The 56241-nt window shown below is 71.1% G+C and carries 54 protein-coding genes (2 of these 54 only partly in view); 30 read left to right on the top strand and 24 right to left on the bottom strand.

From position 1 onward, the window contains the following. From fxlM to ACFKCF_RS13880, 9 genes are all read left to right on the top strand, one after another. Positions 1–1741 carry the 3' portion of a methyltransferase, FxLD system gene (gene fxlM / locus ACFKCF_RS13840; protein ID WP_394493566.1) on the top strand. The gene continues 713 nt to the left of window position 1, outside the view, so 1741 of the gene's 2454 nt are visible here — the last part of the coding sequence; its start codon lies off the left edge, out of view; its stop codon occupies positions 1739–1741. Between the two features lie 88 nt (positions 1742–1829). Beyond that, on the top strand, positions 1830–2033 hold the full coding sequence (locus ACFKCF_RS13845; protein ID WP_394493568.1) for an FxLD family lanthipeptide: 204 nt from the start codon (positions 1830–1832) through the stop codon (positions 2031–2033). 89 nt (positions 2034–2122) lie between these two features. Next, positions 2123–5194 (top strand): lantibiotic dehydratase, encoded by a 3072-nt coding sequence (locus ACFKCF_RS13850; protein ID WP_394493570.1) that lies wholly within the window; start codon positions 2123–2125, stop codon positions 5192–5194. Beyond that, on the top strand, positions 5191–6423 hold the full coding sequence (locus ACFKCF_RS13855) for a lanthionine synthetase C family protein (protein WP_394493572.1): 1233 nt from the start codon (positions 5191–5193) through the stop codon (positions 6421–6423). The genes ACFKCF_RS13850 and ACFKCF_RS13855 overlap by 4 nt, the downstream gene beginning before the upstream one ends. A 17-nt stretch (positions 6424–6440) precedes the next feature. Next, positions 6441–7277, top strand: a complete 837-nt coding sequence (locus ACFKCF_RS13860) for a thiopeptide-type bacteriocin biosynthesis protein (RefSeq protein ID WP_394493574.1) — start codon at positions 6441–6443, stop codon at positions 7275–7277. Next, entirely contained in the window at positions 7274–8422 is a 1149-nt protein-coding gene (locus ACFKCF_RS13865; RefSeq protein ID WP_394493576.1) for a hypothetical protein, read from the top strand. Before ACFKCF_RS13860 ends, ACFKCF_RS13865 begins: the two co-directional genes overlap by 4 nt. Positions 8423–8843: 421 nt before the next feature. Next, positions 8844–10046 carry an MFS transporter gene (locus ACFKCF_RS13870; protein WP_394493577.1) on the top strand — a complete coding sequence of 401 codons (1203 nt, stop codon included), beginning with the start codon at positions 8844–8846 and terminating at the stop codon, positions 10044–10046. Positions 10047–10111: 65 nt separating this feature from the next. Then, positions 10112–10417, top strand: a complete 306-nt coding sequence (locus ACFKCF_RS13875) for a hypothetical protein (protein WP_394493579.1) — start codon at positions 10112–10114, stop codon at positions 10415–10417. A 43-nt stretch (positions 10418–10460) separates the two neighbouring features. Next, a complete protein-coding gene (locus ACFKCF_RS13880; protein ID WP_394493581.1) occupies positions 10461–10682 on the top strand; it encodes a hypothetical protein in 222 nt (73 codons plus the stop codon). Positions 10683–10704: 22 nt separating this feature from the next. On the opposite strand, the gene ACFKCF_RS13885 is transcribed toward ACFKCF_RS13880, so the two are convergent. The 5 genes from ACFKCF_RS13885 to ACFKCF_RS13905 all read right to left on the bottom strand — a co-directional run bounded on the left by ACFKCF_RS13885 (position 10705) and on the right by ACFKCF_RS13905 (position 17578). Then, positions 10705–11964: a hypothetical protein gene (locus tag ACFKCF_RS13885; RefSeq protein WP_394493583.1), complete on the bottom strand. Its 1260-nt coding sequence runs from the start codon at positions 11962–11964 to the stop codon at positions 10705–10707. 667 nt (positions 11965–12631) lie between these two features. Continuing rightward, positions 12632–14803: an FtsK/SpoIIIE domain-containing protein gene (locus ACFKCF_RS13890; RefSeq protein WP_394493585.1), complete on the bottom strand. Its 2172-nt coding sequence runs from the start codon at positions 14801–14803 to the stop codon at positions 12632–12634. Next, on the bottom strand, positions 14800–15099 hold the full coding sequence (locus ACFKCF_RS13895; RefSeq protein WP_394493586.1) for a hypothetical protein: 300 nt from the start codon (positions 15097–15099) through the stop codon (positions 14800–14802). Before ACFKCF_RS13895 ends, ACFKCF_RS13890 begins: the two co-directional genes overlap by 4 nt. Then, a complete protein-coding gene (locus tag ACFKCF_RS13900; RefSeq protein WP_394493588.1) occupies positions 15099–15986 on the bottom strand; it encodes a DUF2637 domain-containing protein in 888 nt (295 codons plus the stop codon). The genes ACFKCF_RS13895 and ACFKCF_RS13900 overlap by 1 nt, the downstream gene beginning before the upstream one ends. Positions 15987–16708: 722 nt before the next feature. Then, entirely contained in the window at positions 16709–17578 is an 870-nt protein-coding gene (locus tag ACFKCF_RS13905) for a LysR family transcriptional regulator (protein WP_394493590.1), read from the bottom strand. A 116-nt stretch (positions 17579–17694) separates the two neighbouring features. On the opposite strand from ACFKCF_RS13905, the gene ACFKCF_RS13910 reads away from it, so the two are divergent. From ACFKCF_RS13910 to ACFKCF_RS13920, 3 genes are read left to right on the top strand one after another with little or no spacing between them, the layout of a single operon-like run. Then, positions 17695–18354, top strand: coding sequence for a dihydrofolate reductase family protein (locus ACFKCF_RS13910; protein WP_394493591.1), 660 nt, complete (start codon positions 17695–17697; stop codon positions 18352–18354). Further along, positions 18351–18599: an NADPH-dependent FMN reductase gene (locus ACFKCF_RS13915; RefSeq protein ID WP_394493592.1), complete on the top strand. Its 249-nt coding sequence runs from the start codon at positions 18351–18353 to the stop codon at positions 18597–18599. The genes ACFKCF_RS13910 and ACFKCF_RS13915 overlap by 4 nt, the downstream gene beginning before the upstream one ends. Further along, on the top strand, positions 18589–19173 hold the full coding sequence (locus ACFKCF_RS13920; protein WP_394493594.1) for a hypothetical protein: 585 nt from the start codon (positions 18589–18591) through the stop codon (positions 19171–19173). Before ACFKCF_RS13915 ends, ACFKCF_RS13920 begins: the two co-directional genes overlap by 11 nt. Before the next feature lie 219 nt (positions 19174–19392). On the opposite strand, the gene ACFKCF_RS13925 is transcribed toward ACFKCF_RS13920, so the two are convergent. Then, complete coding sequence (locus tag ACFKCF_RS13925) at positions 19393–20049, bottom strand: glycosyltransferase family 2 protein (protein WP_394493596.1); 657 nt, start codon at positions 20047–20049, stop codon at positions 19393–19395. Continuing rightward, positions 20046–21026: an NAD-dependent epimerase/dehydratase family protein gene (locus ACFKCF_RS13930; protein WP_394493597.1), complete on the bottom strand. Its 981-nt coding sequence runs from the start codon at positions 21024–21026 to the stop codon at positions 20046–20048. The genes ACFKCF_RS13925 and ACFKCF_RS13930 overlap by 4 nt, the downstream gene beginning before the upstream one ends. Before the next feature lie 143 nt (positions 21027–21169). On the opposite strand from ACFKCF_RS13930, the gene ACFKCF_RS13935 reads away from it, so the two are divergent. From ACFKCF_RS13935 to ilvA, 5 genes are all read left to right on the top strand, one after another. Continuing rightward, the gene (locus ACFKCF_RS13935; protein WP_394493599.1) at positions 21170–22501 is read left to right on the top strand and encodes a hypothetical protein; all 1332 of its coding nucleotides are present in this window, start codon (positions 21170–21172) and stop codon (positions 22499–22501) included. Positions 22502–22537: 36 nt separating this feature from the next. Beyond that, positions 22538–23164, top strand: coding sequence for a TIGR04282 family arsenosugar biosynthesis glycosyltransferase (locus ACFKCF_RS13940; protein ID WP_394493600.1), 627 nt, complete (start codon positions 22538–22540; stop codon positions 23162–23164). Beyond that, positions 23161–23772 carry a class I SAM-dependent methyltransferase gene (locus ACFKCF_RS13945; protein ID WP_394493602.1) on the top strand — a complete coding sequence of 204 codons (612 nt, stop codon included), beginning with the start codon at positions 23161–23163 and terminating at the stop codon, positions 23770–23772. The genes ACFKCF_RS13940 and ACFKCF_RS13945 overlap by 4 nt, the downstream gene beginning before the upstream one ends. A gap of 114 nt (positions 23773–23886) precedes the next feature. Then, positions 23887–24609 carry a flavodoxin family protein gene (locus tag ACFKCF_RS13950; protein WP_394493604.1) on the top strand — a complete coding sequence of 241 codons (723 nt, stop codon included), beginning with the start codon at positions 23887–23889 and terminating at the stop codon, positions 24607–24609. 174 nt (positions 24610–24783) lie between these two features. After that, positions 24784–26034 (top strand): threonine ammonia-lyase IlvA, encoded by a 1251-nt coding sequence (ilvA, locus tag ACFKCF_RS13955; RefSeq protein WP_394493606.1) that lies wholly within the window; start codon positions 24784–24786, stop codon positions 26032–26034. Positions 26035–26040: 6 nt separating this feature from the next. On the opposite strand, the gene ACFKCF_RS13960 is transcribed toward ilvA, so the two are convergent. From ACFKCF_RS13960 to ACFKCF_RS13970, 3 genes are all read right to left on the bottom strand, one after another. Continuing rightward, positions 26041–26625 carry a hypothetical protein gene (locus ACFKCF_RS13960; protein WP_394493607.1) on the bottom strand — a complete coding sequence of 195 codons (585 nt, stop codon included), beginning with the start codon at positions 26623–26625 and terminating at the stop codon, positions 26041–26043. A gap of 59 nt (positions 26626–26684) precedes the next feature. Then, entirely contained in the window at positions 26685–27248 is a 564-nt protein-coding gene (locus ACFKCF_RS13965) for a hemerythrin domain-containing protein (protein WP_394493609.1), read from the bottom strand. A gap of 129 nt (positions 27249–27377) precedes the next feature. Then, positions 27378–27821 (bottom strand): hypothetical protein, encoded by a 444-nt coding sequence (locus ACFKCF_RS13970; protein WP_394493611.1) that lies wholly within the window; start codon positions 27819–27821, stop codon positions 27378–27380. Positions 27822–27867: 46 nt separating this feature from the next. On the opposite strand from ACFKCF_RS13970, the gene ACFKCF_RS13975 reads away from it, so the two are divergent. After that, positions 27868–28077, top strand: coding sequence for a hypothetical protein (locus ACFKCF_RS13975; protein ID WP_394493613.1), 210 nt, complete (start codon positions 27868–27870; stop codon positions 28075–28077). Here the strand turns inward: ACFKCF_RS13975 and ACFKCF_RS13980 are convergent. Together ACFKCF_RS13980 and ACFKCF_RS13985 are read right to left on the bottom strand one after the other, a co-directional pair. Beyond that, on the bottom strand, positions 28032–29327 hold the full coding sequence (locus ACFKCF_RS13980) for a PP2C family protein-serine/threonine phosphatase (RefSeq protein WP_394493614.1): 1296 nt from the start codon (positions 29325–29327) through the stop codon (positions 28032–28034). The two genes, ACFKCF_RS13975 and ACFKCF_RS13980, sit on opposite strands and share 46 nt — an antisense overlap. A 40-nt stretch (positions 29328–29367) precedes the next feature. Beyond that, a complete protein-coding gene (locus ACFKCF_RS13985) occupies positions 29368–29769 on the bottom strand; it encodes a hypothetical protein (RefSeq protein WP_394493616.1) in 402 nt (133 codons plus the stop codon). 135 nt (positions 29770–29904) lie between these two features. On the opposite strand from ACFKCF_RS13985, the gene ACFKCF_RS13990 reads away from it, so the two are divergent. Continuing rightward, on the top strand, positions 29905–30759 hold the full coding sequence (locus ACFKCF_RS13990; RefSeq protein WP_394493618.1) for a DMT family transporter: 855 nt from the start codon (positions 29905–29907) through the stop codon (positions 30757–30759). Between the two features lie 127 nt (positions 30760–30886). On the opposite strand, the gene ACFKCF_RS13995 is transcribed toward ACFKCF_RS13990, so the two are convergent. From ACFKCF_RS13995 to ACFKCF_RS14005, 3 genes are all read right to left on the bottom strand, one after another. After that, positions 30887–31054 (bottom strand): hypothetical protein, encoded by a 168-nt coding sequence (locus ACFKCF_RS13995; protein ID WP_394493620.1) that lies wholly within the window; start codon positions 31052–31054, stop codon positions 30887–30889. 1 nt (position 31055) lies between these two features. After that, positions 31056–31481 carry an Ohr family peroxiredoxin gene (locus ACFKCF_RS14000; RefSeq protein ID WP_394493622.1) on the bottom strand — a complete coding sequence of 142 codons (426 nt, stop codon included), beginning with the start codon at positions 31479–31481 and terminating at the stop codon, positions 31056–31058. An 85-nt stretch (positions 31482–31566) separates the two neighbouring features. Beyond that, complete coding sequence (locus ACFKCF_RS14005) at positions 31567–34062, bottom strand: BTAD domain-containing putative transcriptional regulator (RefSeq protein ID WP_394493623.1); 2496 nt, start codon at positions 34060–34062, stop codon at positions 31567–31569. Between the two features lie 271 nt (positions 34063–34333). Here ACFKCF_RS14005 and ACFKCF_RS14010 point away from each other — a divergent pair, with 271 nt between their 5' ends. Continuing rightward, positions 34334–35101 carry a BTAD domain-containing putative transcriptional regulator gene (locus tag ACFKCF_RS14010; protein WP_394493625.1) on the top strand — a complete coding sequence of 256 codons (768 nt, stop codon included), beginning with the start codon at positions 34334–34336 and terminating at the stop codon, positions 35099–35101. On the opposite strand, the gene ACFKCF_RS14015 is transcribed toward ACFKCF_RS14010, so the two are convergent. Next, on the bottom strand, positions 35090–37813 hold the full coding sequence (locus tag ACFKCF_RS14015) for an ATP-binding protein (RefSeq protein ID WP_394493627.1): 2724 nt from the start codon (positions 37811–37813) through the stop codon (positions 35090–35092). The genes ACFKCF_RS14010 and ACFKCF_RS14015 overlap by 12 nt on opposite strands. A 178-nt stretch (positions 37814–37991) precedes the next feature. Between ACFKCF_RS14015 and ACFKCF_RS14020 the strand changes: the two genes are divergently transcribed. Then, positions 37992–38627: a hemerythrin domain-containing protein gene (locus ACFKCF_RS14020; RefSeq protein WP_394493629.1), complete on the top strand. Its 636-nt coding sequence runs from the start codon at positions 37992–37994 to the stop codon at positions 38625–38627. Between the two features lie 247 nt (positions 38628–38874). Here ACFKCF_RS14020 and ACFKCF_RS14025 read toward each other — a convergent pair whose 3' ends face one another. After that, on the bottom strand, positions 38875–39426 hold the full coding sequence (locus tag ACFKCF_RS14025) for a TetR/AcrR family transcriptional regulator (protein ID WP_394493630.1): 552 nt from the start codon (positions 39424–39426) through the stop codon (positions 38875–38877). Positions 39427–39517: 91 nt separating this feature from the next. Between ACFKCF_RS14025 and ACFKCF_RS14030 the strand changes: the two genes are divergently transcribed. Next, positions 39518–42259, top strand: a complete 2742-nt coding sequence (locus ACFKCF_RS14030) for an AAA family ATPase (RefSeq protein WP_394493632.1) — start codon at positions 39518–39520, stop codon at positions 42257–42259. 7 nt (positions 42260–42266) lie between these two features. Here the strand turns inward: ACFKCF_RS14030 and ACFKCF_RS14035 are convergent, their stop codons facing one another. After that, complete coding sequence (locus ACFKCF_RS14035; protein WP_394493634.1) at positions 42267–43040, bottom strand: alpha/beta hydrolase; 774 nt, start codon at positions 43038–43040, stop codon at positions 42267–42269. A gap of 227 nt (positions 43041–43267) precedes the next feature. Here ACFKCF_RS14035 and ACFKCF_RS14040 point away from each other — a divergent pair, with 227 nt between their 5' ends. Next, a complete protein-coding gene (locus ACFKCF_RS14040) occupies positions 43268–44287 on the top strand; it encodes an alpha/beta fold hydrolase (protein ID WP_394493636.1) in 1020 nt (339 codons plus the stop codon). Between the two features lie 59 nt (positions 44288–44346). Here ACFKCF_RS14040 and ACFKCF_RS14045 read toward each other — a convergent pair whose 3' ends face one another. Both ACFKCF_RS14045 and ACFKCF_RS14050 read right to left on the bottom strand, forming a co-directional pair. After that, positions 44347–44895 carry a hypothetical protein gene (locus ACFKCF_RS14045; protein WP_394493638.1) on the bottom strand — a complete coding sequence of 183 codons (549 nt, stop codon included), beginning with the start codon at positions 44893–44895 and terminating at the stop codon, positions 44347–44349. A gap of 20 nt (positions 44896–44915) precedes the next feature. Then, entirely contained in the window at positions 44916–46538 is a 1623-nt protein-coding gene (locus tag ACFKCF_RS14050; RefSeq protein ID WP_394493639.1) for a tannase/feruloyl esterase family alpha/beta hydrolase, read from the bottom strand. Between the two features lie 291 nt (positions 46539–46829). Between ACFKCF_RS14050 and ACFKCF_RS14055 the strand changes: the two genes are divergently transcribed. The 5 genes from ACFKCF_RS14055 to ACFKCF_RS14075 all read left to right on the top strand — a co-directional run bounded on the left by ACFKCF_RS14055 (position 46830) and on the right by ACFKCF_RS14075 (position 51625). After that, positions 46830–47672 (top strand): alpha/beta fold hydrolase, encoded by an 843-nt coding sequence (locus ACFKCF_RS14055; protein WP_394493641.1) that lies wholly within the window; start codon positions 46830–46832, stop codon positions 47670–47672. A gap of 27 nt (positions 47673–47699) precedes the next feature. After that, positions 47700–48140 carry a VOC family protein gene (locus ACFKCF_RS14060; protein ID WP_394493643.1) on the top strand — a complete coding sequence of 147 codons (441 nt, stop codon included), beginning with the start codon at positions 47700–47702 and terminating at the stop codon, positions 48138–48140. Between the two features lie 41 nt (positions 48141–48181). Then, entirely contained in the window at positions 48182–49846 is a 1665-nt protein-coding gene (locus ACFKCF_RS14065; protein WP_394493645.1) for a dihydrolipoyl dehydrogenase family protein, read from the top strand. Positions 49847–49915: 69 nt separating this feature from the next. Next, positions 49916–50758, top strand: coding sequence for an oxidoreductase (locus tag ACFKCF_RS14070; RefSeq protein WP_394493647.1), 843 nt, complete (start codon positions 49916–49918; stop codon positions 50756–50758). Positions 50759–50767: 9 nt separating this feature from the next. After that, positions 50768–51625: an oxidoreductase gene (locus ACFKCF_RS14075; protein ID WP_394493649.1), complete on the top strand. Its 858-nt coding sequence runs from the start codon at positions 50768–50770 to the stop codon at positions 51623–51625. Positions 51626–51775: 150 nt separating this feature from the next. On the opposite strand, the gene ACFKCF_RS14080 is transcribed toward ACFKCF_RS14075, so the two are convergent. Beyond that, positions 51776–52042 carry a hypothetical protein gene (locus ACFKCF_RS14080; protein WP_394493651.1) on the bottom strand — a complete coding sequence of 89 codons (267 nt, stop codon included), beginning with the start codon at positions 52040–52042 and terminating at the stop codon, positions 51776–51778. Here ACFKCF_RS14080 and ACFKCF_RS14085 point away from each other — a divergent pair. Beyond that, a complete protein-coding gene (locus ACFKCF_RS14085) occupies positions 51987–52394 on the top strand; it encodes a hypothetical protein (RefSeq protein WP_394493983.1) in 408 nt (135 codons plus the stop codon). The two genes, ACFKCF_RS14080 and ACFKCF_RS14085, sit on opposite strands and share 56 nt — an antisense overlap. A gap of 164 nt (positions 52395–52558) precedes the next feature. On the opposite strand, the gene ACFKCF_RS14090 is transcribed toward ACFKCF_RS14085, so the two are convergent. Continuing rightward, entirely contained in the window at positions 52559–52939 is a 381-nt protein-coding gene (locus ACFKCF_RS14090; RefSeq protein ID WP_394493652.1) for a hypothetical protein, read from the bottom strand. Between the two features lie 149 nt (positions 52940–53088). Between ACFKCF_RS14090 and sigJ the strand changes: the two genes are divergently transcribed. After that, positions 53089–54000 carry an RNA polymerase sigma factor SigJ gene (sigJ, locus tag ACFKCF_RS14095; RefSeq protein ID WP_394493654.1) on the top strand — a complete coding sequence of 304 codons (912 nt, stop codon included), beginning with the start codon at positions 53089–53091 and terminating at the stop codon, positions 53998–54000. A gap of 418 nt (positions 54001–54418) precedes the next feature. Here sigJ and ACFKCF_RS14100 read toward each other — a convergent pair whose 3' ends face one another. Continuing rightward, a complete protein-coding gene (locus ACFKCF_RS14100; RefSeq protein WP_394493967.1) occupies positions 54419–55060 on the bottom strand; it encodes a response regulator in 642 nt (213 codons plus the stop codon). Between the two features lie 562 nt (positions 55061–55622). After that, on the bottom strand, positions 55623–56241 hold the 3' portion of the coding sequence (locus ACFKCF_RS14105) for a sensor histidine kinase (RefSeq protein ID WP_394493656.1). 506 nt of this gene lie beyond the right edge of the window; only the last 619 of its 1125 coding nucleotides appear in the window; its start codon lies off the right edge, out of view; its stop codon occupies positions 55623–55625.

Genomic DNA, 56241 nt, shown 5'->3' on the forward strand with positions numbered 1-56241 from the left:
GGGCGAGAAGGTCGGCCTGCGGTTCGATGACGGCAACCTTGCCGATCGGCACAAGTTGGACGGCGTGCTCGCCGACGAGCCCACCGCAGCCTGGTCCGGGGTGACTGTGGCCCGCCCCGAGCCGTTCCCCGATCTGCCCCTGTGGATGGCGACAGCGCTGCCCGGCTTCTGCAACCTCACGGTGAACGTCCCCGAAGGGGAGGACCCCGGGATCGTGTCCGAGGAAGGAGGCCGCTGGTTTCCCTTCGCGACAGTCGAGGACGACTCGTTCGCCTACCTGTCCGTCCGGCCGGCCGGGGAGGGCACCGTCGAGTTCGGCGCGCACGGCTACGGCCCGCACGGCGGCGAGGTCGCCCAGGCCATCGTGGAGCAGATCCAGGTATGGGACCGCGCCTACCGCGGCGGCCCCGGCCCGCAGTTCGAGGTGTGGCCGATCGACCACCCTGTCGAGGTGCTGCCCAAGAGTGTGGTCATCGCCAAGCAGCACACTCACGTCGCGATCTCCTGGCCGGATGCGGGACGACCCACGACCGGCGTGACCGCCGACAACGACGTCCAGGACGCCGCCGCGCTGCGCGCCGCCATGGTGCGCGAACTCCGCGACCAGGGGGCGATCCAGTCCGAGCCTGTGGCGGCAGCGTTCGCCGCCGTGCCGCGCCACCTGTTCACGCCGGGCGAGCCGCTGAAGGTGGCCTACGCTGTGGACAACGCGCCGATCGTCAAGCGCGGCGACAACGGCCTGACCCTCAGCTCCGTGTCCGCCCCTCACCTCCAGGCAACCATGCTGGAAGCGGCCGAGATCAAGCCCGGCATGCGCGTGTGCGAAGTTGGGAGCGGAGGTTACAACGCGGCCTTGCTGGCCGAGCTCGTCGGCGACAGCGGACGCGTCACCACGGTGGACATCGACCCCGACATCGTCGAGCGCGCCCGAACCATCCTCGATGACGCCGGCTACCACCACGTGCACGTGATGCTGGGCGACGCGGAGCAGGGCGTCTCCATGGCCGCCCCGTTCGACAGGATCATCGTCACGGCCGGGAGCTGGGATATCCCGCCCGCGTGGATCGAGCAGCTCACCGACGACGGCCGGATCGTCGTCCCGCTCCGGCTGAAGGGGACGACCCGCTGGATCGCGTTCGACCGCGACAGCTCGGGCCTGGTCAGCCGCAGCTACGGCTTGTGCGTCTTCGTGCCGTTCCAGGGGGCCGGCTCCCACACCGAACGGAACGTCACGCTCAACGACGGGGTAGTGCTGCGCCTCGACGACCAGGACCTCAAAGTCGATAGGGACGCACTGCGCCGGGCGTTGCACCTGCCGAGAATTGAACGCTGGTCCGGCGCCGTGTTCGACATGCCCGACGAGCAGGCGCTGTTCCTGCTCACCAGCGACCCCAACATGGCGCTCCTGCACGCCGATCAGAACGCCATCGACCAGGGGCTGCTCGCGCGCCCGACACTCAAGGGTGTGCCCGTCCTGGTCGGCGACGGCAGCTTCGCCTACCGGGCCGCGCGGCCAAACGACGACATGAGCAGCGGATACGAGAGCGGCGTCTACGCCCACGGGCCCTCGGCCGAGGACCTCGCCACCCGGTACGTGGAGCTGCTGCGCCAGTGGGCCAGCAAGTACCACCGGCGCGGCGCCGCGTCCATCCAGTACATCCCCAAGCCCGCCAACCCGCCGACCCGCTCCAGCGGGGTCATCTCGAAGCGGCACGGGACCGTCGTCGTCACCTGGCCCTAGACCGCCGGGGCTCCCCCTGCGGGTCCAAACGATCTGCCTGGGGGAGCACCCGGGGAACCCCACCCGCCCCAACGAAGGAGGTACCGTCATGTCCCCCCGTACCGGAGGTGCGGCAACGCTCACACCGCCCGCACTCGAACAGGCCGCCGGAGGCTGGGACGCGGACGACTGGGCCGCCGACCTGGACGTGTCCATCGTCGAGTCCGGTGTGGCCGCCGAGCAGCTCATCCGCATGACCGACGACGGCTGCAACTCGACGTGCGGAACCGCGTGCGTCAGTTGCGGCTCGTAGGCGCCCTGCTGACATCCGACGCCTAACCCGAGCGTCCGGCCGGCACGGCTCACCGGCCGGCCGGGCGCCCCCAGCTACGAGAGCGGCTGATGTACCGATACCTCGACGCCGCGGTGTTGCGCGCCCCAGCGTGGCCGCCAGACCAGCCGGTCGCACCGTGGCCTGACCTGGCCAGCCCGGACGCAGGCCCCGCCTCCTGGCGGGCCTGGCTGGCTCGTACGTGGCAGACGCCCGGTTTCGCGGCGGCCGTGGAGCAGGCCAGTCCGGACCTGGCGCAGCGGGTGCGCGACATCTGCGCCGGAGGGCGGATGTCCGATCCGAGTGTCCGCCGGGCGGTGCTCTCCGTGATGCGCTACCTGCTGCGCGCCTCGGGCCGCCCGACGCCGTTCGGCCTGTTCGCCGGGGTGGCCCCGGCTCGCATCAGCACCACAACGGATCTGCCGGCGGTGCATATCGGGGACGCTCACCGCCCAATAGCCCGCGTCACGGCCGAATGGGTCGCCGCGGTCGTCCAGCGGCTGGAAGGCGAGACAACGCTTCGCCGACGCTTGACCGTGGTCGCCAACGGGCTCGCGTTCGAGCGTGACGGCCGCCTCGTGCTCGAACACCGCGCCAACACCGAGGCGGACGGCGCACCAGGCCATGTGAGCGTGCGCGCCACCGGCCCCGTACAGGCAGCGCTCCACCTGGCGCGTGACCCGCTCCCGGTCGCGGACCTGATGGCACGCCTGTCGGCCGCCTCCCCGCGAACTGCCGACACCACCATCGACGCGCTTCTGGCCGAGCTGGTCGCCCAACGCCTCCTGCTCACCAACCTGCGCCCGCCCATGACGGCCTGCGACCCGCTCCGGTACCTCCTGCGCGAGCTGGACGCGATGAACGCCGACGAGATCGGCGAGGTCGCCGACATCGTCAAGGGCCTGCGCGCCATCGCCAACGAGCTCGCCGACCATGACCGTGCGCCCGCCGCCGTGGCAGGCGAGCACCGGGCACGCGCGGCGGCCGCGATGGCGGCCATCCACCGCACCAAACGCCCGCCGCTCGCGGTCGATCTGCGCCTGGATGGGAAGGTGACAGTGCCCGCGGCCGTGGCGGCAGAGGTGGCCACGGCAGCGGCCGCGCTCGTCCGCCTGGCCCGCCGCCCCGCCCTCAACACGGGCTGGCTGGCCTGGCATGCCCGGTTCCTGGACCGGTACGGCCCGCGCGCCCTCGTCCCGCTCCGGGACGTCGTCAACGCCGACATCGGGCTCGGCTACCCGCCCGGGTACGACGGTGCACGCGCCCCCGAGGAGACGGCGTTGACCGACCGCGACCGCAAGCTACTGGCGCTGGCACACAACGCCACGATGCGCCGCCAGCGCGAGATCCTGCTCACCGACGACATGATCGCCGACCTCGGCGGGGTGGCCACGGACGCGCCGGTTCAGCCCAGCACGGAGCTGACCGTACGGATCGACGCGCCCACCGCCGAGGCGATGGCCGAGGACCGGTTCACGCTCCTCGTCTCCGGGGCATCGCGCGCCGTGGGCACCATCACCGGCCGGTTCCTGGACCTGTTCGACGACGAGCACCGGCAGCGAATGAGCCGGGCGTACGCGAGCCTGCCCCCAGGCACCCGGGACGCGCTCGCCGTCCAAGTGTCGGCGCCCGCCCCGTACGCCGTCACCGAGAACGTCGCCCGCGCCCCCCAAATGCTGCCGGGGGTGTTGCCAGTCGGCGACCACCCCGGCGGCGTGCAGGTCCTCGCGCTGGACGACGTGGCCGTCACCGCCGACCTGCACGGCGTTTACCTGGTGTCGCTGTCTCGCCGCCGCACCATCGAGCCGCTGATCCTCAACGCGGCCAACCTGATCCAGCACACGCACCCGCTGGTGCGGTTCCTCCTCGAAGCGCCGAACGCCCTACGGGCCCCGTGCGCAGGCTTCGACTGGGGCCCCGCGGCCACGCTGCCGTTCGTCCCTGCGCTGCGCTACCGGCGCACGATCCTCTCGCCCGCCCGGTGGCGGCTCACCGCCGCCGACCTGCCCGCGCCCTCGGCCGACTGGGCGGAATGGGAAAGCGCCCTGACCAGATGGCGGGAGACGGTGGCGCTGCCGGAGACCGTCAGTCTCGGGGGCGGCGACCAGCACATCCGGCTCAACCTCGCCGAGCCCGCGCACCGCGCTCTCCTGCGCGCCCAGGTGGACCGCGCCGGCACCGCCGTGCTGCGCGTCGCCCCCGAAGCGGACGCGGCCGGATGGATCGGCGGCCGTGCCCACGAACTCGTGATCCCGCTCGCCGCCACCGGCCAGCCTGCCGAACCGCCCCGGCTCCCGCGCGAAGTAACCGCGCGGCACCACGGGCACCTGCCCGGCCAGCACGGGCGGCTGTCGCTCAAGCTGTACGGCCACCCCGACCGGCACGACGCCATTCTCACCCGCCACCTGCCACGCCTGGCCGACGCGGTCGGCGCCGAAGCGCGGTGGTGGTTCCTGCGCTACCACGACCCCGACCACCATCTCCGTATCCGCCTCACCGTGCCTCCTGACGCGTTCGCCGACACCGCCGCCCAAGCCGCGACGTGGTGCGAGCAGCTGCGTCGGGCCGGGCTGGCGGCGCGCGTTCAGTGGGACACCTACTTCCCGGAGACCGCCCGCTTCGGCGGCCCCGCCGCCATGGACGCGGCCGAGGCGTACTTCGCCGCCGACTCGGCCACCGCCCTCACCCAGTTGACCGCGATCACCTCCCGGGGAGGGCCCAACCTGCGCGCCATGACCGCCGCCAGCCTGGTCGACATCGCCGCCGCGTTCCTCGGCGACCGCGCCACGGCGATGCGGTGGCTGATCGACCACACCCGCGCCGACGCCTCCCCGCCCGAACGCGCCATCTACGACCAGGCCGTACGCCTGGCCAGCCCGGACGATCACGAAGCCTTTGCCGCGCACCTGGCGGGCGAGCAGATCGTCTCCTGCTGGGCGCGGCGGCGGCAGACGCTCGCCGCCTACCGCCGAGCGCTGGAGGAGGCGGGCACGCTGTCACCGGCCGTCGTGCTGCCAGATCTGCTGCACCTGCACCATGCCCGCATGGCCGGACCCTCGCTGGCCGGAGAGCGGGCGTGCCTGCACTTGGCCCGCGCCGCCGCCTTGAGCTGGACCGCCCGCCCCAGGAGGAGCAGGCCATGAACGAACCGCGCCCGAACGCGCTGGCTGTGGCGGACTCGGTCGCCACGGCGCTGGCCGACCCGCAGCCGTGGGCTGCCGAACCGCCGGGCAGTGGCCTGGTCTGGCCTCAATCGCTGTGGGCCGGAGCGGCAGGGATTGCCCTGCTGCACATCGAGCGCGCCCGCTCGGGGCACGGCGCTCCCGCCACGGCGCACGCCTGGCTGGAAGTGGCCGCTTCCGGCGCGTTGACGGCTGCACCGAACGCGAACCTGTTCTTCGGCGCTCCCGCGCTGGCCTTCGCCACGTACGCGGCCGCAGGTACGTCAGGCCGCTACCGGCGTGTCCTGGAGCGCCTGGACGACGCGGTCACGTCACTGACCTGCACTCGCCTGGCCGACGCGCATGCGCGCATCGACCGCGGCGAACGGCCCGAGATGAGAGAGTTCGACCTGATCCGCGGGCTGACCGGCCTGGGCGCCTACCACCTCAGCCGTCACCCCGAGCACCCGGTCACCCGCGACGTGCTGTCCTACCTGGTGCGCCTGACCGAACCACTACCCGCAGGCGGCGAGCTGCCGCCGTGGTGGACGACCGTCGCCCCCAACGGCGAACCCAGCTCGGACTACCCGCACGGGCACGGCAACCTGGGCATGTCCCACGGCATCGCCTCTGTCCTGGCCTTGCTGTCCCTAGCCGTGTTGCGCAACGTCGGCGTGGCCGGCGCGAAAGAGGCGATCGAACGGATCTGCGCCTGGACCGACACCTGGCGGCAGCATGACGACGCCGGCGCGTGGTGGCCAGGCACCGTCACCATCGAGCAGGCGCGCGAGCAGCGCATCGACCCGTCGCAGCGCCCACGGCCGTCGTGGTGCTACGGGATCAGCGGCACAGCCCGCGCCCAGCAACTGGCCGGCATGGCGCTCGCAGACGAGAGGCGGCAGCAGTCCGCCGAGGAGGCGATGCTGGCCACCCTGCGCAATCCGGCGCAGGTCGATCGGCTCCCCGAGTGCGGCCTGTGTCACGGCATGGCCGGGCTGCTCCACTCCGCGTGGCGGATGGCCGCCGACGCACGAACCCCAGACCTCGGCGACGAACTCCCCAAACTCGCCGCCCGGCTCGTCCCGCAGATCTCCCACTCCGCTCCGCAGCCTGGGCTCCTCGAAGGTGTCGCAGGGGCCGCGCTCGCCCTGCACGCCCTCGGCACCGGCGCCGTGGTGTCGAGCTGGGACACCGTCCTGCTCTTGGCCTGACCTGGAGGCAACCCCGCATGGATCCCCGCCCGTGGCGGCAAGTCAACGTCGTCTTCCCCGACTGGGCCAAGGCCGAGCACACCGCCGTGACCCATCTCGCTCCGCTGCTGGCGTCGGCCGAAGACGAACGGCTCATCACCGCCTGGTTCTTCATGCGTAAACCGCCCTGCTGGCGCGTCCGCTACGTCCCCAGCAACGACCGGACGCTGGCGCACCTGCGCGGCCACATGAACTACCTCATCCGGCAGGGCCACATCGACACCGCAACCGAGGTCATCTACGAGCCCGAGCCGTACGCCTTCGGCGGCGCCAAGGCCATGGCGTGCGCGCACGACCTCTTCCACCTCGACAGCCGACACCTGCTCACCTACCTCGCCTCCTCACCCAGCGTCGAGCACCGCCGCGAACTATCGATCCTGCTGTGCACCGCCCTGATGCGCTCGGCCCGGCTGGACTGGTACGAGCAGGGCGACGTGTGGGCGCGCGTATCCGAGCACCGCGACCTGCCCGAACCGATCCCGCCCGAGCGACGGCGCACGCTGGATGCTGGCCTGCGGCGGTTGATGAGCGTGGACGCCGGCCCGCTCATGGGCGACGGCGCACCGCTGGCCTTCGCCGCCGAATGGGCAGCAGCGTTCGCCGCCACCGGTTCCGAACTGGCTGACCTGGCAGCCGGCGGGCTGCTGCACCGCGGCCTGCGCGCGGTCCTCGCCCACCACATCGTCTTCGCGTGGAACCGGCTCGGCCTGTCCTACACCGCCCAGGCCGTCCTGGCCCACACCGCCAAACACGTCGTCTTCGGATGCGACCCCACAGCGTCCGAGGCCGAGGAGACGAGGAGCGAGACATCATGAACGCCTTGCAGCAGGCCGCGCAGCGCTTCCCCCTCATCGCGCGCCCCCGACCGGCCTGCCTGCCTCTCCGGGTCCGCGTCGCCGAGGTCGCGCAGCTCGGCGACGCCGCAGCCCACGGCACGAGCCCCAGCCACCTCGCGATTGCCGCCGAGGCACTGAACAAGGCGGCACTGATCGCGAGCGACTGCGGCGTCCCGTCTATGGCCCGATCCCTGTGCTGGCGTCACTTCGCCGCCTACTTGCCTGCCTGGCCACTGGACGCCCGCCAGGCCCGCCACGCCCTGGAGCCGCTCGTCAACCTCGCCCGGCTGGCCATCCGCGAACACCACGGCGCCCGCGGCTACCACCTGCTGCACGATCTCTTTCACGCCGTCAGTACCGGCGGCTCAGCCGACATCGACGGCCAGCGCATCCCGTTCGCGTTCGACGGCCTCACCCGCACTGATGACGATCTCCACACGGTTCGCAAGTGGCTGTGGGGCGTCTTCCTCGCCGAGGGCATCCGGGCACTCATCAGCGCGGGCCAATGGGACCAGGCGGTCGCCCACGCACAGCAGCACCACGGCGTCGGCCAACGGCTCCTGGACGGCCGACAGGCCACCATCATCGCGCACTGCCTCGCTGGGCAGACCGACACCGCCCTCAAGCTCGTCGCCGACAGTGCACCCGACCAGCCGTGGGAACACCTGGTGGCCGGTTGCCTGGACCTGCTGTGCAGCCGCGCGGCCGGACTGCCGGCCAGCGGCACGTTCGCCGAGGTCCAACGCCAGTATCTGGAGCTCGATCGGACGCCGGGGCTTCTGGTGTTCCGTACGCGCCTCGGCCTGACCCTCCTGGACGTGGCCGCAGATACCGACCGATCCTTGGCTGACCGCGCGTTCACCTGCCTGATCAGCGACATTCTCGCCACGGCGGACGGGTATGCCGCGCGGGAAGTCCTGGCGCACAAGCAGGGCAGCGCGATGCTCAGCCTTGCCGAGCAGCATGAACTCACGGCAGCAGTGCAGGAGGCCGGGTTGGGATTCGGCACCATCCCGGACCCGCTGATGTCCGACCTCCTCGCAGCCGTGAGAACGAGCGAGACGGTGATCCAGCGCGGCCTTGGCTCCCTCACGACGGCCGTCAACGGGCATGCGTCGACCTAGAAACCATTCCTGCCGTGACTGGCCCCCCGCTCCAGCCACGGCAGCCACCCGGCACAAGCCCGAACCGGGCGGCGCGGCCGTGGGACGGCGACGCTGGAGCGCCTGTCCCACGGCCGCGGTCCTTCCCCCTCGGCAGCGAAGGTACCCACCATGAACGCCCTCCCCACACCCCCTGATGGCGGCTACTACGGCTGGGTGCCGCCTGGCGGCTCGCCGCGCTGGCCGTGGGTGGCGAAGCTGCTTCAATACCTCAGCGAGCCGGATCCCGCCCCTCCAGCGGCTCGCCCCAGCGGGCGAGCACCGGCAACTCGATCTCGACGGACAGACAGAGATCAAGCAGGTTCCACTCAGCAGACGAGCACCGGCGAACCCGGAGGAGGGGCACTCCTTAGTCATGATGCGTGAACGCGTAAGAGCGCCCGTGGAGCTCCTACGGACGAATCGGGACTATCGCCGGTACGCGCTGGCGAGGATCTCCTCGACGATCGGCACCACCGTCGCGCCGCTGGGCCTGGCGTTCGCCATCATCGAGTCCGGGGGCGGTGCTGCTGCACTCGGGCTGGTACTGATGGGCGGCCTGTTCGTGTTCATCGCGGTCACCCCGGCCGCTGGAGTTCTGGCCGATAGGCTGCCGCGCCTGTCCATCATTGTGACCTGCCAGATCGTCTGCGGAGTATGCCAGCTCATCGCCGGTTTCCTGGTGCTGGGCGGTGCGGCGTCGGTCTGGTCGCTCGCCGGGCTGGAGATGCTCGTCGACGCCGCCGGAGCCTTCTTCCAGCCAGCGGTCAAGGGTCTGGTCCCGCAGCTCGTCCCGCCAGGGCCGATGCTGGTCCAGGCCAACGCCCTGCTCCAGATCGCCAACAACGCCGTGGCCATCATCGGGCCAGGGCTGGCGGGCCTGGTGATCGCCTTCAGCAGTCCCGGCGTCATCCTCGCCTGGGACGGCGTCACCTTCCTTGCCTCCGCCGCAGTGTTTCTCACCCTGCGCCTGGCGCCATCCCTGCAACGGGAACGGCGGCGATTCCTGGCCGATCTGGCCGAAGGATGGACCGCCTTCCAGAGCCGCCGCTGGCTGTGGGCTCTGACCGTGTTGAGCGCGTTGACGTCGGCGTGCTGGTCGGCCGGTGTAAGCGTGCTCGGCCCCATCTATGCCACCCGCTACCTCGACGGGGCCGTGAGCTGGGGCCTGGTCACCTCGGCGATCGGGATCGGACTGGCATGCGGATCGATCACCTCGATCCTCTTCCCCCCGGCCCGCATCGGCCTGCTGATGTGCGTTACCCCGATACCCGAAGCGCTGCTCATGGTCGGCATGGCCACCAACGCTCCGCTGTTGGTACTCGCTGGCGCAGGCGCCCTGACCGGCGCGGCCGGAACACTCCAGTTGATCGCCTGGGCCTCCTACCTACAGGAGGCCATCCCCACCGAGCAGCTCAGCCGCATCGTGGCCACGAACGCCCTGATCGCCACTCTGCTGGTACCCGTCGCATACGCGGTGGCCGGCCCTGCCGCCGAACTGATCGGCGTGCGGGCCGTCCTCGGAGGATGCGCCGTGATCGTGCTCGGTGGCGCTGCACTCGCCGCCTGCTCACGTGACGTCCGACAACTCGTCACAAGCGCTTGAACCTGCCTAGCTCGGCCACCACCCCCAGACCCTCAACCTGGAAGGCGCTTGCGTCGCGCTCGTGCGTGGGACGTTGGTCGGGCGCCCCGACCAGCGCGGCCGACGTCGCCCACGAGGCACTGCTGTCCCGTACGTCGACCGTCGAGGCGCTGCGCACGCTTGCCGCCCTCGGCTTGGCCGAGCGGACCCCGGACGGCTGGATGAGTCTCGACCGGCCGCTGTCGGAGGTGGCCATCCAGACCGGAGCGGAGGACGACTACCAGGCGACGCTGGCCGAGCACCGGGCCGAACGCGCGGACTGGCACGCTGTGATCGCCTCCTGGAGCCTCCCGGCGGCAACGGACGATGATCGGACCCACGCGTACCGCTAAAGCCTGTCCTGATCTTCCTCAGTCCCGCACAGCCGCCGATGAGGTGCCGTGGCCGACCGGCCCCACCGACGACATCGAGGGCCGCGCCGTCCCGCCCGACGACGACCCGGGCCCGCCGGCGGCGAGCGAGCCGCCGCCGAGCGAGATCGAGGCGATCGTGCTCCTGGAGCAGATGCTCGGCGCCCAAGTGATCGCCCCGGCCTGGCCGCAGCGACCGCCGCGCCGCCAGTCGCATCCGTCGAGCACCGGCCCGCCTGGAGGGTAAGTCCCCCGTCCAGGGGCGCATCCTATGGATTGACGGGGTCCTCCTCGGCAAGCGCTGGGTAGTCAGCCTGATATGGCCAAAGGCTTTCCAGGGCCTCGCGTTCTTCGGGGGTGAAGTTCTGCTCGCCGAACGTTGCGCATAGGGTCGTGTCCCACGGGCGGCGTCCATCATGCCTGGGCGTCAGGAGGATTCCGGCAGTCAGAACGTCTTGCATCTCGGGCATGGCCTCGGTCAAGTGCTGGTGCCTGAGGCGGACAAGCCAGCCGAAAGCCTCTTGGATCTGCGCGGTGTAACTCGAGGCGGTGGCGAAAACGAGGTGCGGGGCGTCTCTGCGCAAGTAGCGGCGGACGCGCCAACCTATCTGTCCGGAGGGTGTTCGAGCTACCTGGTCGAGCCAGTTCGTCAGGAGCTTTCCCATCTCTGTCCGGTGCCCGACAGGCATGGTGTCGATCGCCGCCAGGACGTCGAGGAATTCGCTCTCGTTGACGCCTTCTGGGCGCGGGCAGTCGGCGATGTCCTCAAGGATCTGCTGAAGGAACAGGTGGTGGTGGTAGTCCTCCGATCCTGCTGGTATCCGAGGCAGGAGGGGTGTAGATGCGTGGCTCGCATTCCCCCGGAGCGCCGACAGATCCAGTGGCGTAGGTGGAGCTGCGGCATCTGCCGCAGCGAGTTCGTAGTAGCGCACCGGCTCCTCGCCCAGCGGTTTCGGTTCAAGGTCATGGACTCTGTGCAGGTAGCTGATCACGGCGTACGTCGACTTCAGCTGATCGAACAGGAACTCCCAATCACCGCGAGAGAGGACCACCGCACCTGGCGGGGGCAGAAACCCCACGGCGGCGGGATGGTCGACAACTACGACCGGCACCCACGACTTGCTGGAATAGGTGAGTTCGACCTGGTTGCCTCGTTCGTTGACCAGAAGGTCCCGCTCCTTCTTCGCGAAGTTCCGTAAGGTGCCCTTGGCCTGACTGATCGCCTGGGGGATCTTCTTACCTAGCCAGCTCGCCTCGCGATCTGAGTCAGCGGTCACTGTCGCTCTGGCCTTCACCTGGACGACTGCGGCGACATCCCCCACGCAGACGATCACATCACCCAGCTCACGAACTCCGCGGCCACGAGTTCGTACCGCCGAACGAAACACGAAGTCGGGCAGGCCCCAGTACATCGCCGCATGCTTTGTGGCCCTCTCGGCTGCCGCGCCGATCTCCCCCTCCGGCAGCTGCGATGCGGATGGGACGCGCCGTAGAAGAACGCCGTCCTCCGTCTCAACGAAGAGGGTCATCCAGGATTGATCATCTTGCCTCACACACCTATGGTCCCAGCCTCGGGCCGGCCCGTCGTGGCAGTTTTCACCGCATTCGCCAGCAAGGCCAAGTGCTGTTCGCCGCCCGAGTTCGGGCCCTACTTGCCCTTGGCGCGGCCGCGCTCGCCGGCGCGCAGTTGCTCGACCTCGGCGCGCAGCTCCCGGACCTGGCCCTCCAGCTGGGCCCGCTTGGTGCTCTCCTCCTGCAGCGCGGTCCGGGTGGGCGAAGCTGCGTGGCCAGGTCCTCGCAGGCGGCGCGCTCCCGGCTGGCCTCCTGTTCGGCCGCGTCGGCTCGGCGGGTGTGCACGTCGCCGGCGGCGGTCAGCCCGGTGATCTCGGCCCGATGCGACTTGAGCAGAGCTTCCCGTCCCCTTTGGCCTCCTCGGCTTGGCCAGCGCGGGGTTCGCCTTATCGGTTTGGCGTAGCGCATCCTCTGCGACGGCATCCGACTCTTCCAGCTCGGCGACGACGGTATTCCGCCAACTGCCATCGTTCCTCATCGCGCAGTCCTAGCGGATGTAGCCGCGATGTCTAGCGGATCAGCTAGCGGAGAAAGCCTGCCCTGACCTGCGGCCTAGCGTTCTAGCTGCCCCACGCGAACGCCCCGGAACCGGCTCCAGGGGCGTTCGACGAGGTGGCCGGGTTGCTAGGGATGGGCCTTCCGCTTCCCGTACGCCTCGGTGACGTCGGCGCGGTTGAAGCCCTTGCGATTGCGGCCCTTACCGGTGGCGTCGCGGCCCCAGGTGTCGTCCGTCTTGATCCCGTACTCCTTCAACCGGGCGGTCAGTGTGGCGGTCTTGGCGTCGTCCTCCAGGTCCGCCCATTGGCCGTAGGCGTCGGGTCGGAACTGGGCCAGCCGGTCCACGACGGTGCTGTTCCAGACCTTCTCTTCCTTGGCCGTGGTCACGGTCAGGATGTCGGCCAGCAGGTCGTAGGAGACTCGCTGGGGCCCTTGCTGGCCGATCGCCTGCCCAGACAGCGTCCCGGCCTCCTGGCGGAGCTGACGGGCGCGCTTGGTGATCAGTTCGGAGGTGGGGCCGTCGAGGTAGGCCGATCGTACGATGATCGGGTCATCGGCGATGCCCACGGCCCATGAGATGCCCTGGTCGTTGCGGGTGAACATGGTGGCCTTGACCCCGGTCTGGTGCATGCCGGTGCCGAGGATCATGTCGTTCTCCTGCCAGCCCATCACCCGCAGGCAGATCCGGATGCCCGCGTTCGCCGAGATAGCCTTGGGCAGGCTGTCCTTGTCCGGCCGCTGGGTGGCCAGGATGAGGATGATCCCGAGGGCGGGGCCGCGCTTGATGATGGCGGTGGCGTACTTGGCGGCCTCCTCGCCGTACTCGTCGTCGGCGAACAGTTCCTGGCATTCGTCGATCGCGACCACCATCGGATGCAGGCCGAGGTCGCGCTGCGCGGCCAGTTCGGGTGTGACCTTGAACTCGGGTGCCTGGTGGCGCGGTAGGCCGTCGATGACCTCGGCGCGCCGGTCCAGCTCGGCGTAGACCTCGGCGAGCGAGGCGACGCAGGCGGCCTTGGCGGAGTCGGTGGCGCCCTTGGCGTAGTGGTGTGCCACCTTCTCCAGCGCCGACAGGTCACCGGTGCCCTTGAGCTCGAACAGCCGCAGCTCGGCCAGCGGGTCGAGGGCGCAGGCCAGCAGCAGCACCCGCAGCGCGAACGTCTTGCCGTAGCGCGGCATGGAGCCGATGAGCACGTTGGCGAACATGAGCAGGATCGGGATCGGCCGGCCGCGCTGGTCGTTGCCGTACGGGATCGGGTCGAACAGGCTGACCTGGCCCGACTTCAGCAGTGGCCAGGCCGGCTGCCGGGCCTTGCGCATCTCCTGATCGCCGACCCACAGCACCAGGCGGCCGGGGTGTTCCTCTGACACCGGCTCGGGCCACACACACCCGAGGGCGCGGCGCAGGCCGGAGGCGAGCTTGTCGCGCTTCTCCAGCACCTCCGCCACCGTCACGCCGAGCGGAAGATCGACCTCGGCCCGCCAGCCCGGCCCGTCACGCATGATCGGGGCCGGGAAGGTGATGCCGCGCCCGTTCTTGCCGAGCGCCTGGTTGATAGCCGAGATGCCGAGCGAGCCGAGCGCGTCCAGCACCTGGTCACTGGTCAGCTTGCGCACCCGGTTGGGGACGACCGCCCGGTCCAGCAGCGGCTGATCGGCAGGCGTTCCGAGCACTCCCGCGCCAGCGATGAGCACGCCGAGGATCGCCCAGTGAACCCAGGTGGGCGCGGCCACGGCGACGAAGATGCCGACCAGGACCGCCGTGATCGCGCCGACGAGGAGCGTCCACAGGCGCGCCTTGACCCGGTCGTCACGCTGCCTCGACAGGGCCAGGTACTCCGCGGCCTCCTCCTTCGTGGCCGCCGCCCGTCGCACCGGACGGCCTTCCAGGTCGAACAGCCACCGCACCAGCGCCACCAGCAGTCGCCAGGCGCCGGCCGGGGAACGCCCCGCGAGCTTGGCGGCGTACTTCGGGGCACGCAGCGCGTGGTAGGCCAGCACGTAGCCAGTGTGCTCGGCCTGCCACTTCAACACCTGCAAGGCGTCGGCCCGCGACCTAAGCCACAGCGGGACCAACGGCTGCCGCTCCTGGCGGCGCGCGGCCAGCTCGGCGAGCAAATCTGTCGGTTCGGGCCGGTGCGCCTGATCGACGAGAACCACGGTGCCCTCAAGGACGCCGTCGCCCTCCTCCTGGGCCTCCCGGGCGACCTTCTCAGGCGTGAACTCGGCGGCGACGCGCACGTCCTCGTCCTGGAGAGCGATCACCATGCCGTCGTGCAGCTCTTCCGTGGCAGTCATGCCCGCACCTCCGTCCGCGTGACCAGCGAGCCGAGGATCTCGGCGTGCACGGCGAGCGCCTCGACGACGACCCGCGTCCCAGCCACCGCGTGCCCGATAAAGCAGCACAGATCGGCCAGGATGAGCAGCACGACCACCACGGCGACACGCACCGCCGTGAAGGCCGTGCGCCCCCATCCAGCGCGCCGCATGGCCGCCCACATCTGCCCGACACTCCGGGCATCCGCGTCCGCCTCTCGCGTGGTGCACAGCAGGAACACGAACACACCCATGACGGGAATCAGGAAGCTCGTCATCACGCCGCCTCCGCCTGGCTCGTTCCGGTCGGCTGCACGCCGCTCAGCGATGGCGGAGCGATCTCGGAGCTGGGCACCTCGACCTCCTTGGCTTCGGGCGCCTGCGCACGCTCCTTGTCCACCTCGGCGATGATGTCCTCGGCCTCGCGCTGTTCCAGTCCCCACCGGTGCATCAGCGGGCGGCGGCCGATGCGCTGCTTGCCCTCGCTGAGGCTGTCGAGGTAGGCGAGCCGCGCCGCCTCGTACCGGTCGGTGGGCAGCACCGGCACCGTGCGCTCCACCTCGACAACGGTCTCGACGGGCTGGCACACGTGCTCCTCGACCGGAGCCTCGACCGACGGCCGGCGGGTGTTGCGGACGATCCACATCAGCAGCTCGTACGCGCCCGCGAACGCCAGCGGTGCTAGGGCACTGACCAGGCGCGATCCGAGCCCGCCGGACCAGCCGTGCGCCACGTTCGCCGCCAGCGTCACCGCCCCTCCCAGGGCCAGCGCGACCCACGCCAGGACCGGCACACCGATCCGGCGGCGTGAGCAGTAGACCATCACCAGCGACGCCATGACGATCACGCCATCGGACATCGCCGGGTAGAGGATGGCCATGTCGTGCCGCTCCCCGAGGGCGATGGCCAGGCCGTAGAAGTGGTGGTACGAGACGTAGGCCGCAGCGGCGGCGACGGCCAGCAGGACAGCCACCGCGAAGCCGAGAATGACCCGGTCTCCGAGTCGGCCCGCACCAGCGTCCACGGGCCACTCGGCGACCGGCACGGCCTCCCTGCGGCGGTGGCGGAAAGAGTTGGGGAAGAAGCGCCCGGTGCGCTTCGGCTGGACCTCGCCGGCGGGATTCGCTTCCCCGACGATCACGGGTGTGGAAGGGTGGTGGCTCATGGCCTGGCTCCTGGTTTGGTCAGGTGGCTGGGTCTAGGCCGGGGCCCGGTGTTTGAGTCACCGGCCCCCGGCCGCCTTACTGCCGCTGGGTTGGCGGGCCAGCGGCGTCATCTCGTGAGACTGGGCGGGTTCCTGGACTTCATGGACACGTCTGCCGCGCAGGCGCGTGACCGAGACCTCGTTCGGGCAGCGACGCTGAATCGCTTTGCCGTCCTCGCCCTCGTCGCGGGTTGCGGGTGCCACAACCTGTGCCAGGAGGTGCCCGCGTCCGATCCCCCGCGTGATACTTCGGCTGATACCGCCGCCCGTGTTCCCGGATGTTCCTGGATGCTCCAGCGAAGATCAGGAAACGGCGTACGGGCAGCTCAAGATGGGTGCGAATGCCCGCACATGTACCCCAATGCCCCCATGATCCCGGGAGTTCAAGTCCCCCCTCGGACACAAACCGGTCGCCTATGGGGTCCTGGTCACGGGTAGACGTGACCAGGACTTTCTGTTTTGACGGGTGGAAGATCAGCCGCAGTCCGATGTTCGCGTAGATCTTGGCCTTCCGGATCGGGTCAGCATTCGAGAGAACTCGCACCATGTCTCCAGGCCTGTGCGTGATCTCCGCCAGCTCATCACGCCCCAGCCGCGCACTGCCACATGCTGGAACACGAGGACAACGAGATCATGGTCCCTGGCGGATCATCTCGTAGCAGCCCGTGCGCCGGACCGGCTCTCTACCGGGCGGCGTCCTGGAGGGCCTGGATCAGCGCGAGGGTGGCGGGTGGGTCGGGTGGATCGCCGTAGGTGACGGCGTAGAGCCGGCGGGTGAAGCCGGCGATCTCGGTGGTGTGGACGTCGGGCCGGCGGTGGGCTTGTAGCGCGAGTCCCGGCAGGGTGGTGACGCCTTTGCCGACGGCGACGAGGGCTTGCACGACGACCATGTCGTCGCTGAGTGATGCGATGCGTGGAGTGAAGCCTTTTCGCCGGCACAGGTTGATCAGCTCGTTCTGGCACCGTTCGCAGCCGCCGATCCATGCGGAGTGGCGATGGTTCGCGATGTTGTCGTCGGGTCGCCGGCTCACGAGGTAGACCGGGTCGTCACCGATGTGGACCAGGCGGAATCCCTCGTCCTCCTCCTCGGCCGGAGCGCCGGCGTACCGGAAGATGAGGGCGACGTCGATCTCGCCCTGCCGCAACATCTGGAGCGCTTCGACCGGATGGCGGTCGATCAGGATCAGCTCAAGCCCCGGATGCTCCTGGTCCAAGGAGGCGGCCGCCTTCGGCACGATCGTGCTCAGCGACGACGCGTTGGCGGCCAGCCGAACCCGTCCCGTCCGCAAACCGACCTGCGCCGCCAGCTCGTTGGTCGCCGCGTCGACCCGTCCCACGATCTCGGTGGCGCGGCTGGCCAGCAGTTGTCCTTCCGGGGTCAGTCGGATCCCACGACCCACCCGCTGGACGAGCTTGACACCCGTGGCCGCTTCGAGGCGGGACAGGTAATGACTCACCGACGGCTGCGAGTAGTGCAGCTCTCTCGCCGCTTCGGTCACGGACCCGTGTCGCGCCACGGCGGCCAGCACCTTGAGATGGACCAGGTTCAGCACATATTAAGAATATCCATATGAAGTTCGAAGTATTGGCATTAGACGTCATCTATTGATCCGGCCATGCTCTCTGGTGAGGCGCCGGACAGCGGCGCCGAGCCGATACAGGAGGAACGATGAGCAAGCTCAGGTGTCACATCTCGATCTCACTGGACGGTTTCGTCGCCGGCCCGAACCAGAGCGAGGAGAACCCGCTCGGCGAGGGTGGCGAGCGGCTCCACGACTGGGTGGTTCCGCTGGCCGCCTTCCGCCGAGCCCACGGCGGTCAGGGCGGCGAGGTGAACGGGAGCACACCGGTCTTCGAGGAGGCGATCGCCAACCTTGGCGCCGGCGTGATGGGCAGGAACATGTTCGGCCCCATCGGCGGTGGCGCCTGGGGCGACGGGCAGTGGAAGGGCTGGTGGGGTGAGAACCCGGCCTTCCACTACCCCGTGTTCGTCCTCACCCATCACTCGCGTGAGCCGGTGGAGATGGAGGGAGGGACCACGTACCACTTCGTCACCGACGGAATCGAGTCCGCGCTCGATCAGGCGAAGAAGGCCGCCGGCGGCAAGGACGTCATGCTGTGGGGCGGCGGCCAGGTCGTTCAGCAGTACCTGTCGGCGGGACTGCTGGACGAGCTCGAACTGCACGTCGTTCCGGTGTTGCTCGGTGGCGGTTCTCGCCTCCTCGACAACCTCGGGGGTGCGAACGTACGGCTTGAGCAGATCCGGGCGGTCGAGGCGCCCGGCGTCACCCACCTCAAGTACCGGGTCTTGCCGGGTGCTTCATCATGATCGACGTAGCGATCATCATGGGCAGCACCCGCCCCGGACGCCACGGTGAGGCGGTCGCCGGCTGGGTCCATGATCTTGCGGTCAAGCGCGGCGACGCCAGGTTCGAGGTGGTGGACCTGGCCGACTTCACGGTCTTCCGCCCGGCCGGACGCCACGAGGACACTCTCACCACCCTGCTGGACCAGGTCCTCGCCTGGAGCGCCGCGCTGAAGCCACTGCGGACAGGAGAGCGCTGTGAAGCCTGATCGCCTGCGGACGTTCATCGACGACGTAGGACTCGTGGTGAGCAGCACCGACGACGAGCACGAGATCACGGCGCGGGTCGCCGAGCTACTGTCGGCTCTCCTGGCCGGCGGTTACCGGCTGCCGGTAGAGGCCACGCGAGCATCGTCCGCGCGTCACGTGACGTATCCGCTCTACATCGCTCCCGACGACAGCTGGTCGATGGCGTCGGTGGTCTGGGACGTGGGCCAGCGGACCGGCGTACATTCGCACGAGACGTGGGGGGTCGCCGGCATCTACGCGGGAGTCGAACACGAGTTCCGCTACCTCAAGCCGACGGCGTCCACCGCGGGCACGCCGCTGACGCCGGCCGGCGAAACGCGGTGGGCGCCGGGGCAGGTGACCGTCTGCTGCACCACCGACGACGATGTCCATGCCGTCGCTGCCGTCGGCAGCGAACCCACTGTCGGGATCCACGTCTACGGTGGCAACATCGGCACGATCAAACGCCGGTCGTACGACCTCGCCACCGGCGAAACCCAGTGGTTCGTCTCCGGCTGGGACAACCCCGAGGACGTGCCCCGGGACGCGCAGTAACCAGGACCACGGCCGGGATGAGCCTTCTCCCGTGCTCCGTGGTCGGCTGTGAAGCCGTAGGACGAGGGCCATAGCTGGGAGGCGGCACAGCTCCACGAGGATGAGCAGAACGACCACCACGGCGACGCGAGCCTGACCATCACCAGTGACCGCGAGGATGATCAGCCCGACCAGCAGGACCAGGCCCCCGACCGCGTGCGGGCTGCCGAGCGACGCGGCTCATCCCAGTTCGGCCATGACGCGCCGCATGTCGGCGACGGCCCGCAACGTGCCGCGCACGGTTCCGGTCACCTTGGAGCGCCCTGCTCGGGGCAGGTAGTCCACGTCCACCTCGGCGATCCGCCAACCGGCCGCGGCGGCCCGCAGCACCATCTCCAGCGGGTAGCCGAACCGGCGGTCCGTCAGCCCCAGCTCCAGGAGCCGGCCGCGCACCGCCGCCCGCATCGGTCCGAGGTCGTGCAGCGCCACCCCGGCGCGGCGGCGCAGGGTGCGCGCCAGGACGGCGTTGCCGAGCCGGGCGTGCAACGGCCAGGCACCCGCGGCTCGTGGACGGCGGGCGCCGAGGACCAGGTCGGCGTGGCCGTCGATGACGGGCGCGGCCACGGCGTGGAGCTGGCGGGGGTCGAGCGAGGCGTCGGCGTCCATGAAGCAGACGAGATCGGCGGTCGCGGCCAGCAGTCCGGCATGGCAGGCAGCGCCGAAGCCGCGCCTGGGTTCGTGAACGACGCGGGCCCCGAGATCGCGGGCGACCTCCGCCGTGCGGTCGGTGGAGCCGTTGTCGACCACGAGCGGACGGTAACCGTCCGGCATGCGCCCGAGCACCCAGCCGAGCGCGGCCTCCTCGTTCAGGCAGGGCAGGATCACATCGACCGTCATGACCACGCGAACTCCTTCATGCCGTCCTCGAAGCCGATCTCGGCGCGGAACCCGAGCTCGAGCCCAGCCCGTTCGGGAGAGGCGACGACGTGGCGGACGTCCCCCAGCCGGTAGGCGCCGGTGACCCGCGGCTGCGGCCCGCCCCGCGCGGCGGCCAGCGCGACCGCCATCTCGCCCACGGTGTGCGGAGTGCCGCTGGCGATGTTGTACGCCGTCAGCTCACCGGGCCGCGAGGACGCCAGGACGGCCGCCAGGTTCGCGCGGGCGACGTCACGCACGTGCACGAAGTCGCGAAGCTGGCGGCCGTCCTCGAACACCTTCGGCGGCCGCCCCGCCTCCAGCTCGGAACGGAAGATCGCGGCTACTCCCGCGTAGGGGGTGTCGCGGGGCATGCGCGGCCCGTAGACGTTGTGGTACCTGAGCGCCACGGCTGTCCCACCGGTCTCCCTGGCCCAGTTGGCGGCCAGGTGCTCCTGCGCGAGCTTGCTGGTGGCGTACGCGTTGCGCGGATCAGGCGAGGCGTCCTCTCCGACAGCGGCCCAGCGCACCGCCCGGTCGCACCGGGGGCAGATCGGGTCGAACCGGCCCTGCTCCAGGTCCCGTACGGCACGCGGGCCCGGCCGGACCCGCCCGTGTTCGACGCACGTGTAGCGACCCTCACCGTAGATCACCATCGAGGAGGCGAGCACCAGCCGTCCGACCTGGTGCCGCGCCATCGCCGCCAGCAGCTCGGCCGTGCCGTACACGTTGACCGAGGCATAGTCCGGCAGGTCGGAAACGTCCACGCCCAGGCCGACCTTGGCCGCCTGGTGCGCCACGAGGTCAATGCCCGGCAGCAGCCGGTCCAGCGCCGCGGCGTCGCGCACGTCGGCGCCGGTCCGCAGGTCGAGGCCGACGACCTCGTGCCCCGCGCTCTCCAGGACCTCGACGACGTGGCCGCCGATGAAGCCGGCCGAGCCGGTCACCATCACTCTCACCCGGCCGACGCTAACGCGCACCGTGATCGTGCTGAAGTCACGTTCGCACTCCGTAAGAACCTGGGCCGGCGAGTTCTTACGAAGCCCGTACGGCCGGAGCCAGGGCCGCCACCGACCGGGCTCCGGGTGCGACGCTGCAGGGTGTGAGCCGCCACATGCTGTTCGTGGGCGGGGTGCTCCTGGCACTGGCCGCCGTCCTGATCAAGATCGTGACCGGGCCGCCCGCGCTGGGCTGGTATGTCCTGGCCTGGGCGCTGTTCGCCGCGGCCCTGTGGCCGGCCCGGCGGGTGCCGGAAAGGCGGCTGACCGCCCTGGTCGTCACGGGCGGCATCGCGTTGACCGCGATCGGGCTGGCGGCACCACCGAGCAGCAGCACCGACTCCTACCGGTACGCCTGGGACGGCCGGGTGCAGGGGGCGGGCATCTCGCCCTACGACCACGTACCGGCCGATCCCGCCCTCGTCCCGCTGCGCGACGACTGGCTGTTCCCGCCGGAGTGCACGGCCTCCGGGCTCTGGCCGCTACCTGACGGCGGCTGCACCCGGATCAACCGCCCCACGGTGCCCACGATCTACCCGCCGGTCGCGCAGGGCTACTTCCTGCTGGTCCACTGGCTCTCGCCGGACGGCGTCCGGCACAAGGCCCTCCAGCTGGGAGGCTGGGTGATGGCCGTCCTGGTGCTCCTCGCGCTGTGCCGTCAGGCGGGCGCCCGTTCGGCCGCGTACTGGGCGTGGTGCCCCGCCGTACCGGTCGAGGCCGTGAACAACGCGCACGTCGACATGCTGGGTGTGCTGCTGGTCGTGCTCGCCTTCTGCACCGTGCGCGCTCGCGGCGCGCTGCTGGGGGCTGCCGTGGCGGCCAAGCTGCTGCCCGCCACGGCGCTGCCCGGGGCGTTGTCGGGAGCGCTGGCGAACGGGGTGGCGTGGCGGCGCGTCTTCCGGGTCGCCGTGCCCGCCGCGCTCGCCGTGGGCCTGGCGTACGTGCCGTACGTGCTGGCCGCGCGGGCCCCGGTCGCGGGCTACCTGCTGGGCTATCTCCGCGAGGAGCGGTACGAGGCACCCGGCGACGGCAACCGCTACGTGGTGCTGCGGCTGGTGATGCCCGACTCGTGGGCGCCGTACGCCGCGATCCTGCTGCTCGCCCTGGTCGTCCTCCACGTTCTGCGCCACGGTGACCCGGAACGACCCTGGCACGGGGCGCTGGTGGTCACCGGCTCGCTCCTGCTGCTGTTCACCCCGGGATACTCCTGGTACGCCCTCCTGGTCGTCGCGCTGGCCGCGATGGACGGCCGGTGGGAGTGGCTGGGCGTGGCCCTGGCGGGCGCGATCGCCTATGTCGCCGGCCCGGCGGCGCACCCCAGCCCGGCGACGGCCTGCTACGCCGCGGCCACGCTGGCCGTGCTGATCGGCTGGGCCGTACGCCGGTCCTCCGCCACCCGCCGTCCTGGCCGAACGGCGGCTGTCAGCAACTCGTAAGGATTGAACGCGTCGCACCGCCCTACTGTCGAGCGCATGGCCCAGATCATGATCATCGCCAAGGAGCCGGTGGCCGGGAGGGTCAAGACCCGGCTGACCCCGCCATTCAGCCCGGACCAGGCCGCCTGCCTCGCCGAGGCCGCACTCCGCGACAGCCTTCTCGCCGTCTCCGCGACGCCCGCCAGCCAGCGGGTGCTCGCCCTCGACGGGCTGCCGGGCAGCTGGCTGCCGCCCGGCTTCGTGGTGATCCCCCAGCGCGGCTCAGGACTGGACGAGCGTCTGGCGGCGGCATTCTCGGACGCCTATCGACTTCAGCCGGAACCCGTCGTACTGATCGGCATGGACACCCCGCAGGTGACGCCCGCTCTGCTGAATGAGGCGGCGCAGGCTCTGGAGAGTCACGACGCGGTGTTCGGTCCGGCGGCGGACGGTGGCTTCTGGCTGCTCGGCCTGCGCGAGCCGGATGCTTCGCTGCTGCTGAGCGTGCCGATGTCGCACCCGGAGACCGGCAAACTGCAGCTCGACCGGCTGGATCGGGCCGGACTGTCCGTCTGCCTGCTGCCCGAGCTGACGGACGTCGACACCCCGGCGGACGCCGTCGAGGTGGCCGCGCAGGCACCCGATTCCCGTTTCGCCGCCGTACTGCGGAGGGTGGTCCGATGATGGGTCAGCTCTACGCCGACGCGCTCGCCGGAGCCACCGCCGAGATCGAGTACGTCGACGGCACCCGCGTCGTGCTGGAGACCGCCCGCTGGTTCGAGCCGGTCGACGGCGACGAGACGCTCCTGAGCAGGTGCACCAGCCCGACTCTGGACATCGGCTCCGGTCCCGGCCGGCTCACGGTCGCGTTGGCGCGCCGCGGGGTTCAGTCACTCGGCATCGACATCACCCCCCGCGCCGTCGCCCTTACCCGCAAGGCGGGCGGCTTCGCCATGCTCCGGAACGTCTTCCACGAGGTCCCGGGCAGTGGTCAATGGGCGACGGCGCTGCTCGCCGACGGCAACATCGGCATCGGCGGTCATCCCGAGGTGCTGCTGCGGCGGGTCAGGCAGCTGGTCCGGCCGGGCGGCCAGGTCCTGGTCGAGCTCGCAGCGCCCGCGACGAGAAGCCGGATCGACCGGGTACGCCTGCGCCGTGGCCCGCACGTCGGTGACTGGTTCGGGTGGGCGACCGTGTCGGTGAGCGACATCCGGCGCGTGGCAGGCGCCGGCGGCTTCCCCACCGTGGACTGCTGGACGACGCACGGCCGCTGGATGGCCCGTCTGAGCTAGAACGGCGCAGGCGCCGTCGCCCCGCAACCGGCGAGCCTGCTGGCAGAAGAGCAGATGACGGCCCGAAACTTGCCCACGGAGGCACCTGGACCACATCGAAAGGGAGCCGTCGCGATGACAGTCAACGGAGCGCCTGCCCGGTATGACGATCTGCGGGCGCTGTTCATCAACTGCACCCTCAAGAAGAGCCCCGAGCGCAGCCACACCCAGGGCCTGATCGATCTCAGCGCGCACATCATGGACACCCAGGGTGTACGCGTCGAGCAGTTGCGGGCGATCGACCACGACATCGCCACCGGCGTGTGGCCGGACATGACCGAGCACGGCTGGGAGAGCGACGAGTGGCCCGCCGTCTACCAGCGGGTGCTCGCCGCCGACATCCTGGTCATCGCCGGCCCGATCTGGCTGGGTGACAACAGCTCGGTGACCAAGAAGGTCATCGAACGGCTGTACGCCTGCTCCAGCCTGCTCAACCAGGCCGGCCAGTACGCCTACTACGGACGCGTGGGCGGCTGCCTGATCACGGGCAACGAGGACGGCGTCAAGCACTGCGCCATGAACGTGCTCTACAGCCTGCAGCATCTGGGCTACGCCATCCCGCCGCAGGCCGATGCCGGCTGGGTGGGCGCGGCCGGACCCGGACCGTCCTACCTCGATCCGGATTCGGGCGGGCCGGACAACGACTTCACCAACCGCAACACCACCTTCATGACCTGGAACCTGCTGCACCTGGCACGCATGCTCAAGGACGCCGGCGGCATCCCGGCCCACGGCAACCAGCGCTCGGAATGGGATGCCGGATGCCGCTTCGACTTCGACAACCCCGAGCACCGATAGGAGATGCGACCGGCCCACACGCGGGCGCCACGGGAATAGCATGGCCTGGTGGGATCGTTGTGAGCGGTGTGCTCGCCCGGCGACGGGCAGCGTTCCCGGTGATCGCCCGTTCGGCTGCGGCCATGGCCACCATGACACGACCTTTCTTGATCCACCGCTGTGCCAGGAGTGTGCATGTCCGACCGCCTCACCGCCAGGCTGATCAGCCAGGCGGCCGAACGGCTGCGGCCGGTGATACGCCATACCCCTCTGGAGCCGAACCAGCGGCTGTCCGACCTGGTCGGTGGTCAGGTGCTGCTCAAGCGCGAGGACGCGCAGCTCTGTCGCTCGTACAAGGTGCGCGGCGCGTTCAACCTGATCGCCTCCCTCACGGATGAGGAGCGGCGGCGCGGCGTGGTCTGCGCCAGCGCGGGCAACCACGGGCAGGGCGTCGCGTTCGCCTGCGCCCGTCTGGGGATCAGCGGCCGGGTGTACGTCCCGTCCACCACGCCACGGCAGAAGCGCGAGCGCATCGCGGCGCTCGGCGGCGACCGGGTGGAGGTCGTGGTCGGCGGCGGCACCTACGACGAGGCCAGCAGCGCCGCGCACGCCGACAGCGAGCGCACCGGCGCCATCTACGTGCATCCGTTCGACGACGTCAGGACGATGGCCGGGCAGGGCACGGTCGGCCTGGAGATCCTGGCGCAGTGCGGGGAGGCGCCGCACACCGTGGTCGTCCCGGTCGGCGGAGGCGGCCTGATCAGCGGCATCGCCGTCTGGCTGCGCGAGCACTCACCCGCCACCCGCATAGTGGGGGCAGAGCCCGCCGGAGCGGCCAGCATGCGCGCCGCCCTCGACCACGGCGAGCCCCTCTCCCTGCCCGAGCTGGACACCTTCGTGGACGGCGCCGCCGTCGGGAGGGTGGGAGACGCCACGTTCCCCCTGGTCAAGGACCTGGTCGACGAGGTCGTCGCGGTCGATGAGGGTGCGGTGTGCACCGAGATGCTGGACCTCTACCAGACCGACGGCATCATCGCCGAACCCGCCGGAGCTCTCGCGGGCGCGGCGGCCCGCGAGCTGCTGCCGTACGCCTCCGGGGGGCCGGTGGTGTGCGTGGTGTCGGGCGGCAACAACGACGTCAGCCGGTACAACGAGGTGCTGGAGCGCTCTCTTGTGCACATCGGGCTGAGGCATTATTTCCTGGTGACCTTCCCGCAGCGCCCCGGCGCCCTGCGCCACTTCCTGGACGAGGTGCTGGGAGAGGGCGAGGACATCATCGCCTTCGAGTACGTCAAGAAGAACAACCGCGAAACCGGCCCGGCGCTCGTCGGCATCGAGCTCGAGCGGGCCGGCGACCTCGACAGTCTCCTGTTCCGGATGAAGGCCGGCCCGCTCACGGTGGAGCGCATCCCACCGGGCTCGCCACTGTTCACGTTCATTCTCTGACGTGCTTCAAGGGTGGCTGAGCCGATCCCGGACCAGGCTCCGGCGCTCCGCTGACACGCCCTGGTCCCTCATGGCCCGTTGTAACAGGTCGAGATCGCACCCGTGCGCGCTCATGTGGTCGAGGAGCGGTTCGTAACGGTCGGCTCTGTCCCGTACGAGTTCCGTCGCCAGCCGCAGTTCCAGACGAACCGCGGGAACCCGGTGCGAGCCACATGCGACCCACACGTGGTGCCGCCATGGGCCACGACCGACGCATTCCATCCCGTCGGAGTCCACCTGCCTCTCGACGGTGCTCATCTCCACCTTGACCCCGTGCACCTCGTACCTGGCGAAGTACTGCGAGGACTCCGGGATCCAGGAAGCGGCATAGAGGCAGGGGAACGAGGCGAGCGCGGTCTCGAACTCGTCCACGTCCTCTCGCCGCGCCGCCAGGAGGTCGATGTCCCCGACAGGAAGTCGAACACCCTGCAGGAGAGCCGCGCCCGTGCCTCCCAGGCGGTAATTGATCTTGACGCCTGCGGCTCGCATGGTGGAGAGCACCGTGTCCAGCGCCGCAGTGACGTCCGCCACTTCGAGAAAACCGTCGCCCATGGCGAGCAGCCTAGGAGGATGAGGACGCGAGATGTCAGTCCTCAAAGGGCGCGGATCTGTCAGGAGCGTCCTCGGCCCGTGAGGGCGTCTCGGATGCGGTCCACCAGCCCTGCCCCTGGTGCCAGCAGCTTGTTGGCGGGCGGGGTGTCCGGCGCGGACGGGTGCGGACGGGTGGGCGCCATCTTCTTGGCCCGCTCCACCTTGCCGCCCAGCTCGACCAGCTGCTCGGCCGAGCACGCCTCACGGAGCCGCGGGAACAGGTCGTTCTCCTCCTCCCGGATGTGGGCCCGGATCTGGCCCATCAGGAGGTGCATGGTGGGCCAGAAGTCGGCCTGGCCCGGCTCCAGCGCCTCCAGCCGCTTCATCGTCTCCTCGGCTTCGGCGTGCTCGACGATCTCCTGGTCGGCCAGCTTGCCGCCGCCGGGCACGTGTTCGCGTACGGCCGGGTAGAGGTACTCCTCCTCGGCGACGGAGTGCCGTACCAGCTCGATGACCACTTTCTCGGCCAATGTCTTGGCCTGTTCACCGCCGTCTCCGCTCATCTGTTCGAGCTGGGTGAACATCTCCTCCACCTCGTGGTGGTCGATGACCAGGACCTCGATCATGTCCTGCTGCGTGCCCATGACGGCCTCCCTCGGAGTTGGCGTTCGGCTGGTCACGGGCCCCATCCGTAGGGCGGCGACGCCGACGGGGCCTCCCCGGTCTCGTGCCCGCTGACAGCGGCCGAAACATGAAACGGTTCAGGAGGGAGCTCAGCGGAGCAGGTCGCGGATTCGTGCCGCCGCCGGGTGACTCCGGGGGGCGATGCTGAGGAAGCGCGCCAGGGTGCGGCGGCCCTGTGGCGGGTCCGTCACGAGCTGCGCCCCGCAGGCGACCGCCAGCGTCCCGAGCGCCAGCAGAGCGACGGCGGGCAGGGGGCCGCCTCCGCCCGCACGCGCGGGGCCGGTCTGCCGCGGGCGCCGCCGCACCGCGGGCCACGCGGCGATCGCCGTCAGCGTGAACGCCGCCAGCCCGAAGGTGAGCAGAGCGGTGACGGGATGGCTGCCGGTGAACCCGAGCAGCGCCACCGTGGCCGCTCCGGCGGCGACGGGACCCGCGAGCCGTGGGCCGAGCGAGGCCGCGCCATCAGCGCGAGCGCTGCCAGCATGCCGGGGATCGCCCGACGCCGCGGTCTCCGGCACCCGCGTCGGGCTCACGGAGTGGGCCGTCACAACGCGTGATCCCGTGCTGCGGCTTGGCCCCGTGAGCCTCGAGGTCACCAACGCCGGAGCGACCGCCCACGTCCTCGTCGTCACCGGGACCGGCGTCTCGGCGCACACGCCGGTCCTGGCGCCCGGACAGAGCACGACCCTGCGCTTCGACGCCCCGCGAGGCGCCCTGCTCACCCTCGTCTGCGGCGTCGGCGGTCATGAGCCGCTGGGCATGCGCGGCACGCTCCGCGTGACCGCGTAGTGACGATGGGTGCCCAGCGGGGCGAACGCCTGGGACTGCCATTCCACGAGCAGCACGGTGGCGTCGTCCTGGAGCACGCCTTGCTGGTACTGCAGCAGCGCCTGGACCAGCCGGCGCAGCGTTTCGGGCGCTGAGACCTGATCCGCTTCGTGGCGGGTGATGAAGTCCACGAAACGGTCAAGGCCGAACTCGCGGCCGTGCGGGTCCTTGGCCTCGACGACGCCGTCGGTGTAGTACAGCAGCCGGTCGCCGGGCTGGAGCTGGTAGTGGGCCGGGTCCTGGTAGGCGCCCAGGCACAGCCCCATGGGAGGGTCGGGTTCGGTGGCCAGTTCGGCCACCACGTGGCCCTGGCGCAGCAGCAGCGGTGGCGGATGGCCGCGGTTGACCCACGTGAGCACGCCGTCGCGGAGGTCGAGGGTGGCCAGGATGCCGGTGGCGAACTGCGTACGGGCGAACTGCTGGGCGATGGCGGCGTCGATCGCCTCGCCGACGTCGCGCAGGCCCTCGCCGCGCAGGCGATGATTGCGGAAGGCGCCGATGGCGATGGCGGAGGTCAGCCCGGCGGTGAGGTCATGTCCCATGGCGTCGAAGATCGCCAGGTTCAGCGTGTCACGGGTCAGGGCGTAGTCGAAGGCGTCGCCGCCGACCTGGTAGGCGGGCTCCAGCGCGGCGGTCACGACGATCTGGTCGGTGGCGAAGGTCTTGGCGGGCAGCAGGGACCACAGCACTTCGGCCGACAAGTCCATCGGCCGGTCGCGGACCACGGTGGCGTAGGTGTCGCTGGTGGCTCCTTTGGCGGCCAGCATCAGGGCCAGCAGGGAGGCGAGCCAGTGCGCGCGCCGCCGGGTGTCGTCGTCGTCGACGGGGGCGGTCACGGCCAGGACGCCCATGCGGTCGGTGCCGTCCAGCAGCGGCAGCCACCAGCGCCTGGGGCCGCCCTCGCCGGAGCGGGCCTCGTCGAGCCCCTCCTCGTCCGGGTCGGCCGCGCCGGGATCGCGGGTCTTGGCGGAGGAGACCAGGTACAGGCTGCGGTAGGCGCGCCCGGCCAGAGTGCTGTCGATCCCCAGGCGTTGCGGGGGCGAACCGTCGGGCGCGTGCTGGCCGGGCAGCGGCACCAGGCACTGCTGTTGCAGATCGGCCAGATACAGCAGCGGCTCGGAGAAGCCGGCCAGCCCGGCGTAGGTGACGACCAGCGCGGGCAGGTCGTCCATGGGCGTGAGGTGATGGGCGGCGATCAGGCCTCCGAGCATCTGTTCGCCGCCCGTGTCCAGGTGCTGCCTCGCGGACAGTTCAGGCGTCCTCGCGCTGAGGGTTCTCCAGGCGGAAGAAGTTGCTCTGGGTGCCGTCGCTCTTGGATTCCTGGTAGATGAAGTTGAGCCCCCGCTTGTCGAAGGTGTCGAACCACTCTTCCCAGCTCACGTGCCGAAGCTTGTCCCCACCGCCGTAGCCGGGAAAGTCGAATCGCAGCACGCCCAGGTGGTCGCCGTGCTCGGTGCCCTCCACCGTGGCGGCCGTCGCGCCGCGGCCTTCGGCCCAGTTCTTGATGACGTCGTGATCGGTGGTCACCAGGGTCTGGCCGTCGCGGTCGGGTTTGTCGTCCGTCGAACGGATCTCCTTGGCGTACTCCAGGCTCTTCGAGCTCTCAGGACCGTGGCGAACTCCACCGTCGCCGGAATCTTCCCGTCGTGACATGGCCTGTCTCACCTCCGTGTGGCCCGTCTACCCGCGCCCTGCACCGCTAACGGCCTTCGCGGCTCAAGCTTTCTTGGTGATGACCAGGGCCGGGGCGCGTTACGGAGTCGGCGTCCCGGGAAGCGGAACGAGGTGATGATCATCATCATCTCCCTGGGCGCGGCGTGCCTGCTGGGCATCGGTTTCGTCGCCCAGCAGCATGCCGCCTACCGCGAGCCCCTGGAGGAGATGCTGCACCCGCGCCTGCTGCTCGACCTCATGCGCATGCCATTGTGGCTGGCCGGGATCGGGCTGATGGTGTGCGGCCAGATTCTCGGCGCCGTCGCGCTGCGGGACGCGGACGTGGCGCGGGTTGAGCCGCTTCTCGCGATGAGCCTGTTGTTCGCCCTGACCGCGGCCCATGTCGTCTACCAGGAGCCGTTCGGCCGCATGTTGCAGCTGGGCGCCGTGCTGGTGAGCGGAGGGGTGGCGCTGTTCCTGTTCGCCGGGCAGCCTCAGGGCGGCCGCCTCCCCGATCCGGTCTCCCCGCGCTGGCTCGCGGCGCTGCCGGTGGTCGTGGTCGCGGCGGCGCTGGTCCTGTTCGGCCTGCGGCGTTCCCTGAAGGTCAAGGCGATGTTGCTGGCGGCAGCCGCCGGGGTGCTGTTCGGCCTGCAGGACGTGCTGACCCGTGGTTCCCTGCTCACGCTGGACAGCGGGCTGAGCCTGCTCGCGACCTGGCAACCGTACGTGTTGCCGGGTGTCGCCGTGGTGGGACTGCTCCTCAATCAGAGCGCTTTCGACGCCGCTCCGCTCCAGATCTCGCTGCCGGCCACCACGGTCGCGGAGCCGATCTCCGGGATCGTGCTGGGTGTGGCGATCTTCGCCGAGCGCCTGCAGGTCAGCCCGGCGGCGCTCGCCGGCGAGGTGGCCGGTCTGGTGGCGATGGTGACCGGCATCGTCGTCCTCGGCCGATCCCCGTTCCTGGCCAAGCCCGTGGCTCAGCCACAGTGAACGTGCGGCCCGGGCCGCTGTCAGAACACCTGGGCCAGGCACCCCAGGGCGACGGCCACCACGACCGTGGCCACCGCCAGGGCTCTCACGGATTTCGGTATGCGCAACACGATGCCCCCTCCAGGGTTCACAGGCAGTACCGCACGAGCCATTCGTCCGAGTCATAGGTGTCCCGTGCGGGGTCCGGCACGGTGGCCGCGTGCTCTTCGACCGTGTCCTCCAGCCGGATCCGCTCGGGCAGCCGGCCGAAGCGGGTCCGGCGCGCCGCTTCGGCGGCGTCCTTCGCCGTCCGCATCTCAGGCGGCTTTCGCGTTGATGGTGACCGGGATGTTGCCGCGGGTCGCCTTGGAGTAGGGGCAGATCTGGTGGGCCGCGGCGCCGAGCTCGCCGGCCGTCTGCTGGTCCACGCCTCCGAGCTCCAGGTTGAGCACGGCGCTGAGGCTGAACTCGCCGTCGTCGCCGTGGTGCAGGGTCACCTCAGCCGTGATGGCCGTACTCTTCAGCGGAATCCTGCGCTGCGCCGCCGCCCTCCTGACCGCGCCGAGGAAGCAGGAGCCCCAGCCCGCGGCCAGCAGCTGCTCGGGGTTGGTGGCCCCGCCCGCGCCACCGAGCTCCTTCGGGATGGCGAGCGTGGTGTCGAGGAGGCCGTCGTCGGCCTGGACCCGGCCTCCGTTGCGGCCCTCCCCCGTGACGGTGACGACCCCGGTGTAGCTGACGGCCATGGCTTTTCCCTTCTGATCAGTCGGGGACGCGCTGTGCGTCACCTGTTCAACTGGTGACGATATTGGCAGGACTGTGCGTCACCTGTCAAGCCGGTGACAAATCCGCTCCGGAGCGGTGGAACAGGCTCGGGTGCCGTTCGGCCCAGAGCTCTTCCTCCAGGTGGTGGTCTCGCCACACCTCCGGCGGGTCGGCCAGCCAGTCGTGGCCGAAGATCGTGTACGGATGATCCGCGCGCACGCGCTCCACCTCGTACTGGCCCAGATACTCCATCAGCGGCCGCCACCACTGCCCGTTCGCGACGACCAGGTACGAGGCCGCCAGCCCCGGTTCGTGCAGCCAGCCGCGCATCATCCGCGCCTGGAACACGTCCGTGACGGGAGACGGTCCGGCCTCGAAGGCGGGGCAGATCAGATGCCGCGCGATCGCGATGTGCGCCCCTGGGGGCACCGCCGTGCGCCGGCTCACGTCGTGCCAGACGTCGGCCACGACAGGGTCGGCCTCCAGTCCGTCCCGCTCCGGCGTCCGCAGGGTCAGCCAGCTCATGAAACCCCGCAGCCGGCCGCTCTCGCGGCACCTGAGCAGGAAGAACGCCTCCGGCTGACGGCCCAGCCAGAACCGGACGGACGCGGCCGTGAGCTCGCCGTCGCTCTCGCGCGCCATGGTGACGAGTTCGTCATGATCGGCGGGGGTCGCCTCGGACACCCGCACATCGGCCTCGCCCACCTTCGAGACGTACCGGCGCACGACCCCGCCGCGCCGGCGCAGATGGCTGATCGTCCGCATGGCCGCCATGCTCGCCCAGGGGTCGCGGGCGTCGCGCAGGAGCTCGTCCATGGCGTAATGGCGGATCCGCCGGTGCATCCGCTCGTAACCGGCGGGGTCCCGCCAACGCAGGTCGTGGTCGAGGGCTTCGCGCAGCACGCCGTTGATGTCCAGACCGTGAGCGGCGGTGTCGACGCACGGTTGCGCCCGGAGCCAGTCGAACAGCTCAGCCGCACGTCCGCCCGGCACCACGGCGCCGAGGAGGTCTTCCGTGGTGTGGCGGGCGTGCGCGCACACGTGCAGCGCCCACCGGTGCGCGTCCGTCGGCGCGCTCCCGGCCAGGCGCGCGAGCACGCTGTCGACGACGTGGCGTACGGCGTCACGGCGCGACGGCTGTCCCGTGGCCGACATGCTCCTGCCGACCTCGGCGGCGAGCGACAGGGCGAAGGGGTTGCCGGCGGCGAAGTCCACGATGGACCTCCGCAGGCCGGGGTCGACGCCGCGGGCCTCGACCAGCGCGGTGGACTCCGGGGCGGTGAGGACGTCGAGGTAGCGGATCTCGATCGTGCCGGACCAGGCCGGATCGGTGAGCCAGGAGGCGCTCGGCCCGGTCCGGCCCGCCACCACGACGATCGTGTCGCCGGGCAGCCGCCGGAGGCATTCGTCGCGCAGCCACGGTTCGAGGTCTGCCAGCTCCTCGAACGAGTCGATGAGCAGCACCGGGCCGGGGACGCCGGAGAGCTCCTCCGCGAATCGTCCGAGGTGTTCGCGCGCTTGCGTGACCGCCGAGCCGTGGAAGTGCCGCACCCGCCGCCCTACGGCGGCGGCGTCGGCGGCGAGCCGGTGCAGCAGCGTCGTCTTGCCGATGCCGGCGGGTCCGCGGAAGAAGAGCAGGCCCGGACGCTCCCCACGGCTCTTCTTCAGCAGGTCCTGGAAGGCGGCGCGCTCCGTGTCCCTCCCGACGAAGCGCCAGTGGGGAGTCTCGTCCGGGGAGCGTACGGCGGGCCGCTCGGCCCACGGAGCGAGGGCGAACTCGTCGTCGTGGTCCGCGTCGGCCCGCAGGATCCTGTCGTGGATCTCCCGCAGCCGCGGCCCCGGGCCGACGCCCAGCTCCTTGCCCAGCAGGTCGTAGACGGTCCGGTAGACCTCCAGCGCCTCCACCCGCCTGCCGCAGCGGTACAGGGCGAGGAGGTAGATCTCGTACAGCGGCTCTTCGAGCCGGTTCAGCTGGATGAGCAGCGGGATCTCGGCCACCACCTCCGCGTGCTCGCCCCGTTCCAGGCGGAGCTGCAGCAACTCCTGGGTGGCGAGCAGCTTCAACTGTTCGAGCCGGAACCGCTCGCATTCGGCGGCCTCGCCCGGGACCCCGGCCAGCGCCGTGCCCGTCCAGAGGCCGAGCGCCTGCTCCAGACGGCTCGCGGCCACCGAGACGCGCCCGCTCGCGCGCTCCTGCCTGGCGGATTCGAGGAGATCGGCGAACTCGGTGGCGTCCAGCGCGCACAGCGACGGGTCGAGCATGTAGCTCCCGGACTGGGAGCTGATCGCCGACTCCAGTCCGCACTCGGACAGCAGCCGCCGGATGCGGGAGATGTAGGTCCGGATGACCGCTTCGCCGGTGGCCGGCGCCCGGTCGCCCCACACTCCGGTGATCAGCTCGCCCATCCGGACGAAGCTGCCGCTGTTGACCAGCAACAGCATCAGGACGGCCTGTTGTTGCGGCGCGCCGAGATCCAGGCGCCTCTCACCGCGGTAGAGGCCGGGCGGCCCGAGGACGGTGAACCTGCAGGGAGCCGAGACGACGTTCGGCTGTCCAATCACGATCGGGCGCTTTCCTTACGAGTGCACAGTGCGGGCCCGCGGTAGTAGATCCCGGCCCGGACGGCCCTCGCGAGCGTCACGTGACGCCGTACGCGTACGTCATCCCGGCTCAGCACGCCATATCAGGAAAAGTCAGAAGACTCACAGACCACCGACAAGCCGGTCAATGCGCCAAAAATCCCGACGCGGCGTCAGTAGGGTCGGTCAGGGACGCCTTGAGTACGGCGTCGGTGACGCTGAGTGAGAGGGCGGGGGAACCTCGATGGGTGGGGTGAGTTTCGGGCTACTGGGCCCGATCAAGGTCTGGAGCGGCGGGGAAGAGCTGGACACGGGGTCGCCGCAGCAGCGGGGAGTGCTCGCCATGCTGCTCCTGAGCCAGGGGAGGCAGATCACGATCGACGAGATCGTGGCCGCGTTGTGGGGTCGTGAGGCGCCGCGCAGCGCCGTCGTGAGCACCCGCACCTTCATCTCCCGCCTGCGCCGGGTGCTGGCCGACGCCAGTGCGGCCGGGCTGGGCACCGAAGCGGAGATCAGGTCGGTGGGCCGCGGCTACCAGTTGGCGGTCGACCCCGGTGCGGTCGACGTGACGGTGTTCCGCCAGGCCACCGCCGCCGCCCGCGAGGCCCGCGAGCAGGGGAGGATCACGGAGGCGTCCGGGCTGCTGCGTGGCGCGCTGGCGCTGTGGCGCGGACCGGCGCTCGACGGATTGGGTGGCGCCTTCTTCGAGGGCCGCCGCGCCTGGCTCGAACAGCTGCGCGCCACGGCCATGGAGGAGCGCTGGGCGCTCGACATCGAACAGGGCGACTGCGGCGACGCGATCGACGGGCTGACGCTCGCGACGGCGGCGGAGCCCTATCGCGAGCGGCTCTGGGAGCTGCTGATGTGGGCCTTCGACCGCGACGGCCGCCGCGAGGAGGCCCTGTCGGCCTACCACCGGATCGCCGGGCTGCTGGACGAGGATCTGGGTCTGGAGCCCGGCCCCGGACTGCGGAGGATGTACGCCCGGATCAGGACGGCGGCCGACGCCTCACTCGTCTGAGCCGTACGAGATCCTGAGCACCCGCGCGAGATCGGCCCGGGAGCTCACCCCCAGCTTGGGGAAGATCCGGTGCAGGTGGGTGCTGACGGTCCGGTGGGACAGGTACAGCCGCTGCCCGATCTCCCGGTTGGTCAGCCCCTCGGCGGCCAGCTGAGCGATGCTCAGCTCGTGCGGGGTGAGCTTCTCCCGCGCGTCCGGGTCGCGGTTGGGGCTCGACTCCCCCGCGCCACGCAGCTCCCGCCGTGCACGCTCGCCCCATGCGGCCATGCCGAGCGCGTCGAAGGTCTGCCTGGCCGTACGCAGGTGCGTCCGGGACTCCGCGGCCCGGCGCCGCCGCCGCAGCCATTCGCCGAACGCCAGATGGAGGCGTCCGCGCTCGGCGGGCCATCCGGTCAGGTCCGCCCGCAGCGCGGCGGTGAACAACTCCTCCGCCTCCTCGTCCGGGGCGAGCACGGCACGCGCGTAGCGCAACCCGATGTGCAGCGCCGGTGACGGCGTCCACGCGGCCAGCGGCTCCAGGTCGCGCAGGATGTCGCGCATGGCGTCGGTCCGCCCGGCCCGCACGGCGGCCTCGGTGAGCTCCGCGAGGCAGTAGGCGCGCAGGGCCAGCTGGTAGGCGGGGTCCGCGGGATCGAGGATCCGGCTCAGAGCGGCGAACGCGTCGTCGAACCGGCCCTCGCTCAGGGCCGCGAGCCCGCGCGTGAGCTGGACGGTGGCCAGGACGGGCCGGGCGCCGACGGGGAGCGCGACGCGTTCTGCCTCGTCGGCGAGGGCGCCGGCCTGCCCGTGGTCGCCCCTCAGCGCGGCGATCTCGGCCTGGACGGCCGTGGCCAGCCCGTACATGAACGGCTGGCCGGTCTCCCGGGCGAACGTGGCGGCCTCGGCCGCGGCCGTCAGGGCCCCGGCCAGGTCGCCGAGCCTGGCCCGGCTCCACGCCAGCACGGCCAGCGCCCGGGGCAGCAGGCCGAGCCGGCCCTGGGCGCGCAGGGCGGGCGCCGCCGCCGCGGAGAAGCGGGCGGCCAGATCGAACGCCCCGACCTGCAGCGCCGCGCTGCCCAGGTAACGATCGCCCTCCGGGTCGGCGCCGGCCACGGCGGCCAGTTCGCGCAGCCGTTCGAGCGTGCTGCCGCCCCGCTCGAACGGCGCGACGTACGCCGCGACCGCGACCAGGCGCGGATCGCCGGCGGGAACGGGCAGCCGGTCGGCCACGGCCAGCAGCGCACGCCGGGCGGCCGGGCCCGGTTCGGACCAGAAGCAGCGCATGGCGGCACCCCACAGGATCCGGACGGCCGGCTCGACCTGCCCGTCGGCGGCGACCGAAGCGGCCAGCTCGGCCAGTTCCGGCACGCGGGAGGGGTCCTCGCGCACCCCGTCCTCGAAGCTGCTGAGCAACCACGCGGCGGTGGCCCGCCGGCGCGGCGAGAGTTCGAGGGCCTGCGCGTCGCGCACCAGACGCTCGGACGTGCCGCGGCTGCCGGACTCGACCGCGAGCTCGGCCGCTCCCAGCAACCTGTCCGCCTTCCTGTCCTGCGCCTGGCTCAGCCGGGCCGCCTGCTCGAAGGCCGCGATCGCGGCGGCGACCCCGCCCCGGCGCCGGGCCCGGTCGGCCGCGCGATCCAGCTCGGCCGCCACCGCCTCGTCGGCTCCGGACGTCGCGGCGGCCCGGTGCCACGCCCGCCGGTCCGGCTGGTCGCGCAGCGTCTCGGCGAGAGCCAGGTGGGCCTGCCTGCGCTCGGCGAGCGCCGAAGCGGCCGGGATGGCCGAGCGCATCAGGGGATGGCGGAACCGCACCGCGCCGATGCCGAGCTCGATCAGCCGGACCTCGACGGCCGGCGCGAGGACCTCCAGCTCGGCCGCCGACCCCAGGATCAGGCCCGTGGCCGCGAGCGTCTCGGCGACCGAATCGCTCTGGTTGAGCGCCGCGACCAGCAGCGCGGTGCGGGCCGGCACCGGCAGGGCGGCGACCCGGGCGATGAACGCGCGCTCAAGCCGCTCGCTCAGCGGCAGCATCGGACCGCGCCCGCCGTGATCTCCCACGGCCGCCGGCAGCTCGGTCAGCGCCAGCGGGTTGCCGGCGGCCTCCGCCAGCAGCCGCGCCCGGACCTCCGGGGTGAGGCCGGGGGCGATCGAGTCCAGGAGCGCGTCGGCGACCTCGTCGGAGAGGCGGTCGACGGGCATCGGGGACAGCCCGGCGTCCTGCAGGTGAGAGCGCTCGCCCGCCCTGAGGGTCGCGACCATGCCGATGGGCTCGGACTCGATCCGGCGCGCCACGAAGGCGAGGATGTCGGCGCTGGCGCGGTCGAGCCAGTGCACGTCCTCCGCGACGACCAGCAGCGGCTGGACGGCGGCCGCATCGGCCAGCAGGGTCAGCGTGGCCAGGCCGACGAGGTACCCGCTGAGCTCGGCCCCCTCCGCCAGGCCCATCGCGCAGCGCAGGGCCTCGCGCTGCGGGGCCGGCAGCGCGTCCACGCCCGCCCGGACCGGGTACAGCAGCTGGTGCAACCCGGCGAAGGCGAGATGCCGCTCGGCCTCCACGCCGGTCGTCGTCAGCACGCGCAGGCCCGCGGCCGACGCCGCCGAAACGGCCTCCGCCACGAGCGCGGACTTCCCGATGCCGGCCTCCCCCAGCAGGAGAACGCCGCTGCGCCGCGCAGGGTCCTCGACGAGCTCGGCCAGGGCCTTCAGCTCGGCTTCCCGTCCAAAAAGGCGCATGGTACGGCGCTCCTCCCCTCGGTGACCTCGCCCGGCTCCCCCAGCCGTTCGAGTCCCGCCGTGACCCTACCGAAAGCGTCCCGGTACGACGCGACGTATATGCCCAGGACGGACACCTGCCTCAGGCGCCAACCATTCGTCAACGTGACCTCCTCCCACGGCTTCTACGCTCCCCGGCATGTCGACCAACACCGAGGCCGTGGCCGTCACCGAGACCCGGCTCATCCACGCCTTCCACCGGCGCGCCACGACGTTGTTGTCAGAGGCCGCCCTGCGGCCCGCCGTCCCCCTCGCGGCCCTGGCCGAGCTGCGCGAGTTCCTCGTCAGGAACCTGCGCCACCATCACGAGACCGAGGACCACCAGCTGTGGCCGATGATCGCGGCGGTGGCGCCGGAGGCGGCGGAGCGGTTCGCCGTGCTGAGCGAGGAGCACGACGACCTCGACATCGCGCTCGACGCCCTGGGCGCGGTGCCGATCGGCGAGGACGGCGACCGCCCGGGACTGCGCAGGGCGGCCGAAGCGGTCCGGGACCTGGTGCATCGGCATCTCGAGCACGAGGAGCCGCTGCTGTTCCCGGCGTTGCGCGAGCACGTCTCGCCGGACGAGTGGGCCGCCTTCTCGCGCGCGACCGTCGCGACCTCGCCGACCGAGGCGGCGCACCTGATCGTCGGATTCCTCGACGAGGTCGGCACGCCGGAGGAGGTCGCGCTCGTCCTGGCCGGCCTGCCGGAGCCCGCGCAGCAGTTCGTGCCCGCGATGCGCGAGCAGGCGCGCGCCTCCCTCGCGGTCCTGTCCGGCGACACGGAAGGCTGAAAGCGCATGACGCTCGGACTCGCGGTGCCCTTCGTCGATCCGGCCGCGCTGGTCGCGTGGGCGCGGCGCGTGGAGGTGCTGCTCGCGCCCCTGCGCGACCCGGTGCTGCCGGCCTGAGCAGCCCGACCATGGCTTGTATGCGCGTTGTCTGCGGTTCGTATGCAGGCGGTGCCTAGGGTCGTACCGGGGCGGGCTTGCCCGGCCGTGCCGTACGGGAAGGAGACCCATGACCATCACCGTCACGGGGTCAGCGCACCCGCGGAACGCCGACGCCGCGCAGCAGTGTGTCGACCACGACGTCGGCGGCCTGCGCGGCGGTCAGCTCGGGCAGGTCCTCTGCCGCGTGCACCATCAGCGGCGGCAGGACCGTGGCCACCCAGCCGGGGGGTAGGTCGGAACGCAGCAGGCCCTCGTCGGTGGCGCGCCGCAAGAAGGCGTCGACCTCGTCGATCAGGCCGCGGCGGCGCTCGAGGAGCGTCGCCTCGCGGAGCATGCGGCTCGTTTCCACGGGCCACTTGCGGTTGACGGCGATGATGCCCTCGACGTAACGGTGCAGCGCGACCGCGACCGGGGCCTCGCGTAGCCTGGCCGCCTCGACGGCCTGCTCGACCGCGTCGTAGCGGGCTCCGTAGACGGCGGCCATGAGGTCTTCGCGGGAGGCGAAGCGGCGGTAGACCGTGCGGCGGTCCACCCCTGCCGCGGCCGCGATGGCGGCGATGGTCGCCGAGGGGTCGTCGGCGAGCATTCGGGCGCCTGTGCTCAGGACGCGTTCGAGGTTGCGGGTCGCGTCTGCTCTCACCCGCCCCAAGATACCGCTGTCACGTGGCACATGAAGCAAAATAGTGTCACATTAGTGAGGCATTTACCGCCGTATGGGGAGTGGGGGAAGCGTGGAGACGCTCGTCTCGACAATGGTGGGCCGGGATGGCGTCCAAAGGGAGCTGTCCGCGTTCATGGCGGCCGCCGGGGGGCGGGCGCTCATCCTCAGGGGCGAGAGCGGGGTCGGCAAGAGCGCCCTGCTCGACCACGTGGCCGGCCTCGCGGGCCCGGAGCGGCAGCGGGTGATCCGCGCCGCCGGCGTCGAGGCGGAGACGGAGCTGCCCTTCGCCGGCCTGCACCAGCTGCTCTACTCGCTGCTGCCCCACTCGGCCGGGCTCGACGAGGGCCACCGGGACGTCTTCGACGTCGTCTTCGGGCTGCGCGCGGGCACGGCGCCGTCGGTCATGTCCCTCGGCATCGCCGTGCTCGACCTGCTGTCGCTGGCGGCGTCGGAGAAGCCGCTGCTGCTGTTGCTCGACGACGGTCAGTGGATGGACGCCTCCAGCGCCGAGGTGTGCGGGTTCGTGGGGCGCCGGCTCAGCGGGAGCTCCGTGAAGATGCTCATCGCCGTGCGGTCCGACGTCGGCTCGCGGTTCGACACGGCCGCGCTTCCGGAGCTGCCCGTGGCGGCCCTGTCGGAGGAGGCCGCCGGGCAGCTCCTGGACCTCCGCCATCCGCGGCTCGACGCGCCCACCCGGCGCAGCGTCCTGGAGCACGCCATGGGCAACCCCCTGGCGCTCCTGGAACTGCCCGCCTACCTTGACGGCGGCCACACCGGCGACCTCGGATTCGGCAACATCCCGCTGTCGCGCCGCCTGCAGCACGTCTACGGCATCCGCATCGAACGCCTGGCCGCTCCCGTACGCGAGGAACTGCTGCGCGGCGCCCTCGACGGCGTCGGGGCGGGACCGTCCGGCAACCGCGCCCCCGGCGCCCGCTACCGCATGCGCGAGGCCGACGAGGCGGTCGCGGCCGGCCTCCTGGACACCGACCCCGCCACCGGCGACCTCGTCTTCCGGCACCCGCTGGTCCGGGCCACCGTCGTTCAGCTGGCGACCCCCAACCAGCGCCGGGCGGCGCACGCCGAGCTCGCGCGGGTGCACCGCGACGACGTCGAGCGGCGCGCCCGCCACCTGGCGGCCTCGGCCGTGGATCCCGACGAGCAGGTGGCGGCCGCGCTGGAGGCCGCGGCCGACTCGGCGACCCGGCGCGGCGGCGCGGTCGCGGCCGTGGCCTGGCTGACCCGCGCGGCGGAGCTGAGCGAGACCCCCGCCGACCGCTCCAGGCGGCTCGGCGACGCCGCCTTCATCGCCGGCCATGCCGCGCTCCTGGACCAGGCGCGGAAACTCGTCCGCTCGGACCTGCTGCCGGGCGCGAGCGAGTCCCCCGCCACGGTCGTCACCTCGGCGTACGTGGCCCTGTACGAAGACGGCGACGTGCGCTCCGCGCATCGCCACGTAGCGGCGGCGATCGAGAGCCTGCGGGAGGACGGCGCGCACAAGCCCCCCGAAGTGCTCACCCGGCTGGTCAACGTGCTGCTGGCCATCAGCCAGTACGCCGGCGACGCCGCGCTGTGGGAGCGCACCGAGCAGCTCATGGACTCTCTGGGGGACCGGGTCGACACCCGCTCGGCGATCTACCGCGACGCGTGGAGCGACGTCGTCCGCCGCGGTGCGGGCGTGCACGAGCGCGTCGAGCGCGCGTTCGCCGACGGCTCGGAGCTGGAGCCGTGGGACGTCTCGCGGCTGTCCGTGGCCGCCTACCACGTCGACACGCTGCGCCAGTACCGCCCCTACCTGCAGCGCGCCGTCGACCGCGAGGTGGAGACCGGCGCCGTGGCCACCGGCATGACCATGCTGCACCTGATCATGCTCGACCAGCTGGCCGCCGGCGAGTGGGACGACGCCGAGCGGACGGGACAGCGCGCGCTGGAGCTGACCACGGCCCATGGACACGCGCTGTTCGCCCACCAGACCCGTGCCTACCTCGGACTCCTGGACGCCCTGCGCGGCCAGGTCGAACGGGCCCGGGAGGCGCAGGCCGTCCTGGACGCCTGGGCCCGCCCGCGCGGCGTGGGGTTCCTGACCCAGATCGCCGACGCCATCGGCACGGCGGCGGCCCTGAGCGAGGGCGACTACGAAGCCGCCTACCTGTACGCCATCGGCATCACGCCGCCCGGATCGTTCGAACGCTGCGCCCACCAGGCCTCGCGCACGCTGCTCGACCTGGTCGAGGCCGCCGCGCACACCGGGCGCCTGGAGGAGGCCCGCAGGCACGCCCAGGCGGCCTGCGATGCCGGCCTGCCCGAAGTCTCCCCCCGGCTGGCCCTCATCACGTACGGCGCCCTGGCGATGACGGCCGCCGAGGAGAAGGAGGCCGAGGACATGTACGCCCGGGCAGAGGCCCACCCGGCCGCGGCCGGCTTCCCGTTCGAGCTGGCGCGCATCCGCCTGGCCCACGGCGTCCGGCTCAGGCACACCCAGGGTCCCAAGGCCGCACGGCCCGTACTGGTCCGGGCCGTCGAGTCCTTCGAACGGCTCGGCGCCGCAGGCTGGGCCGGGCGCGCCCAGGCCGAGCTGCGGGCCTCAGGGACGCCCGCCCGGGCCTCGCTGTCGTACCTGACCGCGCTGACCTGGCAGGAGCGCCGCATCGCCGAGCTGGCCGCGAGCGGGCTGACCAACAAGGAGATCGGCGCGCGCATGCACCTGTCCCCGCGCACCGTCAGCTCCCATCTCTACCGCGTCTTCCCGAAGCTGGGCATCACCTCCCGGGCCGCGCTGCGCGACGCTCTGGGCAAGGCCGCGGACGTGTGACCTCTCTTCACCACTTCGACGGGTCGGCGGACACCCCTCGCTCGGCGAGCCAGACCAGCACGTAGTCGACGACCGCTCGCCAGCCGCTGTCGACGACCAGCGAATGGGCCCGGTCCGGGAACTGCTTGAGGCTGCTCGTGGCCGTCGAGTCGCCGTACAGCTTGTACACGGCCCGGGTCACGTGGTCGGGCACCAGCCGGTCCTCCTGCCCCGAGATCAGCAGCAGCGGGCCGCGGCGGGCGTTGCCGTGGTCCACGGCCGCCCGCGGATGCCGTACGGCGCCGCCGTGTCCCAGCTCGGCCAGCAGCCGGCGCGGCCCGGGGATCACGTGGCGCTCGAACAGCTCGGCCGACTCCTGCTCGGTCACCGCGTTGGCGAACAGCCGCCGGAACCTCTCGGCGTCCATCGACACCGGCCACGGCTCCCCGGAGGCCGGGCGGGTCGCGTGGTCGACCGGGGCGGGGGCGATGGCGACCGCGGCACGGCCCGCGTTCGCGCCGAGGAGGTGCTGCGCGATGAGCCCGCCCACCGAGTGGCCGACGATCACGGGCGGGGTGTCAAACGAACGGACGATGCGCGCGTAGTGATCCGTGAGCGCGTCGAGCCCCAGCTCGTGGAGCGTCTCGGGATGCCGGCGGGCCTCCCCGACCGTGGCGGGCTCTCCCGGCCAGCCCGGCGCGTGGACGGCGAACCCGAAACTGGCGAAGCGCTGGTTCCATGGCTCCCACGACGACGCGTGGAGCCACGCGCCATGGATGAAGACGATGGGAGTGGGGCTCACGGATCCTCCAGCTCGTACGGGCCGTGGCTCAAGAATCGTCCAGGGGCGCGTGGGGCGGGAACAGTCGAATGACTTAACCTTCCGCTCCGCCTCGCTGCACCGGTCCGGAGGGTGTCACGTGGCCCGTTCGCCGCGTCTCACCGTCATGTGACTGATGTGCTGTATCCTCCCTGCCCGAAACAGTGGGAGATGTCGCATTCCCACTGTTTCGACATGGAGGACCACACATGATCAACAGGCGCACCTTCGGCAAGGTCCTCGGTCTGGCGACCGTCGCCTCGCTAGCGGGCCAAACCGCCTCCGCCGCCTCCGCCGCCTCCGCCGCCACGACGTCGCCGGCCGCCTCTTTCGCCTCTTTGAAGCAGGTCAAGGCCGGGGTGCTGGACATCGGTTACGCCGAGGCGGGGCCGGCCCACGGGCCCGTGGTCATCTGCCTGCACGGCTGGCCGTACGACATTCACAGCTTCGTCGACGTCGCCCCGCTGCTGGCGGCGCAGGGCTACCGGGTGATCGTGCCCTACCTGCGCGGTCACGGCACGACGCGGTTCCTGTCCGCGAAGACGTTCCGCAACGCCCAGCAGTCGGCGATCGCGCTCGACATCATCGCCCTGATGGACGCCCTCAAGATCGACAAGGCGGTGCTCGCCGGCTTCGACTGGGGGTCGAGGACCGCCGACATCATCGCGGCCCTGTGGCCGCAGCGGTGCAAGGCGCTGGTGTCGGTGAGCGGCTACCTCATCACGAACCTCGAGGCCAACCTCAGCCCGCTGCCGCCGAAGGCCGAATACGCCTGGTGGTACCAGTACTACTTCGCCACCGAGCGGGGCCGGCTGGCCATGGAGGACAAGGACAAGCGCCACGACCTGACCCGGCTCGTCTGGGACACCGTCTCCCCTACGTGGGACTTCGACGACGCCACCTTCGAGCGCACGGCCGCGGCCTTCGAGAACCCCGACTACGCCGCCATCGTGATCCACAACTACCGGTGGCGGCTCAGCCTGGCCGACGGGGAGCGCCGTTACGACGGTCTGGAGAAGCGGCTCGCCGCGCGGCCGGTCATCAAGGTGCCGACCATCACCCTGGACGCCGAGCGCGACCCCTTCACGGCGCCGGGCGACGGCTCGTCGTACCGGCAGATGTTCACCGGCGCCTACGAACACCGCACCCTGGCGGGCATCGGCCACAACCTGCCGCAGGAGGCGCCCGCCGCCTTCGCCCGGGCCGTCGTCGACGTGGACCACTTCTGACCCCACAATGCCGAAACAGCCTGCCGGATACGATCCGGCAGGCTGTCGGTGTGTTCCCGTCAGACAGTCTGGGTCCGCGGCGAGCGGGCACGCCAGGCCAGCAGCCCGGCCTGGATGATGAAGAACACGCCGCCGCCGGTGGCATAGACCGACAGCACGTCGAGCGAGGCGCCGTCCCCGAGGGCCTGGATGTTGTAGAAGATGCCCACGACGAACGACAGACCACCCGCGATCAGTATCGGCCACTGCTTGCCCAGCTCCGGACCGCGCCGCCGCAGCCCGACCAGCACCTGCGCCGCCCCCGAGACAACGGCCCAGGCGCCGAACACGTGCAGCACCGCCGCCACCCCGCCCATCCCCGCGACGCCGACGGCGACGGCGGCCAGGGTGCTGAGCGCCCCGTTGAACATCGTCAGGCGGCGCTCCGACCCGTCAGGCAGGGCACGCAGGTCGATCAGCGACGACACCGCGTCGATCAGCGGATAGACGACCAGCAGGGCGATCGTGAGGGCGTCGATGGGGTCGTGTGCAAGGGCGAACACGGCGGCCCATGCCACGGCCAGGACGCCACGGCCCAGGTACAGCTTCAGCAGGGATGAGGCTTTCATGATGGGGGCCTTTCCAGAAGTCAGTGCCGGGCGGGGGCGCAGTAGTAGCTGCCGGCGGCGGCCGGGTCGCCGTGGCCGGAGTAGCGGGAGACGAGCGGGTACCGGCACAGCTCACGCGTCACCGTCTTGCCGGAGGAGTCCGTGATGGAGGCGTGCAGCGTCTGCGGGGCCTTGCCCTGCTCGACCCAGGTCGTGAGGGCGCCGAGGGCGTCGGTGGGCTTCGGGCCGGTGCTCGTGTCGCCGGCGCAGTGGGAGACGCCCGGCGCCAGGAACAGCCGGTAGAAGTCGTCGACCTGGCGCGCGCCGCCCATGGCCAGCTCCACCCGCCGGCGGTAGTCCACGGTGCCCTGGGCGGGAATCAGCTGGTCAGCGGCTCCGTGCCAGGTCAGGAGCTTGCCGCCGGACCTGCGGAACGCCGACAGGCCGGGGTCGTCGGTGCCGATGATCGCGTCGTACTCGGTCTGGGACTGCTCGAAGAGCTTGGCGAATTCGGCGTAGGTGATCGTCGACAGGTCGTACGAGGGCTGCCGCTTCAGGAACGTCGCGACCCAGGCGGCCGGCACGGGGAACGGCGCGCCCACGCGGTCGCCGTTGTCGACGACGCGGGTGCCGGCGAGGTCGAAGCCGGCTCCGATCGGGATGCCGGCCCACAACTTCCTGCCGGACGGGGTGTGGGGGCCGGCCCAGATCTTGCGCACGACGGCGGCGTCGGCCGCGGTGATGATCTCCTGCTTGCCGTCGCATTCGACGCTCTTGCCGATGAGCTGCCGCGGGTCGAAGGCGCACGACGCGGGGTCGTCGATCAGCCCGTCGGGAGCGCCGTCGAGCGGGTCGCAGGCCTTGACGGCGGCCGCGTTGAAGGCGCTGAACTTGCAGGGGGAGGGGAAGGTGTTCTCCTCGTTCATCACCACCTGCGGCCACAGGGTCGCGACCTCGAACTCGTCCCAGTTGATCGCCGGCGCGGCGGCCAGGATGCCGTCGAAGTCGTCGGGGTGGCGCTGGGCCTCCATGTAGCCCTGGCGGCCACCGGTCGAGCAGCCGTTCCAGTACGAGTAGGAGACGCGCCTGCCGTAGACCTCGTTGACGACCTGCTTGCCGACGACCGCCATCTCGTGCTGGGACCGGTCGGCGAAGTTCTTCAGCAGCGGCGTGTTGACCTCGCCGTCGCTGTTCAGGGCCCAGCCGGTGTCCAGATACGTGCTGACACCGGCGTCGGTGGTCGCGGCGGCGTAGCCGCTCTTGATCGCGCCGGCCAGGCCCACGCCGTAGTCGCCGGCGGCGAAGGCACTGCCGCCCAACGCCTGGAAACGGCCGGTCCAGCCGGTCTCGGGCAGCCAGACCCGCACCTTGGCGTGGTCGCCGACGCCCGGGTGGGTGAGCGTGACCGTGACGTCGCAATAGGCCGGCACGTCCGGGATCTTCACCACTTCGGTGAACGGCGGCACGGGCTGGATGGTCAGGGTGCCCCCCTCTTGGCGCACCGCCGTCACGGACTCCACCGCGGTGCCGGACGGGGCGTTCACGGAGATGGACGAGCACGTGAACGAGGTGGCGGCAGAGCTCGCGGCGCTGGCCGAGGCCGTGGCCGGCAGGCACGCCGCCGCTGCCACTCCGGTCGCGAAGATGATCAGAAGACGTTTCATGACGTTCACTGTCGTTTCGCGACCGGCACCGGCACATCAGTCAGTTGACGGTCAGCACCGGCAGGCCGCTCCGGGCGCAGGTCAACGGCCTGCCTGCGGGGGGATCCGCGCGGTGCCGCCGGTCGAGCGGCTGTGTCCAGGTGGCGCGCACGTGTGGCAGCAGACGCACGGCGCCGAGGTGCGCGGGATGACTGACCGTCAAGTGACGGATGTGACCGCGGTCCTCCCCGGACGACAGTTCTTGCACCAGAACAGCAACCTTCGCGTGAAGCATCCTGAAAGGGGAAAATCGTGGTCAGCATCAAGGGTGGCGGCAGACGGCGGCTCATGGTGGGCGCCCTGTCGACGGTCGCGATCGCCCTCCTCCCTGCCACCACCGCCTCCGCCACCACCGCCTCCGCCGCCTCCGCCGCGGAAAAGCCTGCAAAGCCGACCATCGTGCTGGAGCACGGCGCCTTCGCCGACGCCTCCAGCTGGAACGCGGTGATCGAAGTGCTGCGCGCGGACGGCTATCCCGTCGTCGCCGCGGCCAACCCGCTGCGCGGCCCGGCTTACGACGCGGCCGCGCTCCGCAGCGTCCTCGACCACGTCTCCGGACCCAAGATCCTCGTCGGGCACTCGTACGGCGGCACGGTCATCACCGTCGCCGGCGCGAACGACCCCGAGGTCAAGGCCCTCGTGTACGTCGCCGCCTTCCTGCCCGCCCCCGGCGAGACCGCCCTGGAGCTGACGAACAAGTTCCCCGGCTCCACCCTCCCCGGCGCCCTCGACCCCGCCCCCTTCGCCCTCCCCGACGGCACCAGCGGCACCGACCTGTACATCAAGCAGGGCAAGTTCCACCACCAGTTCGCCGCCGACGTACCGGCCGGCACCGCGGCCCTCATGGCCGCCACCCAGCGGCCCATCGCGCAGTCCGCCCTGGAGGAGAAGACCGAGGTCGCCGCCTGGAAGGACAAGCCCTCCTGGGCCGTCATCACGACCCAGGACCTCAACATCCCCGCCGAGGTCCAGCGCTACATGGCCAAGCGCGCCCACGCGCACTCCGTCGAGGTACGCGCCTCCCACTCCGTCGCCGTCTCCCAGCCCAAGGTCGTGGCCGGGGTCATCGAGAAGGCCGCGCACGCCGCCCGCTAGCACCGGAAGAGAGATCACACCATGGACATGAAGCTCGAAGTCGTCGTCCTGCCCGTCTCCGACGCCGACCGCGCCAGGGACTTCTACACCCGGCAGCTGGGCTTCCGCCTCGACGCGGACTTCCCCATCAAGGACGGTTACCGGATCATTCAGGTCACTCCGCCCGGCTCAGCCTGCTCGATCATCTTCGGCGACGGCCTCACCGACGCCGAGCCCGGCACGGTCCAGGGACTGCACCTGATCGTGTCCGACATCGAGCAGGCCCTCAAGGAGCTGACCAGCCAGGGCGTCGACGTCACCGGCCCGTTCCACGACGCCACCGGCGCCTTCCACCAGGCCGACGAGGCCGGCCGGGTCATGGGCGCGCACCCGCAGCGTGCCAGCTACGGCTCCTTCGCCTCGTTCGCCGACCCCGACGGCAACCGCTGGTTCCTGCAGGAGATCACCGTACGGCTGCCCGGCCGCTGACCGGCGCTTTCCCCGAGACACGGCCACATCATGGAGGACCAGTGACCACCGAAGACATCCGTACCTATGACGTGGTCGTGATCGGGGCCGGTCCGGTCGGCGAGAACGTCGCCGACCGGACCACCGCCGCCGGCCTGAGCACCGTCATCGTGGAAAGCGAGCTCGTCGGGGGCGAATGCTCATACTGGGCGTGCGAACCGAGCAAAGCCCTGCTGCGGCCCGCGCTCCTGCGTGCCGACGCCGGCCGGGTACCCGGCCTGCATCCGGCCGCCGCCGGGCCGCTGGACACCGCCGCCGTACTGGCGCACCGCGACCGCATGTCCGCCCACTGGAACGACGACGGCCAGGTCGAATGGCTCAAGACGGCCGGCATCGAACTCCAGCGCGGCCACGGCCGCCTCGACGGGCCCCGGCGCGTGGCCGTGACCACCCCCGACGGCGGCACCGTCCACCTGCGGGCCCGGCACGCCGTGGCCGTCTGCACCGGCAGCGGCGCCGCCCTCCCCGACCTGCCCGGGCTCGCCGCCCTGCGCCCCTGGACCAGCCGCGAAGCCACCAGCGCCCGGCGGGCTCCCGGACGGCTCGCCATCGTCGGCGCCGGGGTCGTGGCCACCGAGATGGCGACCGCCTGGCAGGCCCTCGGCACCGAGGTCACCCTCCTCGCCCGCGGCAGCCGCCTGCTGCCGCAGCTGGAACCCTTCGCCGGCGAACTCGTCGCCGACAGACTGCGGGAGGCGGGCGTCGACCTGCGGTTCGACACGACCGTCGCCACCGCCGAACGCACGGACGGCGAGGTCCACCTCACCCTCACCACTTCCGGCAACGGCCGACGCCCTCCTTCGGACGGCAACCGGCTCACCTCCTCCACCGACAACCGGCTCACCTCTCCTGACGACGGCCGGCTCCTCCCTTCCGAGGACAACCAGCTCACCCCCTCCGCCGGCAACCGGCTCGCCTCTCCTGACGACGGCCCGCTCGCCCCCTCCGCCGACAACCGGCTCACCTCTCCTGACGACGGCCCGCTCACCGCTTCCGGCGACGGCCGGCTCACCGCGGACGAGGTCCTCTTCGCCATCGGCCGCGCGCCCCGCACCGGCGACATCGGCCTCGAGAGCGTCGGCCTGACCCCCGGGGACTGGCTCGCCACCGACGACACCCTCACCGTCACCGCCGTTCCCGGCGACTGGCTCTACGCCGTGGGTGACGTCAACCGGCGGGCCCTGCTCACCCACCAGGGCAAGTACCAGGCCCGCATCGCCGGCGCCGTCATCGCCGCCCGCGCCTGCGGCACCCCGCTCGACACCGGACGCTGGAGCCCGCATGCCGGCACCGCCGACACCGCGGCCGTACCCCAGGTCGTCTTCACCGACCCGGAGATCGCCAGTGTCGGCCTCACCACCATCGAGGCCCGGCGCACCGGCCGCCGCGTCCACGTCGTCGACTACGACCTCGGCCACGTCGCCGGCGCCCTCCAGCACGACCCGGCCTACCGCGGCAGGGCCCGCGCCCTCATCGACCCCGACCGCCGCACCCTCGTCGGCGCCACGTTCGCCGGGCCGGGTGTCGCCGAGCTCCTCCACTCCGCCACCGTGGCGATCACCGGCGAAATCCCCGTCGAACGCCTCTGGCACGCCGTACCGCCCTTCCCCACCATCAGCGAGGTGTGGCTGCGCCTGCTCGAGACATATCGAGACCAGACACACTAACGCGGAGCTTAGATTTATAAGTGCTACATTAATGATGCAGTTAGACATCACCGACCGAAGGAAGCACCCATGGCCAAGACATGGCTCATCACCGGATCGTCACGCGGCTTCGGCCGCCACCTCACCGAAGCGGTCCTCGAAGCGGGCGATCAGGTCGTCGCCACCGCCCGCAGCCCCAAGCAGCTCGACGACCTGGTGGCCCGCCACGGCGACCGGATACGAGCGATCGCGCTCGACGTCACCGACGCCGCCGCGGCCCCCCGGGCGGTCAAGGAGGCCCTCGACGCCTTCGGCAGCCTCGATGTGGTGGTCAACAACGCCGGCTACGGCAACAGCGCGCCGATCGAGGAGATGGCCGAGGACGACTTCCGCGCCCAGATCGAAACCAACCTCTTCGGCGTCGTGAACGTGACCCGGGCCGCCCTGCCCGTCCTGCGCGCCCAGCGATCGGGAGTCTTCGTACAGTTCTCCTCCATCGGAGGGCGCGTCGGCGGCACCCCCGGGATGGGCGCCTACCAGACCGCGAAGTTCGCCGTCGAAGGGTTCTCCGAAGTCCTCGCCAGCGAGGTCGCGCCCTTCGGCATCAAGGTCGTCATTGTCGAGCCGGGCGCGTTCCGTACCGACTGGCAGGGCCCCTCCATGGAACTCCACCCCGTCGGCCCGGACTACGAGCAGACCGTGGGCGCGATCCACCGCTACCGACGCGACACCGACGGCACCCAGCCCGGCGACCCCGCCCGCGCCGCCAGGATCATCATCGACGTCGCCCGCCACGACGACCCGCCACGACGGCTCCTCCTCGGCAGCGACGCCGTCGCCACCGCCCAGAAGGCCGGCGAGATCCGCGCCGCCGAAACCGAGAAATGGGCCGACGTCAGCCGCTCGGCCGACTACCCCGCCGACGAACGCTAGGAGCCTGCGATGAATCCCCGAACCTGGCTCATCACCGGCGCGTCAAGCGGCCTCGGACGCGCTCTCGCCGAACACGTCCTCGCCCGGGGCGACCGGGCCGTCATCACCGCCTCCAGCACCAAGGCCACCACCGAACTGGCCTCCCGCCACCCGCGCACCGCGCTGGCCCTTCCCCTCGACGTGACCGACCCCCAGCAGCGCGAGAACGGTGTCAAGAAGGCGGAGGAACACTTCGGCGGCATCGACATCCTGGTCAACAACGCCGGCATCGACTTCATCGGCGCGCTGGAGGAGCAGGACGAGAACGACTACCGCAAACTGTTCGAGGTCAACTTCTTCGGCGCCGTGGCCCTCACCCGGCTCGTCCTGCCCGGCATGCGCGCCCGAGGACGCGGCACCATCGTCAACGTCTCCTCGATGGACGGCCTGGCCAGCCTCCCCGCCAACGGCTATTACTCCGCCAGCAAATTCGCGCTCGAAGGCTTCACCGAAGCCCTCTGGCAGGAAATCGAACCCCTCGGCCTGAACGCGATGGTCATCCAGCCGGGCTCCTTCCGTACCGGCATCGAACACCGCACCAAGGCCTCCGGCACCCCCATCGACGCCTACCACGCGACAGCCGGCGCGTTCCGGAACATGATGGGCACCCTCACGCCTGAAATGTTCCCCGGCGACCCCGCCCGGGCGGCGAAGGTGATGTACGAGGCGGCCACCTCCGAGCGCCCTCGCCACTGGATCGTGCTCGGCAGCGACGCCCACCGCAGGATCGACGCCAAGCTCAACCAGCTCCGGGCGGAGTTCGACGCGGGCAAGCAGGTCGCACTCAGCACCGATTTCCCGGGAAGTGCCGAGCACGCGGTCCTGTGACCGCTGCTTGCCCGATCAGCGCGGCGCCCGGCCAGGCGGCAATGATCCGGCCCTCCGTTCACCGACCCGACCGCGCGGTCGATGGGGCGGTGGGGGCGTGGTGGGGGCGATGGGAAGGCGAGGACGGCAGCCTTCGGACGTTCTCGGCTGTCATCCCCGACGGCCAGAGACCGGCCTTTCCTCGCGCGCCTCCAGCTGGTCGCGCTCACGGGCCGGCCGTCCGCGATCGGGCCCGCCAGCGCCCGCCGGAACACACCGGTCGGCAGGTCGACCACGCCACAGCGTCACCACCTCGCCGCTCACCCCGCCGGCACGATCCCACAGCGCCCGCGACAGGCGGCTCAGCAGCCTCACCAACCGCTTGCCCAGGGCGAACATCTCCTCGGCCAGCTCCCGCGGCACCTCGCAGCCGGTCACGACGGACCGCCACAAGCAGCTCCCGCGGCACCTCGGAACGGAGCAGCTGGTCACAACGGACCGCCACAAGCAGCTCCCGCGGCACCTCGGGACCGAGCAGCTGGTCACGACGGGCCACCACGAGCATCCGGGCCGCGGCGGGCCGGCGGTGGGCGAACACCGCGGGTGCGCTCGCCATTGCCGCCACCGTCACCACCGCCTCGACCCCCGCCTCGACCCCCGCCTCGACCGCCGCCTCACGGTTCGCCCTCTTGCACCCGTCGGCGAGCTCGACCTGCAGATCCAGGAAATCTCCCGCCGCCTCAGCCACAGCCGCCCGAGCGGCACCGGCAACGACCCGAACACGTGGTAGATCACCCCGTTCGACACCCCGGCCGCCGCCGCCAGCGCTCGCACCGTGGACCGCTTCCGACCACCGTCGGCCCCCAACTGCTCGGCGACCGATCGAGATCATGAACTCGACGGCGAGGCATGCCCATCATGACAACAGAGCACACGCTCCAGAACCGCGAGTCGTCATACCGTGGCGTCCACGCGGGCACGGCCGCCGGCCCAGATCCGGCCGAGTTGAACGACGCTCATGCCGAACATCAGGACGCCCAGCGGGACGTGCAGGGTCTTCACGTGCGCGATGCCCAGCGCCACCTGCGCCGACGTGATCACCAAGAAGCCGGCCGCGTACAGGATGGGCCTGGGCGAGCCGCCACCCGGCCGCCACACCAAGATCGCGATCACCAGGTGCAACACCGTCACGATGAACGTCGCGTACGCTCCAGCACTGTGCAATACCCCACCCCCGGGCATGGACAGCAGCAGCCCCGCAGTGATCGCCTGGACGAAGACGGCAAAGGTTTGCAAGGTGATCGCTATCCGCAGGAACGTGACGTTCTTGGACATGGGGCTTCCCTTCTCGATACCGGTGTCTCAGCAGTCCGACGACACGACCGCCGGGAACGTGAGGTTAGGCGACGCGACGACCTCACATTCCGAGGCGTTGTCTCGTCTGTCCGGGTGAGGGCAGAAACGACCGAGGAGCCGGCGACACCATGACCACCCCATCCGAGCCAAGCATCGACCCGAGCCTGAGCGTGATCATGAGCGAGCGGCGTCAGCTGATCAATCTCGCCTACCGCCTCCTCGGCTCCCTTGCCGACGCCGAGGATGTCGTGCAGGAGACCTACACCCGCTGGTACGCCATGACTCCGGAGCAGCAGGAAGCCATCCAATCCCCCGGAGCCTGGCTGACGAAGGTCGCCGGCCGCATCTGCCTCGACGTACTCGGCTCGGCACGCGCGAGGCGTGAGCGCTACGTGGGCGAATGGATCCCCGAGCCGCTGCCCAAACCTTCGGAGTGGGTCACCGCCGACCCGGCCGACCGCGTCACCCTCGACGAGTCGATCAACATGGCCTTCCTGGTCGTGCTCGAGTCGATGACCCCGGCCGAACGCGTCGCGTTCATCCTGCATGACGTCTTCCGCTACTCCTTCGCGGAAGTGGGGGAGATCGTCGGCCGTTCGGAGGTGGCATGTCGCCAGCTGGCCTCCTCGGCCCGCCGCCGTATCCGGGCGTCACAGGCTTCCGCGGCTCCGGCGGCCCGGCCCGACATCGTCAGTGACTTCAAGCAGGCGTGGGAGGCCAAGGACATCAAAGCCCTCGTCGGCCTCCTCGACCCCGACGCCACGGCGGTCATCGACGGCGGCGGCCTCGTCAGCGCCGGACTCCGCCCGATCGAGGGCAGCGAGCAGATCGCCCGCTACCTCCTCGCCATCGCCGGAATGTCACCCGGCCTGACGCTCCTGGAGCGTACGGTCAACGGTCAGCCCGGGCTGGTGGCCCAGCTGGACGGCGTGACTGTGACGGTGGCGGCGTTCGACGTCACGGGCGACCGGATCAAGCAGATCTGGGCGGTACGCAACCCCGAGAAACTCCGACCCTGGACGGTGCAACCACAGCCTTAGGACCAGCTCATTCGGCACGCTGCAGGAGCACGCCAACCTCCCCGGCCTCCTCGTACATGCCGAGAGCCACGGAGGGGGCGGCCCCCGGCCTCCCAGCTCCACGTACGGGCCGAGAGCACGGAGGAAGCGCCCCCCGACTCCTCGTACAAGCCGAGAGCCACGGAGGAGGCGACCCCTCAGCCTCCCAGCTCCACGTACGGGCCGAGAGCACAGAGGAAGCGCCCCCCGACTCCTCGTACAAGCCGAGAGCCACGGAGGAGGCGACCCCCCGGCCTCCCAGCTCCACGTACGGGCCGAGAGCACGGAGGAAGCGCCCCCGACTCCTCGTACAAGCCGAGAGCCACAGAGGAGGCGACCCCCCGGCCTCCCAGCTCCACGCACAGGCCGAGGACCACCCGCCGCGCGGAGACCGCCTGCGCTAACCCGGCTTGACTAGACCGGCCTCGTAGGCGGCGATGACGAGTTGGGCGCGGTCTCGGGCCCGCAACTTGGCCAGCAGGCGGCCGATGTGCGTCTTCACGGTCCCGGGGCTCAGCTGCAGTTGGCTGCCGAGCTCGGCGTTGGACAGACCGTGGGCAATGAGCGTGAGCACCTCGCGCTCCCGATCCGTCAGGTTGTCGAGCCCGTGGAAGACCCGCTGGGCCGGCGGCCGCCGTACGAACTCCGCGATCAATCGCGTGGTGACACTCGGCGCGATCAGCGTCTCGCCCGACGCGACCACCCGGATCGCCCTCAAGAGATCGTCGGGAGGCGCGTCCTTGAGCAGGAACCCACTGGCGCCCGCACGCAGCGCCGCATAGACGTACTCATCGAGGTCGAACGTGGTCAGGATGAGGACCCGGGTATCGCTGGCGATCTCCTTGGTCGCGGCGATGCCGTCCATCTCCGGCATCCTGACATCCATGAGCACCACATCGGGTGACTCCGTCCGCGCGAGCGCCACCGCCTGGTGTCCGTCGGCCGCCTCCCCGACCACGACGAGGTCGTCCTCCGAGTCGATCAGCAAACGGAAGCTGCCCCGCAGCAGCGCCTGATCGTCGGCGACGAGCACTCGAATCAAGAGATCCCCCACAAACACGCCCAACACGAGCAGGATCGACGCCCGGTCCGCGGACGCTCCGTCCAGGTCTGCCGCTCCGCCTCCCATCTTGCGCCACTCAACACCCACGGATGCCGACTCACGGGTCGCGATCTCGACATCAGCCACTCCCACATCGATCCGCCCCTGTCGCCCGGGACAGCCGACCTCGACCGGCATCGCCAGTCAGCCAGTAACCCCCTACTCCAGGAGAGACGGAGTCGTATGCCAAAGACCTCTCGCGACCGACCAGCCACAGGTCCACGTCGACCACGACGTCCCACCCACCACAGCGTCGCGCCCGCACAGCGTCGTGGCGGGCGCAGCTCCCCACCCACCACGGCATCGCACCACGGGGTCGCACCGGGTGCGACGTCCCACCCACCACAGCGCCCCGCCCGCACAGCGTCGTGGCGGGCGCGGCGCCCCACGGGCCGCAACATCCCACCAACCACGGCATCGCACCGGTTGCGAGTCGAGGTGGGCGCGGGCCGTTGGGGCGCGCCGAGGTCTCGGGCGGGAAGCGCAGCGTGAGTCAGACAGGTCATGGGACCTCCCATGATGCGTGCACGCCGAACCCACCCCCCGGCAGAGGTCCGGCCTCGAAGGCGCCGCCGTACATCATGGCCCGTTCCCGCATCCCCGCAAGACCGTGCCCACCCGCCTTCCCCGGCAGCACTCGCTGCCCAGGGCCGTCATCGACCACGGAGATCTTCAACAACCCGTCGACGACCGACACGCTGGCCCGGCAACGAGCGGGAGCGGCATGCCTGACGACGTTGGTGATCGCCTCCTGAACGATGCGATAGACGGACAGCCCCATGCTGTCGGGCACGGCTCCGCTCACCGAGAGGTCGACCTGAACCCCGGCCTCCGCCGCGCGTTGTGCCAGGGACGGCAGGTCCGCGAGGCCGGGGAGCGGCGTGCTCTCAGGGGGGCTGCCGGATGAACGCAGTGCGCCGAGTAACTGGCGCATCTCCATGAGCGAGCCGCGCCCGATCTCCTCGATGGCCCGTAACGCCGCACGCCCTTCCTCCGGATGCTTGTCCAGGACCTTGGCCGCCACCCCCGCCTTGACGGTGATCATGCTCAGCGAATGGGCGACGACGTCGTGCAGCTCGCGGGCGATCCGCAGGCGCTCGTCGACCACCGCCTTCTCGGCC

The sequence above is a fragment of the Nonomuraea sp. JJY05 genome (genome assembly GCF_043496855.1).
Taxonomy (GTDB): Bacteria; Actinomycetota; Actinomycetes; order Streptosporangiales; family Streptosporangiaceae; genus Nonomuraea.

Bases quoted from the DNA above. Each gene is read 5' to 3' on its own strand.
- ACFKCF_RS13990 (WP_394493618.1), top strand. From the start codon at position 29,905: ATGATCATCATCATCTCCCTGGGCGCGGCGTGCCTGCTGGGCATCGGT.
- ACFKCF_RS13995 (WP_394493620.1), bottom strand. From the start codon at position 31,054: ATGCGGACGGCGAAGGACGCCGCCGAAGCGGCGCGCCGGACCCGCTTC.
- ACFKCF_RS13890 (WP_394493585.1), bottom strand. From the start codon at position 14,803: ATGACTGCCACGGAAGAGCTGCACGACGGCATGGTGATCGCTCTCCAG.
- ACFKCF_RS14070 (WP_394493647.1), top strand. From the start codon at position 49,916: ATGGCCAAGACATGGCTCATCACCGGATCGTCACGCGGCTTCGGCCGC.
- ACFKCF_RS13960 (WP_394493607.1), bottom strand. From the start codon at position 26,625: ATGGGCGACGGTTTTCTCGAAGTGGCGGACGTCACTGCGGCGCTGGAC.
- ACFKCF_RS13925 (WP_394493596.1), bottom strand. From the start codon at position 20,049: ATGACGGTCGATGTGATCCTGCCCTGCCTGAACGAGGAGGCCGCGCTC.
- ACFKCF_RS13885 (WP_394493583.1), bottom strand. From the start codon at position 11,964: ATGACCCTCTTCGTTGAGACGGAGGACGGCGTTCTTCTACGGCGCGTC.
- ACFKCF_RS14050 (WP_394493639.1), bottom strand. From the start codon at position 46,538: ATGAAACGTCTTCTGATCATCTTCGCGACCGGAGTGGCAGCGGCGGCG.
- ACFKCF_RS14020 (WP_394493629.1), top strand. From the start codon at position 37,992: ATGTCGACCAACACCGAGGCCGTGGCCGTCACCGAGACCCGGCTCATC.
- ACFKCF_RS13980 (WP_394493614.1), bottom strand. From the start codon at position 29,327: ATGCTCGGAGGCCTGATCGCCGCCCATCACCTCACGCCCATGGACGAC.
- ACFKCF_RS13915 (WP_394493592.1), top strand. From the start codon at position 18,351: ATGATCGACGTAGCGATCATCATGGGCAGCACCCGCCCCGGACGCCAC.
- ACFKCF_RS14075 (WP_394493649.1), top strand. From the start codon at position 50,768: ATGAATCCCCGAACCTGGCTCATCACCGGCGCGTCAAGCGGCCTCGGA.
- ACFKCF_RS13895 (WP_394493586.1), bottom strand. From the start codon at position 15,099: ATGACGAGCTTCCTGATTCCCGTCATGGGTGTGTTCGTGTTCCTGCTG.
- ACFKCF_RS13850 (WP_394493570.1), top strand. From the start codon at position 2,123: ATGTACCGATACCTCGACGCCGCGGTGTTGCGCGCCCCAGCGTGGCCG.
- ACFKCF_RS14000 (WP_394493622.1), bottom strand. From the start codon at position 31,481: ATGGCCGTCAGCTACACCGGGGTCGTCACCGTCACGGGGGAGGGCCGC.
- ACFKCF_RS14015 (WP_394493627.1), bottom strand. From the start codon at position 37,813: ATGCGCCTTTTTGGACGGGAAGCCGAGCTGAAGGCCCTGGCCGAGCTC.
- ACFKCF_RS13965 (WP_394493609.1), bottom strand. From the start codon at position 27,248: ATGGGCACGCAGCAGGACATGATCGAGGTCCTGGTCATCGACCACCAC.
- ACFKCF_RS14040 (WP_394493636.1), top strand. From the start codon at position 43,268: ATGATCAACAGGCGCACCTTCGGCAAGGTCCTCGGTCTGGCGACCGTC.
- ACFKCF_RS13910 (WP_394493591.1), top strand. From the start codon at position 17,695: ATGAGCAAGCTCAGGTGTCACATCTCGATCTCACTGGACGGTTTCGTC.
- ACFKCF_RS13900 (WP_394493588.1), bottom strand. From the start codon at position 15,986: ATGAGCCACCACCCTTCCACACCCGTGATCGTCGGGGAAGCGAATCCC.
- ACFKCF_RS14045 (WP_394493638.1), bottom strand. From the start codon at position 44,895: ATGAAAGCCTCATCCCTGCTGAAGCTGTACCTGGGCCGTGGCGTCCTG.
- ACFKCF_RS14060 (WP_394493643.1), top strand. From the start codon at position 47,700: ATGAAGCTCGAAGTCGTCGTCCTGCCCGTCTCCGACGCCGACCGCGCC.
- ilvA (WP_394493606.1), top strand. From the start codon at position 24,784: ATGTCCGACCGCCTCACCGCCAGGCTGATCAGCCAGGCGGCCGAACGG.
- ACFKCF_RS13860 (WP_394493574.1), top strand. From the start codon at position 6,441: ATGGATCCCCGCCCGTGGCGGCAAGTCAACGTCGTCTTCCCCGACTGG.
- ACFKCF_RS13845 (WP_394493568.1), top strand. From the start codon at position 1,830: ATGTCCCCCCGTACCGGAGGTGCGGCAACGCTCACACCGCCCGCACTC.
- ACFKCF_RS14090 (WP_394493652.1), bottom strand. From the start codon at position 52,939: ATGTCCAAGAACGTCACGTTCCTGCGGATAGCGATCACCTTGCAAACC.
- ACFKCF_RS13855 (WP_394493572.1), top strand. From the start codon at position 5,191: ATGAACGAACCGCGCCCGAACGCGCTGGCTGTGGCGGACTCGGTCGCC.
- ACFKCF_RS13865 (WP_394493576.1), top strand. From the start codon at position 7,274: ATGAACGCCTTGCAGCAGGCCGCGCAGCGCTTCCCCCTCATCGCGCGC.
- ACFKCF_RS13940 (WP_394493600.1), top strand. From the start codon at position 22,538: ATGGCCCAGATCATGATCATCGCCAAGGAGCCGGTGGCCGGGAGGGTC.
- sigJ (WP_394493654.1), top strand. From the start codon at position 53,089: ATGACCACCCCATCCGAGCCAAGCATCGACCCGAGCCTGAGCGTGATC.
- ACFKCF_RS13945 (WP_394493602.1), top strand. From the start codon at position 23,161: ATGATGGGTCAGCTCTACGCCGACGCGCTCGCCGGAGCCACCGCCGAG.
- ACFKCF_RS13985 (WP_394493616.1), bottom strand. From the start codon at position 29,769: ATGTCACGACGGGAAGATTCCGGCGACGGTGGAGTTCGCCACGGTCCT.
- ACFKCF_RS13950 (WP_394493604.1), top strand. From the start codon at position 23,887: ATGACAGTCAACGGAGCGCCTGCCCGGTATGACGATCTGCGGGCGCTG.